Annotated in this window: 41 protein-coding genes, 1 tRNA gene and 1 pseudogene; 6 read left to right on the top strand and 37 right to left on the bottom strand. The window is 53.3% G+C overall.

Annotation, left to right across the window (positions count from 1 at the left end):
- Nucleotides 1-406 precede the first annotated feature (406 nt).
- The 7 genes from drmC to H6F59_RS12000 all read right to left on the bottom strand — a co-directional run bounded on the left by drmC (nt 407) and on the right by H6F59_RS12000 (nt 16,019).
- Nucleotides 407-1,222 (bottom strand): DISARM system phospholipase D-like protein DrmC, encoded by an 816-nt coding sequence (gene drmC / locus H6F59_RS12030; protein WP_190699471.1) that lies wholly within the window; start codon nt 1,220-1,222, stop codon nt 407-409.
- The gene (drmB, locus tag H6F59_RS12025) at nt 1,219-3,090 is read right to left on the bottom strand and encodes a DUF1998 domain-containing protein (protein WP_190699467.1); all 1,872 of its coding nucleotides are present in this window, start codon (nt 3,088-3,090) and stop codon (nt 1,219-1,221) included. The genes drmC and drmB overlap by 4 nt, the downstream gene beginning before the upstream one ends.
- Nucleotides 3,083-7,060, bottom strand: coding sequence for a DISARM system helicase DrmA (gene drmA, locus H6F59_RS12020; RefSeq protein WP_190699464.1), 3,978 nt, complete (start codon nt 7,058-7,060; stop codon nt 3,083-3,085). The genes drmB and drmA overlap by 8 nt, the downstream gene beginning before the upstream one ends.
- The gene (locus tag H6F59_RS12015; protein WP_190699459.1) at nt 7,057-9,159 is read right to left on the bottom strand and encodes a UvrD-helicase domain-containing protein; all 2,103 of its coding nucleotides are present in this window, start codon (nt 9,157-9,159) and stop codon (nt 7,057-7,059) included. Before H6F59_RS12015 ends, drmA begins: the two co-directional genes overlap by 4 nt.
- A 132-nt stretch (nt 9,160-9,291) precedes the next feature.
- Entirely contained in the window at nt 9,292-9,921 is a 630-nt protein-coding gene (locus H6F59_RS12010) for a ribonuclease III domain-containing protein (RefSeq protein WP_190699454.1), read from the bottom strand.
- 6 nt (nt 9,922-9,927) lie between these two features.
- On the bottom strand, nt 9,928-15,006 hold the full coding sequence (locus H6F59_RS12005) for a RecQ family ATP-dependent DNA helicase (protein WP_190699451.1): 5,079 nt from the start codon (nt 15,004-15,006) through the stop codon (nt 9,928-9,930).
- Between the two features lie 137 nt (nt 15,007-15,143).
- Nucleotides 15,144-16,019 carry a GNAT family N-acetyltransferase gene (locus H6F59_RS12000; RefSeq protein ID WP_190699448.1) on the bottom strand — a complete coding sequence of 292 codons (876 nt, stop codon included), beginning with the start codon at nt 16,017-16,019 and terminating at the stop codon, nt 15,144-15,146.
- Nucleotides 16,020-16,240: 221 nt separating this feature from the next.
- On the opposite strand from H6F59_RS12000, the gene H6F59_RS11995 reads away from it, so the two are divergent.
- Complete coding sequence (locus H6F59_RS11995) at nt 16,241-17,269, top strand: AAA family ATPase (RefSeq protein WP_190699445.1); 1,029 nt, start codon at nt 16,241-16,243, stop codon at nt 17,267-17,269.
- 8 nt (nt 17,270-17,277) lie between these two features.
- Nucleotides 17,278-19,764 (top strand): S8 family peptidase, encoded by a 2,487-nt coding sequence (locus H6F59_RS11990; RefSeq protein WP_190699442.1) that lies wholly within the window; start codon nt 17,278-17,280, stop codon nt 19,762-19,764.
- A 99-nt stretch (nt 19,765-19,863) separates the two neighbouring features.
- On the opposite strand, the gene H6F59_RS11985 is transcribed toward H6F59_RS11990, so the two are convergent.
- From H6F59_RS11985 to H6F59_RS27630, 4 genes and pseudogenes are all read right to left on the bottom strand, one after another.
- Entirely contained in the window at nt 19,864-20,304 is a 441-nt protein-coding gene (locus tag H6F59_RS11985) for a hypothetical protein (protein ID WP_190699439.1), read from the bottom strand.
- Nucleotides 20,291-21,187, bottom strand: coding sequence for a ParA family protein (locus H6F59_RS11980; RefSeq protein ID WP_190699436.1), 897 nt, complete (start codon nt 21,185-21,187; stop codon nt 20,291-20,293). Before H6F59_RS11980 ends, H6F59_RS11985 begins: the two co-directional genes overlap by 14 nt.
- Before the next feature lie 757 nt (nt 21,188-21,944).
- A complete protein-coding gene (locus H6F59_RS11975) occupies nt 21,945-23,186 on the bottom strand; it encodes a hypothetical protein (RefSeq protein WP_190699433.1) in 1,242 nt (413 codons plus the stop codon).
- A gap of 133 nt (nt 23,187-23,319) precedes the next feature.
- Nucleotides 23,320-23,744: pseudogene (locus tag H6F59_RS27630) on the bottom strand (hypothetical protein).
- Nucleotides 23,745-24,205: 461 nt separating this feature from the next.
- Here H6F59_RS27630 and H6F59_RS11970 point away from each other — a divergent pair.
- A complete protein-coding gene (locus H6F59_RS11970) occupies nt 24,206-24,982 on the top strand; it encodes a GNAT family N-acetyltransferase (protein WP_190699430.1) in 777 nt (258 codons plus the stop codon).
- A gap of 391 nt (nt 24,983-25,373) precedes the next feature.
- On the opposite strand, the gene H6F59_RS11965 is transcribed toward H6F59_RS11970, so the two are convergent.
- Nucleotides 25,374-26,579, bottom strand: a complete 1,206-nt coding sequence (locus tag H6F59_RS11965; protein ID WP_190699425.1) for a PD-(D/E)XK nuclease family protein — start codon at nt 26,577-26,579, stop codon at nt 25,374-25,376.
- Between the two features lie 139 nt (nt 26,580-26,718).
- Entirely contained in the window at nt 26,719-28,086 is a 1,368-nt protein-coding gene (locus H6F59_RS11960; RefSeq protein WP_190699422.1) for a hypothetical protein, read from the bottom strand.
- Nucleotides 28,087-28,174: 88 nt separating this feature from the next.
- Between H6F59_RS11960 and H6F59_RS26135 the strand changes: the two genes are divergently transcribed.
- The gene (locus tag H6F59_RS26135; RefSeq protein WP_206755202.1) at nt 28,175-28,378 is read left to right on the top strand and encodes a hypothetical protein; all 204 of its coding nucleotides are present in this window, start codon (nt 28,175-28,177) and stop codon (nt 28,376-28,378) included.
- Between the two features lie 36 nt (nt 28,379-28,414).
- Here H6F59_RS26135 and H6F59_RS11955 read toward each other — a convergent pair whose 3' ends face one another.
- The 8 genes from H6F59_RS11955 to H6F59_RS11920 all read right to left on the bottom strand — a co-directional run bounded on the left by H6F59_RS11955 (nt 28,415) and on the right by H6F59_RS11920 (nt 38,891).
- Nucleotides 28,415-28,939: a hypothetical protein gene (locus H6F59_RS11955; RefSeq protein WP_190699419.1), complete on the bottom strand. Its 525-nt coding sequence runs from the start codon at nt 28,937-28,939 to the stop codon at nt 28,415-28,417.
- Nucleotides 28,940-29,004: 65 nt separating this feature from the next.
- The gene (locus tag H6F59_RS11950; protein ID WP_190699416.1) at nt 29,005-33,189 is read right to left on the bottom strand and encodes an Eco57I restriction-modification methylase domain-containing protein; all 4,185 of its coding nucleotides are present in this window, start codon (nt 33,187-33,189) and stop codon (nt 29,005-29,007) included.
- A 42-nt stretch (nt 33,190-33,231) separates the two neighbouring features.
- Nucleotides 33,232-33,825 (bottom strand): hypothetical protein, encoded by a 594-nt coding sequence (locus H6F59_RS11945; protein ID WP_190699413.1) that lies wholly within the window; start codon nt 33,823-33,825, stop codon nt 33,232-33,234.
- 60 nt (nt 33,826-33,885) lie between these two features.
- Entirely contained in the window at nt 33,886-34,380 is a 495-nt protein-coding gene (locus tag H6F59_RS11940) for a hypothetical protein (RefSeq protein ID WP_190699410.1), read from the bottom strand.
- A gap of 31 nt (nt 34,381-34,411) precedes the next feature.
- Nucleotides 34,412-35,017: an ASCH domain-containing protein gene (locus H6F59_RS11935; RefSeq protein ID WP_190699406.1), complete on the bottom strand. Its 606-nt coding sequence runs from the start codon at nt 35,015-35,017 to the stop codon at nt 34,412-34,414.
- Nucleotides 35,018-35,031: 14 nt separating this feature from the next.
- The gene (drmD, locus tag H6F59_RS11930; RefSeq protein ID WP_190699403.1) at nt 35,032-38,217 is read right to left on the bottom strand and encodes a DISARM system SNF2-like helicase DrmD; all 3,186 of its coding nucleotides are present in this window, start codon (nt 38,215-38,217) and stop codon (nt 35,032-35,034) included.
- Between the two features lie 72 nt (nt 38,218-38,289).
- Entirely contained in the window at nt 38,290-38,589 is a 300-nt protein-coding gene (locus tag H6F59_RS11925) for a hypothetical protein (RefSeq protein WP_190699399.1), read from the bottom strand.
- Between the two features lie 77 nt (nt 38,590-38,666).
- The gene (locus H6F59_RS11920; protein WP_190699396.1) at nt 38,667-38,891 is read right to left on the bottom strand and encodes a hypothetical protein; all 225 of its coding nucleotides are present in this window, start codon (nt 38,889-38,891) and stop codon (nt 38,667-38,669) included.
- 185 nt (nt 38,892-39,076) lie between these two features.
- Here H6F59_RS11920 and cas12k point away from each other — a divergent pair, with 185 nt between their 5' ends.
- Complete coding sequence (gene cas12k / locus H6F59_RS11915) at nt 39,077-41,065, top strand: type V CRISPR-associated protein Cas12k (protein WP_190699393.1); 1,989 nt, start codon at nt 39,077-39,079, stop codon at nt 41,063-41,065.
- Between the two features lie 1,036 nt (nt 41,066-42,101).
- On the opposite strand, the gene H6F59_RS11910 is transcribed toward cas12k, so the two are convergent.
- From H6F59_RS11910 to glmM, 16 genes are all read right to left on the bottom strand, one after another.
- Nucleotides 42,102-42,174: transfer RNA gene (locus tag H6F59_RS11910), tRNA-Val, on the bottom strand.
- Between the two features lie 643 nt (nt 42,175-42,817).
- Nucleotides 42,818-43,660: a hypothetical protein gene (locus tag H6F59_RS11905; RefSeq protein WP_242021395.1), complete on the bottom strand. Its 843-nt coding sequence runs from the start codon at nt 43,658-43,660 to the stop codon at nt 42,818-42,820.
- A 44-nt stretch (nt 43,661-43,704) separates the two neighbouring features.
- Entirely contained in the window at nt 43,705-45,051 is a 1,347-nt protein-coding gene (locus tag H6F59_RS11900; RefSeq protein ID WP_190699387.1) for a glutathionylspermidine synthase family protein, read from the bottom strand.
- 6 nt (nt 45,052-45,057) lie between these two features.
- Nucleotides 45,058-45,804, bottom strand: coding sequence for a DUF1190 domain-containing protein (locus tag H6F59_RS11895; RefSeq protein WP_242021394.1), 747 nt, complete (start codon nt 45,802-45,804; stop codon nt 45,058-45,060).
- 117 nt (nt 45,805-45,921) lie between these two features.
- A complete protein-coding gene (locus tag H6F59_RS11890; RefSeq protein ID WP_199325735.1) occupies nt 45,922-46,185 on the bottom strand; it encodes a hypothetical protein in 264 nt (87 codons plus the stop codon).
- Between the two features lie 15 nt (nt 46,186-46,200).
- On the bottom strand, nt 46,201-47,511 hold the full coding sequence (locus H6F59_RS11885; protein WP_190699383.1) for an aminopeptidase P N-terminal domain-containing protein: 1,311 nt from the start codon (nt 47,509-47,511) through the stop codon (nt 46,201-46,203).
- Between the two features lie 115 nt (nt 47,512-47,626).
- Complete coding sequence (locus H6F59_RS11880; RefSeq protein WP_190699380.1) at nt 47,627-48,394, bottom strand: MBL fold metallo-hydrolase; 768 nt, start codon at nt 48,392-48,394, stop codon at nt 47,627-47,629.
- Between the two features lie 295 nt (nt 48,395-48,689).
- Nucleotides 48,690-50,333, bottom strand: a complete 1,644-nt coding sequence (gene crtI / locus H6F59_RS11875) for a phytoene desaturase family protein (RefSeq protein WP_190699377.1) — start codon at nt 50,331-50,333, stop codon at nt 48,690-48,692.
- A gap of 63 nt (nt 50,334-50,396) precedes the next feature.
- A complete protein-coding gene (locus H6F59_RS11870; RefSeq protein WP_190699374.1) occupies nt 50,397-50,972 on the bottom strand; it encodes a Uma2 family endonuclease in 576 nt (191 codons plus the stop codon).
- A gap of 136 nt (nt 50,973-51,108) precedes the next feature.
- Complete coding sequence (locus tag H6F59_RS11865) at nt 51,109-51,714, bottom strand: aminodeoxychorismate/anthranilate synthase component II (protein ID WP_190699371.1); 606 nt, start codon at nt 51,712-51,714, stop codon at nt 51,109-51,111.
- 33 nt (nt 51,715-51,747) lie between these two features.
- Nucleotides 51,748-52,212: a diacylglycerol kinase gene (locus H6F59_RS11860; protein WP_190699368.1), complete on the bottom strand. Its 465-nt coding sequence runs from the start codon at nt 52,210-52,212 to the stop codon at nt 51,748-51,750.
- Between the two features lie 72 nt (nt 52,213-52,284).
- The gene (gene ybeY / locus H6F59_RS11855) at nt 52,285-52,803 is read right to left on the bottom strand and encodes an rRNA maturation RNase YbeY (protein WP_190699364.1); all 519 of its coding nucleotides are present in this window, start codon (nt 52,801-52,803) and stop codon (nt 52,285-52,287) included.
- Nucleotides 52,804-52,805: 2 nt separating this feature from the next.
- Entirely contained in the window at nt 52,806-53,006 is a 201-nt protein-coding gene (locus H6F59_RS11850; protein WP_190523709.1) for a DUF3285 domain-containing protein, read from the bottom strand.
- A gap of 115 nt (nt 53,007-53,121) precedes the next feature.
- Nucleotides 53,122-54,247 (bottom strand): peptide chain release factor 2 gene (prfB, locus tag H6F59_RS11845; RefSeq protein ID WP_199325734.1). Its coding sequence is split into 2 segments (ribosomal slippage): nt 53,122-54,171 and nt 54,173-54,247, totalling 1,125 coding nucleotides; the frame shifts between segments, so codons are not numbered across the junction.
- Between the two features lie 141 nt (nt 54,248-54,388).
- A complete protein-coding gene (locus tag H6F59_RS11840) occupies nt 54,389-55,153 on the bottom strand; it encodes a hypothetical protein (protein ID WP_190699352.1) in 765 nt (254 codons plus the stop codon).
- 223 nt (nt 55,154-55,376) lie between these two features.
- Entirely contained in the window at nt 55,377-56,849 is a 1,473-nt protein-coding gene (gene glmM / locus H6F59_RS11835; protein ID WP_190699349.1) for a phosphoglucosamine mutase, read from the bottom strand.
- Between the two features lie 91 nt (nt 56,850-56,940).
- On the opposite strand from glmM, the gene H6F59_RS11830 reads away from it, so the two are divergent.
- Nucleotides 56,941-57,405: a DUF309 domain-containing protein gene (locus H6F59_RS11830; protein WP_190699344.1), complete on the top strand. Its 465-nt coding sequence runs from the start codon at nt 56,941-56,943 to the stop codon at nt 57,403-57,405.
- Nucleotides 57,406-57,671: the final 266 nt, after the last annotated feature.

Here is a 57,671-nt window from a genome sequence, read left to right as displayed (position 1 = left end):
GTAAGGGCTGCTAGTCGCTGGAAACAGTCAAATAATATATAGAGGGGGCTGCCTCGCCGTATCTCACACCCACACGGTACAACTCGGCTAAGTTATTCAAGCCGGTAGCCACTTCGGGCGATCGGCCCCAAATTATTGCTCTCGGTGTTGACCGGCGTTGCGGTAAGCAACCTCAGCATTGGTATAGCGAAATTGGCGTTCGCAGACTTGCCCCAAGCTGTTATACAAGCTAGCGATCAGGGGAGAGTCTGAGTCTTGGGCCAGTGGGTCATCAATTTGCTGCTACAAATCAGTAGGATTGGCGGTGAGCAGTTTTTACTCTGGGGCTGAACTCTGGTTACACTCGAAGGGAAGCACAGGACTCGATGAGATTGGCCGCTGGCAGGCCTCGCGAAGCTACATAAATTCAACGGCATTGAGCAAGACGGAGTAACCCACTCTCAATCAGGGTTTGAAATTGGCAAAGGATTTCATCTGCTAGCACTCGATTGTAAATCAGGGCACCCATCTCCAGATTAAGCATTAGGGCATAGTGGGTCAGGTTGGCACTTGAGATGAAAACCCATTCTTTGTCGGCAACAGCACATTTTGCATGAAGTGATCCGTGTTTGCCTTTGCTATCTTTCGGGCGCTGCTCCATAGGCCACACCAGAATCTGTGCGCGACTTAATATGTCTGATCCAAAAGTAGTCGTCAGTCCATAGGAAATCTTACCTTCGCTGTCACCTGGGGTTTCAGCAACAATTTGAAGCGATACGCCACGATTTAAGGCTTTGATCAAGGCATCGGCGATCTCTGGCACTTTATAAACCGCAAAGCTGACAATTAACAGATGTTCTTTAGCCGAGCGAATCAATTGCAGCAAAGCCTGGTCTGTACGCCTCAACGGAGATTCTTGAGGATTGGGACCTGTCCAAACCAGTTCCAGGGATAACTCTCGGCGCGATTCTGTTTTGCAATGGGCTGCGGCAGAAAGAGCTGCAGCTAGGGCGAAGGAGTCTGAAGATTGGTAGTCTGCTTGCCATAGGACAAGGAGGTCAACAACTCCCTGCCGCCAGTGAGTATTGGGTAGCTTCTGGCATAGCTGTTTGCTTAAACCATTGCCGTTCGTCCCCATATCTATGCCAGTCAAATCCTCGATGAGAGTGCTCAGCATCGCCGGGGGTAGCTCCTGGGCTACCTTACGAATTTGGGTCAGCAGTTGTGGGGATAACTGTTTCACTGGGAAATCATGCCTTGGAAGAAGGCGAAGGAATCTGTTTTTGAGTTGATAGTAGGCACCAGGAGAGATCGGTCTAAATACTTGTTCCCCCGTTCGCAGGAGGTCTCCGGACTAAAGAGGCAGGCGTGGCATGCTGCCCAATGCAGCTCCGTCGTGGGCTCGTGATCGGCGCAGAGGGGGTCTGAGGCACAGAGGCGCATTTGCTCTAGGGCCTGGTCCATGTGGCGACCCAATACCTCTGGACGTCCCAGATTGACCAAGCCCCCGAGGGTGCCTTCACTATCAGGGGCGGCGGTGTAGATCAAGACTCCGGCCATAGCAATATCGTCTTCGGGGCAGCTAGAGTAGATCCGCTCTCGCAGGCTGGCGGCAGCGTAGCCGCACTCGATTGCCAACTGTCTCATCAAGGCATGGGCGAAGGAGTGAAGCAGCATGTAGCGCAAGCCAGGAAAGTGCTCTTCTGGGTTCTCGATGTTGCGGACTTTGCGCCATTGGGTGTGGGCCTGATGGCTACGCTTTTCGTACTCTTGCAGGGCCGGGTGACGCTTTGCCCAGGCAGAGATGGCAGCTTCTTGGAACTGAAGGAAGACACCCTCGCCGCGAATTTCGGTGGCGGGAACCCACCGGGGGTGCACACTACGGCTGAGGGGCACCATAGGCATCTCGGCCCGAGTTCCCACTTCGCTTAACTCTCCTGGGGACTCAATGCGGGTAAAGCCAATTAAGGCGCGGACTTCCCTAAGCCGTTCGACTAGCACTACTTTGCTGATATAGCTCTCGTAACCTACGGGCGGAGCAACTGGCTTGAGGCGAAAGTCGTCGGTATTGAGGGCCGGGTCGGCAGCGGAGAAGACCAACCATTCAGGCAGTTTTAGATTCTTGGTGTCTTCGTCTTCAGCATCCTCGGGATGGGCCTGTTTTTGGATGGCGGGCCATAGATCGTTATCGGTATAGGTAGAGAATGGTTTTAACTGCCCGATGCGCCGTAACAAAGAGAGTTCACTGATGTCGGCTACCTCTTTAAGTACGGCCCAGTGCTTCTCGACCAGCTGCCCTAGTTCGTCTCGGGTGCCGGGAATGGAGAGCACGGCTAACGTCATTGGAAACCAGCTGTTGGATGCACCTAGCAGAATCGATTTCATCTGCTCTTCGCAGCCGTCGTCGTCGAAGTTGCGCAGGTGGGGATTTCGCCCTCGACACTGGGGCATATTCTGGGTGCCAGGGGTGCCAAAGGCATCGGAGAGCGATCGCGACTGGTTACAGCGATCGCAGCGCACCACCACATCTGCCGCTGAGCCAGAAACGCCCACCTCTAACAGGCGCAGGGCTCCGGGACAGTCGGTTGCACCTCGGTGGACGTAGTAGAGCCAGGGAAAGTCATCTAGGTGGCCCTGGCGGCAGGCGACCAGGAACCGGGCGGGGATGACAGTAGGTGCATATTTGCTCCGAGATCGCTGGCAGTTGCTGTGGATATAGCGGTTGCGATCGGCCCGGTAGGGATCGGGCTTAAATTCAAACATGCCCTTGCTGAAGGGAGCCAGCAGACGGCAGGCGGGGCACACCCCCCACCCCGGAAACGGCGACACGGGAATGCCAACCCGAGCATTTTTGTCGAAGGGGCTGGTGGGGCCAAGGTCATCCTCGGGTGGGGTTGGTGGCGGCACCAGGCGCTGAACCTGTGGCCCCAGTTCTTCTCGCACCGCCGCTAGCAGTCGTTCCTCCGCCAGGGGATTGGACTGGGTGGTATCCCACTCGTCGAGCCCCATCACCATGGCCGAGAGGTTGGGCAGATCTACGATGGAGCCCACCCCAAAGGAAAACATAATTTGGCTAGGGCGTAGTTCGCCCACTCTGTAATGGTTACTCATGGTTCCCCGTTGGCATCGGTTTCGGTGCTCGACTGAAGTCATCATCGGGCACCTGGTCGTTCAAAATCAGGCCGATGGTAGGCTCCACATTGCGCAGGGAGTTTAGGCAGGTAAAGCGTTCCCAGTCTAGAGTGCCGGGAGATTTGAGTAGCCCCTGGGTCAAACCGTCTTTCTGGGTTTTGTAGCCCAAAATCTTGCCGCCTGTGGTGTCTTCGGCCTCGTGGAGCCAGTAGTCTAGGCGCGACTCCAGTTCCTTTTTGACCAAGTCTCGGACTTCTGAAGACCCAGACACCATCCAGGCACGATCGACAATAGTTTGAACCGCGTCCTGCACATAGGGGTCATCTCGGCGAATGCGTCCGGCGCGATTGTTAAGGTTAAACTCACTCTTCGCCAAGCGGATCAGCGCCACCAGCAAGGCCGACAGCCCCCGATCCATGGCTCCTGACGAAAAGGGGGTCAGCGATAGGCTCTCCACATGCTGGTAGAAGGTGGCGTGGTAATGCTCAAACCGCTCGTAGTGGGAGAGGTCTCGGGGTCTAGCCCAGTTGAAAATGGTGATGACCAGCCCTGGGTGACGTCTCCCGACCCGTGAGGTGGACTGAATGTACTCCGCCGTGGTCTTCGGTTGCCCTGTAACGGCCATCACCGCCAAGCGGCTGACATCGACGCCCACAGAAATCATGTTGGTGGCCAGCAGCACGTCTAGGGGTCGACGGCGTTTGCCTTTAGCGTCTTGAGCCCCATCCGGCTGGTTCTCAAAGGAAGTTTCTAGCTGATCCAACACAAGGGGAATATCCGTTGAAGACTTGCGGGATGTCAATTCTTCGATATTTCTCAGCTGTCGTCGAGCTAATCCCCGGCGATCCATCTTTTTTAGACGTTGCTGAATGTCGTCGTCTACCAAGCGGCGGGTACCACCCAGTTCTCGCATGGAGTTGAAATAGCCCACCAGGGTCATCCAGGGATCGACGCGATCGCCATACTCCTCAAAGAGCGACTGAGCTGCGGCCAAGATAGCAGTGTAGGTGCGAATGGTGGCGGCTTTGAGCCGTCGCCCGGTGGCGCAGATACCGAGATAGAGGCGGCCTGGGTGCTCTTCGCTGGGGGCACGCTGGCGGGAGAAGAAGTTGTCGCCCACCTCTAGCCCCTGGGGTGGAAACACCTCGACTTTGCGGACAAAGAGGCTGTGAACCTGGTCTTGGGCTTGGCGAATGGTAGCGGTAGAGGCGATCACCTTGGGGCGTACCCGCTGGCCATCGACTTCCCAGGAGGCAAGTCGGTCAATGGCGGTTTCGTAGAGGCCCACCAGGGTGCCCAGGGGGCCGCTGATCAGGTGCAGCTCATCCTGAATAATCAGGTCGGGCGGGCGCAGGGGATTCATCGGCTGGGTCTTAGCCTTGGGCAGGCCGTAGCGGGCCGGATGGGAGTTAGAATCGTCAACTTCGGGGGAACGGTAGCCGTGGCGATCGCAGTAGCCATCCACCTGCCCAAACAGCATCTGGGTCTCCCCTTTCCAGGGCATTTGGGCAAACTTATCTACAGTGGCAATCAGCAGAGTGGGCAGTCGTCGGTAAATTTCTTCATCCACGACAATGATCGGTAGCCCCTCGTCCTTGGCCTGCTTTTTGCTGAAGGGGCAGCGGCCCAGGGCATCGCCGCAGTGTACTAGGGTGCGCCCAGTCCCCTTTTTGACGGAACTCACCGATAGGTGCTTGCCCTTGTCGATGGCTGAGCCGCACCAGGGGCAGGCGGTGAGCTGGTAGGGCGATCCGCTGCTGGGGGGTGGCCGATGGCCGCGCAGGGCATCGATCACGGCTTCGCTGTCGTCGGTGCGGTTGGGGGTCGTTTTCATGCCCACCCAGAGGCCAATGCGGAAGGGTTCTTGGCCCCAGGTGCCGGGGTCTTCACGGCGAATGACTTCGCAGGCGCAGATCAGCGCTGTGGCCCGCTGAAATTGTTGGAGGGTCAGCAGCCGGAGGGTATAGCGCATCAGCACGGCCACCCCAGCGGCCCCAGAGCGGCCAGCAACGGTACCCTGGAGCCGCCGTAGACCCATGGTGTAGGCAGCTAGGCCCAGGTAGGCCTCGGTCTTGCCGCCGCCCGTGGGGAACCAGAGCAGGTCGGCGATCGCATCGGTTTCATGGCTGCGATCGCGGTGGTGCAGATCGGTAGAGCTAGGCAGGTTCAGCAGAATGAAGGCCAGCTGAAAGGGAAACCAGGTCGGGCTCTCGATAATGTCACTATCGGCGGCTTCTCCCTGGCGTACCTTCGCGGCGTAGAGTGACTGCCACCGCTGGAGGTACATAGCCCGGTTCATAAACTGAAAGGCCTGGGCCGCCTGGGGATTTTGCCGGAGCATCTCAATGCCCTCGCGGATGCGGTTGAGGGCAGTTTCGCACCGCTCTAGGGCTCGGTTGGCGGCTTCTCGATGTTCTTCGAGGGATTCAGCCGGATTCTCAATCAAAGCGGTCTGGTCGGCAATCCACTGAGCGTAGGCCATAGGCAGGGCCGCCAACTTATCTGGCAGATCTGCGGCGGAGGTCTCTGCCAGGGCTTTCATGTCCAGCTCTAGCTCGGCGAGTGCTGGAATTTCTTTTTGGGTGGGTGGGGTTGTCTTAGGCACCTCGTAAGCCGGAACGACGCGGGTTTCTAAAGCGATCGCTCGCATTGGTGTCTGATCGGCAACCGTGGCGTGGACGCCCACCCCGTGGCCCACAGCAAACTCCACCTGCTTGCGGTAGAGCATTTTCATGTCCTGCTCTTCGGCGTGGAAGAGGAGGTCAAGCTTGTGATCGGTGTGACGAACAGGGGCGCGTTTGATAAAAACTTCGGGGTCGCTGGCGTCCCCAGATTTGACCTTTAGCTCGGGCTGAAACAGCCAGCTTTGGTCAGGGTTGGTTTCATATTCAGTCTGACCGTTGACTAAAAACAAACTGACAATCCAGTCGTTATCTTGCCGCCGGATCTGCCCTCGGACAAAAACGCCGTAGTCAGGGTGGATTTGCCAGTCTTCTATGGGGCCAGGCTGGAGGGGAATGGGCTGAGACTGGCTACGAATCGGTATGCGCTTCCAGACAGTTTTGGCGTTGCCTGCTTCGGTGGTGAGGGTCTGACTGCGATCGCGCTCGTACTGTCCCCATCCAGCCGTCACCTGAATGGTCTTCGCTTCCCCGCTGACACAGAATGTCAGACCCAGTGAAGAGGGAAACATGCTCTCAGCCACAGCGTTACCAGCTTCGGTGCTGCCATCCTCTGCGGTGTCGTTACCGGCAATGGGTAGGCCATCCCGCTGCTCGGGGCCTTCATCGACGGTGCCGGGGCGACCCGTGAGATCTTGGGCTGAGTCAGTGGCAGTGGTAGCGGCATCCTGACGCTTGCGGCGGTGGAGGGGAGCGACCAGACCGACCAAGTAGCGATCGCTCACCCGGCCTTCGTCAATTTCCTCGTACTCGCCTCCAGCAGGGCCAAGTAAATCCTTAAGAATGCGCTCCTCTAGCTCCTGGCGAATCTCAAAGGACGTTGCGGTTTTAAGCACGCGATAGTCACCCTGACTGGCCTTGGCTTCTGGGGAATCGTCTGCTTCGTCTTCGGTCGTATAGAAACCGCTTTCTTCCCCTGGATCAGGAACTTCTGGCGAGTCTGGGGATGCTTCAGGCTGTTCCCAAACTTCAGGCTGCTGGGCCTGAGGCTTTTTTTGAGAAGACTTTTGGGACTTAGGCAAAGCTGGACGCTGGTTGAAGTAGGCGATGATGTCTTGGATGATGGTATCGGCGATCGCCCCCTCAAACCCTAGGGTCTCGGCATCGTCCGACGGATCGAGACCATCGAGTAGAATCGACAGCGCCACTGCCGGGGCAGAAACGACAGCGCTCCAGTCGAGCTGAGCCGTGCGGTCTTGCAGCTGCTGGTTAATCACTTTCAGGTCGAGATCGCCAGGAAGCACAGATGGAAGCTTGATGACCGTCATGCTGTCGTCTTACCTAAATTCCAGAGCGATTCGTCAAAGCCTTGTAGCAAAACTGAGGGTTTCTTTTCAGGGACTACTACCAGTAAAGCCCGCATGGCGCGGGTCATGCCCACAAATAGAGTACGGCGTTCGCGGGTGAGAATTTCCTGAACGGCCTCTTCGGGGGTGGCTTTGGGCATGTAGGGGAAGCGACTGCCGATGAAACCGGCGATCGCCACAATCGGAAACTCTAGCCCCTTAGCTCCTTTCAGCGTCAGCACTTTGACGCCGGTCTTGTTTAGGTCTAGTTCTTTGCTGCCCATGAAAGTCGCTTCGAGACCTAGATAGCTAAGTTGCCCAGCAATGTCTTTCCCGGAGCGCTCGCTAGGGGTGAGAATAGCGCAGGCGTCGATGCCCAGGCGAAATTCCCTGGCGGCCATGCGGCAAAACTGGGCCAGGAGCTGACCTTCGGCAGCGGTGTCTGCCACCGCTCGCACCGCTGGGGGTGGGCCGTAGTTGATGTACTGCCGCTCAATGAGTTCGTCGTCGAGTAGCCCAGCTTGGAGGTAGTGGTGGGCAGCGGTGTCAATTTCTGCGGTGGTGCGGTGGTTCGTGCGTAGGATGCCAGTGCGGCCCACAAACCTGAGGTCGCTATGAACGTCGCCCCAGCGGAAGCTGCTGCCGTAGATCGATTGGTTGGCATCGGCAGTGATGAATAGCCGATTGGGTGCTTGGCAGAGCTGCACCAAAAAGCGCAGGGTGTTGGGGGGCAAATCCTGGGCTTCATCCACAATCACGGCATCGTAAACGGGTGGATTTTCCAGCGTGCGCAGTAGTTCTGCGCCCCGGCTACGGAGCTGCTCCCAGGTTTCCCACCCCTGGGCGGCAAGGTGCTGGTTGAGGTGTTCTCTCAGATGCCAGATGGCCTGCCGCTGCACCCGGTTCAGGGGCACCATGCGCCCGGCCCGTGAGGTGGCCTGGTAGTCTTCCAGGGTGGTTAGCTCCCGGCTCTCGATGATGCTGCCGATTTCTTCGAGCAGATAGTCAGAGGGTAGCCGCTCTAGAATGAGTCTCTGGGCCTGCTGCTGGAGTAGGTTGCCGGGTAAGGACGCCATCACAGCATCCATCACCTTTGCCAGAATTTGCTTCAGATCCCGGTCATCGACAATGTTTGGTTTTCCAGTCACACTATGGATTAAGGCCCCAATCTTCTTATCGGCAGTTTTGACTTCCACATAGCGCAGGTCATCGCCCAGAAGCTGTTTCAGCAGTTGCTCACTGAAGGTAACCAGGGCATTGGTATAGGTGGTGAAGAGAATGCGGGGAGACTCAACCCCAGCAGCTTTGAGCCGGTGAAGAATTTCGCGGGTGCGGTAGAGGGCGACGGTGCTTTTGCCGGTGCCGGGGCTACCTTTGAGCAGGGTGGGACCTTTGGCGTTGGCGGCCCAGGTGACAAATTTTTCTTGCTCGGGGTTGAGCTTCAGCAAGAAACCCAGCAAGTCGCCTGCTTTGAAGCGCAGTAGGTCGGCGGTGTCATGGGCAATAAAGTCGGGCTGTTGGAGCACTTCTATCAAGGGGCGCTCAAACAGGTATTCGTCAAGTTTGAGGATGATATCGTCGGGGATGCCGGGACAGTCGAATAGGGTCTCGCGGTCTTGAATGGGTAGTAGGCGAGGGTGGCAGACTTTGGGGATGCGCAGGCGCTCCAGCAGGTCGGCAGTGATCGGCTCGGGCAACGGGGTTTTAGGGGTTTCTTGAGGTGCAAAGATTTTTTCCCAGTTGGGCTGCTGGGGTTGGGAACCGCCGGTTAAGTCGGGGTCGAGCCCGCCTAGAAATTCTGCGTCGATATTGTCGTCGTAGGTGTCGTCGTCGCGTTTGCGGAGGGCGAGCAGGCTAACGTAGGGATGCTCAAAGGTGTAGAAGATGCGGTAGCGACCGGCCCGCAGGCGGTGGAGCTTGCCCCCCATGTATTTGAGCTGCTTTTTGACTTTGGCGTCGGGGGTGGGGTCTTGCAGCAGCAGGTTGATTTTTTCGAGTACCTGGTGGCTTTCTTTGGGGGGTAGCCCCATCCATTCAGTTATGAAGGAGGGCTTTTGGGTGATGAGCCAGGTATCTGCCATGGAATCTTGGGGCCGTGTTGGTGGGAAGCCTCGATCAAGCCGTCGGTGGCCATTATGCTTAAGGTTCCCAGGGTGGAGCGGAGATCCCTGGTCTTCTTTATCTAGCCTTTATTAGGGGTTCAGCGCGATCGCTCAAGTGAATGAGACGCCATCAGACCACGATAGCCCCATCATCTCGGCGTAGTCGTCGGAGGTGACTAACGTTGGGTCTTCGTCATCATCGAATTCATAGCCTTCGTTATCTCCCTTATTCCTATGAACCTCATGGGCTGTGACGGCATCGCGAAGGAAGCGATCGCACAACCACTGCGCAACTTTGTTAAAATCCCGGTCGGCGTCCAAAAACAGCACGCCCACCACGGCCTCGAACATTTCGCCCCATGTTCGAGGCTCGTTCTTCGGAAGTTTGCGGTTTTTGCGCTTCCAGGAAGAGCTGTAGTCAGGCAAGCCTAACTTTATAGCAAACTCAGTAAGGCCATGTTTATTGACAAGTGCCTTCCTCCAATCATCAAAATCAGCTTTGGTGAGATCATGATCTGTACGGTAGAGGTAATCAGCGAGAACTGAGTCTATTAGAGCATCGCCAAGATAAGCGAGGCGACGATATTCACGCTCGCGCTGCTCTTGTTCTGGCTTAGAAAGATCAATCTCATTGAGGGTGCAGGGGTCGGTGAGGGCAATTTCAAGCAGGTCGTCACTGTGGAATCGGGGAAAGGCGATCGCACGCTTAGCCACTTCAAGTTTGATAGACAGATAGCTCATAACCAATTACCGATAAATGCGTATTTGTGGGATAACGACATAGTGATCTTCTAAAATCTCGTCAGAGTCTTCAGCGGTTTTGACAAAACGGTATATAAATCGGACTTGCACTTCTCCAGAATGAAAATGGAACTGATCTGGATTAAGTCCTTTATCTATGAGAAGTTTATTGCAATCTTTAGACAATGAGCCAATTTCAATTAGGTCTTTGGTCAGAATGTTCCAGCCATTGCGATAGCGATTACGCCTTAGATTTAGTAAATCACCTTCGCGCATCTTTTCGATGATGTTCTGCTGTTTTCGCGTTGCTGAATACCCTAAATTAATATCTCCAATGGCCTTAGGCTTGCTAGGAACAAAGTCAAAATAATGAATTCGGCCAGGCAGCACAACCGAATCCATGCGCTCAATTTTTGGCTCAATTGAGGTTTCTTTCAAAAACTGCACAGATCTAGTGCTGCACAAGATCAGCTCTTCCTTAGCGCGGGTTGTGGCAACATAAAACAGCCGCCTTTCATCCTCAAGCTGATGCTCAGCCTCAGAAAATTTGTCAGTCAGCAAGATCACCTTCGAGAATTCCAGCCCCTTCGCCCCATGGCAACTGGTGACTAAAATAGCGTCTTCATCGGTGAGGGAGTTGTTGGGGCTTTCGCTGAATTCATAGATAGATGTGGCAATTTCCTCAGTAGTAATGGGCGTTGCCAGATCTTCGGAACCGTACCCTCGCTCTTTATCTAAGTCATCGGCTATTTTCAGTAGGGTCTTAACGGTTGGCTCTGTAAGGCTGCGCCCCTTGCGCTCAAAGAAATTTTGAAACCGTTGTCGCACTGACTCAGCCTCAGTTAGGGTTAGGGTTGGATTTGCTTGCAGCTGCTTCAAAAGCTGATGGGTCACCGAATGGCGAATCAGCTTAACGTCGCGCCCCTTTAGGGCATAGGTAGGAATGCCCGCTAACCGCTCCAGCAGGGCTCTGATTTCGCTGAGCTGATCCCATTCCTTAGCCAAGATGGCAATTTCGTTTGGCAGTGTGCCCTGGTCTAGCCACTGGCGCACCTGCTTGGTGACCCAAATTGCCTGGGCTGTTAGCGTAGCAAACAGCCGTGCTTTCACCGGCTCTCCTACTTGCCCAATTCTGGCACTATCAATACAGACCTGCTCTTCTGGCGTTTGCTTACAGCGGTAGCGGTTGTTTTGAATCACCCGATTGCCTACGGCAATGATGGATTCTGTTGAGCGATAGTTCTCCGTCAGCAAAAACTGTTTAGCCTGGTATTCAGCCTTAAACTGGAGGATGAATTTGGCGTCTGCTCCGCGAAAGCCGTAAATATTTTGATCGTCGTCGCCAATCACACAGAGGTTGATTTGCACCGACTGGCTTTGGTCTTCTTTGTCGTCTAATCCTGAAATCAGCCGGATCAGGCGATACTCCTGCTCGGTCACATCCTGGTACTCATCCACAAAAATGTGCTCGGTGTTCCCCAAAAGCCGGATACGGCGGAGCTGGATGTCATCATCGTCGTCCTCTCGGCTCTCCAGCAGGTCGCAGGCATCCTTCAGTAAGTTGTCGAATCGTTTTTCGATGTCTTGGCGCTTGTGGGTCGGGGTAGTAGTCTCTTCAAGCGTGCGACCCAGTAGAGCTAGGGCCAAGCCGTGGAAAGTGTAGACCCGCAGTCGAGAGGCTAGGTTGCCGATTAGATCCTGCAATCGCAGGCGCAGTTCTCGCACGGCATTGCGGTTGTAGGCCAGCACCACGATGCGATCGGGAGCCACCCGCTTTACCTTAATCAGGTAGGCAATGCGATGAACGATGGTGCGGGTCTTCCCTGAGCCAGGGCCAGCAATGACCGAGATTGCAGCAGAGTCTGCTTCTACAATCACCTTTTGGGAGGCATTAAGCGGCCCCATAATGGCGTCGTAGTCGGCCTGGGTAACCGGGCGCTGACTCAGACCAGGGTAGGCCGCCGTGAAGTCTTCGCGGGTGAGGGTAAAGTAGTCGTCTACGAGCTGATGACGTGCTTGGTCATTCTCTGCCAGCTCGCCGTACTTCGCCATCAGGTGAGTCTTGCAGGCCTGTTCTTTGTAGTGCTCTTCTAGGGTTGGGTAACGGCTGTAGATCGTTTTGAGGTTGGCCCCTTTGAAGACTCTCACCTTTAGGGCCTGGTGGAACAGGGTAAGCCCATCCGTCAACCGCACAATTTCTCGCTCATGGAGCCAGATCAGCGTGCGCCGGAGCTGCTGGGCCTCTATTTCTGTCGGGATAGAGCGCTCGCACACCGTCTCCAACAGCGTCTCAAAGTCGCACTGCACCACTAATCGAGCCCCGGTCTTGGTCTCTAGGGTGTTGTCAATTTCGGCATACAGGGCGTCTAGCAACTTGGTGCAGAGCTTTTGGTGGCGAGGCAGCCAGCCGATCACCTGCGATAGAGGGCCAGAGTCTGCATGGGGAGTGCTGATCTGTATCAGCCCCCCGCTGAGTCGTTTTAGTCTGACCCAGCCCAGCGCTTGCCATCCTTCTAGCAGGGTAGTCAGGTTGGTATCTCTGAGCTTTTGGCTGCGATCGGCATCTAGAAAGGTAGCCAGTTTGCGGGGGTTAACCACATGGCTAGGTTTGTCGCCCACCTTATCGGCCAAATAGCTCAGGAGCTGTTCTTCTAGGGTGCAGTAGCGCCCATAGGTGAGTTTGGCATCGCCTTTTACGGCTTTAGTCACCAACAGCGTTAGCGGCAGCTGAGAGGTACAAACCCCGGCCCGTTGCAGTTCTCGAATGCGAGCAGGCAACTCCAGCACTGGAATGCCCGCCTCATCGCTGAGACGCTCTAACGATATTCGTTCGCCTTCTTGCTGGTGCTGCTGTTGTACCAAATACATGCTGTAGATCAGCCGCTCGAAAGACTTGATCTCACCCTGTTTAAGTCCTTTTTGGCGGCTATAGGTTAGAAACATCTGCCAAGACTGAGCTGAGGTAGACTGCTTCAGATGAAACTGCACCACCGTAGACAAATTCTCAGCCCGCTCGATCAACCCAAAATCTTCCAGGTGGTGCAGGGCCACCCGCATTTTGGTTTCTCGCTGGTCGTCGTCGGTGGCAAAGCGGTCATCCAGGTCGCTGGTTTGGTAGATCTCGTCGGTGGTGACCCAGAACCAGTCTTCTGTAACGGTGCCAGAAGGATTTAGGCGATCGCGCACCCCCCGCAGTGCCGCAAAGATATTTCTTAAGTCAGTGGTAGACAGATGATTCAGACTCTTCAAAAAGAAAAGCATCTCTAAATCTTGCGGGTCAAACAGCAGCACGCAGTTGGCGGGGTCACCATCTCGACCGGCTCGGCCCGCTTCTTGGATGTAGCCTTCCAGGCTGCCGCTAGGGGTGTTGTGAACGACAGCTCGTACATCTTTGCGGTTAATGCCCATACCAAAGGCACAGGTGGCCGTCACCACGTTTAGATCGCCATTCTTAAAGGCATTGAGCAGCTCGCTCTTTTTCTCTTTGGGCACTTTGCCGTGGTAGTGCTGGGCCTGAATATCGTGCCGCTGAAGCATGGTGGCCAAACGCTCGGCATCGCGGCGCAGGGCGGTGTAGACCAGGGCGCAGCCCCCCTGGTCAAGCGCCCGCTGCACGGCTTCCACAATGAGCGGGTCTTTATTGCCGTTGACCGGGAGCACTTGGTAGTTGAGGTTGTCGCGATGAATGCCCGCCGCAATTTGGCGGTGGACGGTGAGTGACTGCTGCTGAAAAAGCTGGCAGATATCGTCACGTACCTGGGCAGTAGCGGTGGCCGTGAGCAGAGCTAGAGCGGGTAGAGGGCGGCCCAGGGCATCGTAGAGATCGTGAATGAACTTGGGAATGTAGCGGTAGTCGGGACGGAAGTCTTGCCCCCACTGGCTGACGCAGTGGACCTCATCAATTACCCATAGGGCAGGCGGACGCTCTCGTAAAAGGTTACGGATGCTGACGGAGCGGAGCTGTTCTGGGCTGATGTAGAGCAGGCCTTTTTGGCCATTGCGTAGAGCTTCTAGCCGTTCGGCCCGCACCGCTGCTGGTAAGTTGCCGTTGATGAAGGTAGCGAAGTCGAGCCCTTGAGATTCTAGATCTACCACCTGGTCTTCCATCAAGGCCTGGAGGGGTGAAATGCAGACCGTTAGCCCCCACTGGCAGCGGTAATACATCAGGGCGGGTAGTTGGTAGCAGAGGGATTTGCCGCCCCCAGTGGGCATCAGAATCAGCGGGTTTTGTTGGGCGATAATGGCCTGAACGGCTTCTTCTTGAACGCCTCGAAAGCTTAGAATGTCAAAGGCTTCTAGGAATGGTTGATAGGTAAACCCCGCTGGCGTAACTGGGAACAGCTGATCTAAGGTGTCTTGAAACTGGGGCAGATGGTTGAGCCAGGCCGAGGGAGCTTGCTTGGACTGGTGCTGGTTGCGCTCAAAGTTCCAGACCAGTAGGGCAGCGATGATGAAACGACGGTCGAAGTCGGCCTCGCGCTGCAGAATGCCCCAGATGTAGTCAAGAGCGTCAGACGAGAGGGCCGTGAGAACGTTCGGGGATAGAGCGCTCAGGGCTGGGGGCGCTTCAGGAAGCCAGCCTAGGGGCTCAAACAAGCTGCGGTAGGCGGCATCGGCGGTGGTTTCTCCGTGGGTGAGCAGCCAGGTGTAGAGCTGTCTTACGGACGCTGGGTGTTGGCCCAGGTTTTTCAGGCATTGTTCGAGCAGTAGGCGGGTGGCTCTGACATCTTCGAGGGGGTCGTTGCTGGCGTAGTCGCTGAGCTTGTAGTCTTTTTGCAGCCGATGGGAGGGCTCTAGGGCAAAGGCCAGCAGCGAGAGTTCTAGGGTATCGATGATTTGTAAAGGGTCTAGCTCAGGCCATTGACGGGTGAGGTGAACCTGGTCAAAGCGGCGGAAGTTGTGGCCGCAGAGGGTGCCCTGGGTCTGGAGCGCGTGAATGAGCTGGCTGTGAACATCCTGCGCTTGTTCTTGAGAGGCCTGAAAGGTATGGGCAGACGACAGCAGACCGTAGCTGAAGATCTGGCCTTTTAAGTCCACCTCCAGATCTAAGTAAATATAGCTGTCTAGGATGTCGCTCAGCTCCATACCAATTCCTGCTTCAGAACCTGAGAAGCTTGAATGGTGCTTCTAACGTCCCCATGGTACCCAGGAGCTGAAGTGCCGATGACACTTGATTTTGAGTCTTCTTCAAGACCTGAGACTATCTGAAGCGAAGAACAAGCTCATTGCTCGCCCAAACGTTTTTCGTAAAGTTTGTAGACGCTGGTGTCAGAAAATCCATAGCCACCCGTTTTTAGAAGAGTGGCCAAGGTTTCGGACTGGGGCAGGAACCCGCCTATGGCCTTGCAACCCAGTGAGTGGGCCAGATGTCGCATGTCATTTAATGCTGTTTGAACTCCAGAGGTTGTGCCGCCTAGCCAGCCAATCCAGAGGGTGCCGTCGGGGGTTTCCATTTGGCTGCGGATGAACAGTCCGACGAGGGTATCGCCCTCGAAGCTGCCCCAGACCCAGCCTTGAGCTAGGCGCTGGGCGAGGTTAGCTGGGGTGAGGGTTTGCCATTTTGCGCCACGAGCGACAAGGAGCAGATCCCACTCCTCAGCTATAAAGCAGTTAATAGCGGCCCAGGCGCGATCGCAGTCATCTACCCCCAGCAACCGTAGGGCCGTAGGTACACCCTCGCTGGCTGTAGCGCTGTAGACGGCGTAGTCCCCCAAGGGGCTGAAGCCCTGGTGCTGCATGAAGGGATGCATTGAGGCATTGGTGACGCTGACGCAGGTGCGGAGGGTGGTGAGGCCCAGGGATTGGGCTAGGGACAGGGCCGCCTGGGTAAGCTGGTGGCCAATACTCTGACGGCGAAAGGTGCGATCGACCCGCAGCGCTTCCCACCAGCCTTCGGTGTCAGAGAGTTGCACGAGGCGGGTCATGCCGACAGGCTGGCCATCGCGGTCGGCGACCAGAATGTGGCCTGTAGGGGCGGCGAACCAAACATCCCATACATCGGGGATATAGTCGGTTTCGTCATCCCAGGTGTGCTGGCAAAAGTCGAGGATCGGTGCTTTGTCGCTCGGTTGGGCCGGGCGAATATGGTCTTTTGTCATCGCTTTGGTTGGAGAATTGCTGATGGATGCGTAGCGAAGTTCATCGGGCAGAAAACTCCCGAACCTATGGGATATTAGGCTGTCAAGGTTGTTATACCCTCAACTCTTGCGGCTAGATAACTGTTTGTGCTGAGAGGGACACAACTCAGTAGGATTAAGGCGTAGTCTCCAACGCAGGCCCTAATAGAGATGGGAGCCTTGCCCAATTTGCTGATTCCTCCATGGCACGAGCGGATGTCCTCAAAAAGCTGTTGCTAACCTACCAAAGGCGGGACGATCGCGCCTTTCGGGAGGTTGTGGCGCTGATTATTGAGGAGGAGCGGCGGAAGCATCACTCGGTCTTGGCCAACGAGCTAGAGCAAATTATCAACAATGGGCAAGGCGAAGTCCCCGCTCGCAATGGGTTTACCGCTTTTGACCGTCCCCCAGTTGACGCTGATAAGGGGGTACCGCTGCTGGAGGTACGGCATCCTGACCGTTATTTCGATGACTTGGTGCTAGAGCCTGCCATTACCAAGCTGCTGGAGCGGGTAGTGTACGAGTTCCGGTCTTGGGAGGTATTGGAGGCGAACGGGCTGAGCCCTACCCGGCGGGTGCTGTTTTGTGGCCCCTCTGGCTGTGGCAAGACGGTGGCAGCCGAGGCGATCGCATCTGAACTAGGCCTACCCATGCTCTATGTTCGCTTTGACGCGGTGGTATCGTCGCTGCTGGGGGAAACAGCCTCGAACCTGCGTAAGGTGTTTGACTACGCCCAGCGGGGGCAGTGGGTGATGTTTTTTGATGAGTTTGATGCCATTGGCCGATCGCGGGATGACCCAACGGAGCATGGCGAAATTAAGCGGGTGGTCAACTCGTTTTTGCAGATTTTGGATAACTTTAAGGGGCGATCGCTAGTGATTGCCGCAACCAATTTTGAACGGGCCATTGACCCGGCGATTTGGCGGCGGTTTGACGATATGGTGCGGTTTGAGAAGCCCTCCTCAGATCAGCTCAGGCGGCTGCTTGAAAAGCGGCTGAAGCCTGCTCAGTTCACTACGACTCAGGTTAAAGAGCTGGTCGCTGGTCTAGAAAATGCAACCTATGCCGATGCTGAGCGGGTCTGCCTCGATATCCGCAAGCTGGGTACCCTAGAGGGGCGGCGCAAGGTAGAGCCGCAGGATATTTCTGACGCCTTAGAGCGCTACGCCTATCGTCAGAGCATTTTTGAGCGATCGGTCGGCGATGCTGTGCCGATGGTGGATAAGGAGTAAGAGGTTTCATGCCAATTGAACGGGGTGATGGGCAGTTTTCACACATTCGGTTTCAGCGTGTTCCCAATTTTCAGCCTGATCGTCGTCGTCGTCCTTTTACGCCACGTAGGCCACCATCTCCAAGCGATCGAACCTCCCATGCCCAGTCCGTCAGCTTTGGCTTTTCCCAGGCCAGTGAGCAGGTAACTGAAACCCGCCAGCGTATTGGCATTGACCCTAATCGTCTGTTTGTGCTGGAGTTTAGCAGCCTCAATCTGGATATTCGAGACGCCATTGAGCGCTATCAGGCCTGGATTGTGGATGAATACGACGAGCGCGATGGAGATGACCGAAATTATCGATTTCTGATCCAGTTCCCCACAGAGACTTCTCGTCAGCTTTTCGTAAGGGATTTGCAGCTCTACCGAGAGGAGTCTGATAGCACTGAGACTTTGCCTCCTGGGATGCGTCGAGATTTCTTTGATGCCTTACAAATGCCCATCCGTACCCCATCTAGGGAAGAGCGGATGGGCATTCGATTAAGGCAAGAGGGGCTGCCTGAACAAGACCTGTTTTATCTAGATGTGGATTTTTGGCACCCGCCTACTCAAGCGGAAACCCGAGAGTTGAGGGATGCAATTCGGGGACTCTGTGAGCGCCTGGGCGGTAGACGGATCGAGGAGGTGCAAACCTCAAGCCTGCTGCTGGCCAAGATTCAGGCGAACCGGCGGCTGGCAGAGGCTCTGCTAGATCTAGACCTGGTTGCTCGGGTCGATCTACCTCCTCGACTAGCCCCAGCCTACTCGGCTGTTTTCAATACTGACTCGCCCCTGACGCTGCCCATGCCCAGTGACGATGACCCCATGGTCTGCGTGGTGGATAGTGGCGTGCTGTCGGGTCATCCGTTTTTGGTCAACTGGGTGATTGAAGAGCGAGACTTTGGCACTGGGGAAGATACCCCCACCGACCTCAATGGGCATGGCACTTCGGTGGCGGGCCTGGTGGTCTACGGGCGAGTAGCCGATTGCTTGGAGTCACAAACCTGGCAACCTCAGGTCAAAATCTGTAGTGCCAAGGTGCTGCTTAACGATGCCTTTGGCACTCCGGTATTTCCAGACGATCGCCGGGTAGAGGCCATTACTGAGGAAGCAATTCGTTACTTTGCGGCAGAGCGGCAGTGTAAAATCTTCAACCTTTCCGTGGGCATTTCCTACGAGGTTTATGGAGACGGACGGCAGTTTGCCTGGGCCGAGAAGCTCGATGAGCTAACCAGGGAGCTGGATGTGGTGATTGTGGTGTCGTCTGGCAATCACTCTGACCCGCCAATGCCAGAGGAGGGGTTGACCCGTGAGCAGTTTCAGGCCGCTGTGAGGGATCAACTGATCTCTGACCCAGCTCAGCGGCTGTGTAACCCGGCAACGGCGGCGCTGGCTCTAACGGTGGGGGCGATCGCCAGTTCAGATGCTTTGGGGTGTGAGGATACAGACGGTGGGGTCAGGCTACGAGATGCGTTTGCGGCGGCCCCTGCGAATGCGCCGCCGCCTTTTACTCGGGTTGGGCCAGGGTATGCTAGCAGTGCCAGTTACCCGCCAGTCAAGCCGGATCTGGTGGGTCATGGCGGCAACTATGCCCTGCAAACCATTGCTGGGGGAGCACCGAGATGGAATCGCCTGACTGTAAATTTGGGTGAGCCTACGCTTTGCTTAGAGAATAACGGGCAGTTTGTCAGCAGCCAGGTAGGGACTTCGTTTGCTGCGCCCCATGTAGCCCATGCGGCGGCGATGGCGATGGCCAGTTTGACAGCTACCCTGGGACGGCAGCCTTCGGCTAATCTAATTCGGGCTTTGGTGGGGAGCAGTGCCGCTACGCCTAATTGCCCTGAGGGATGGCTAGGAGGGGAGGATGAGAAGCTGCGGCTGGTAGGCTACGGTCTGTGTAATGTGAATGAGCTGATTTGGTCGCGACAGAATGCGGTGCGGCTGATTGCCATGGATGTGCTGGAGGAGGATAAGCTGCATGTCTACCGGGTACCGATTCCGGATGTATTTATGACAACGAGGGGGCGGCGGGGCATTTCGGTGGCGCTGGCCTATGACCCGCCAGTGCGGGCAAGTCGTCGGGAGTATTTGGCGAGAACGCTACAGGTTGAGGTGTTGCAGGGGCTAACCACGAATGAGGTTGAGACTTACCGGGCTAAGCAGGATAACCAGGGTGATTTGAGCTTGCCTGCGAGAGCAAAGCTTGATTTGAGGCCGCCGCGAGAGCGTTTGCAGTGGTCTACGCTGCAAGTGAGGCATAGAAGCTGGCCTCGGAAGCAGTTTCCTGTAGCAGAGGGGGAATCTGAGCCTGCGGTGCATGTGGTGGTGCGGTGCCAGCAGCGATTTCCAACGGATGACTTACCCCAGGGGTATGGCTTAGTGGCGACGTTTTGGCATGAGTCCCAGCAAGTTGAGCTTTATCAGGCGTTGCGGAATCGGATTACAGTTGAGCCCACTAAAATTCGAGTCCGAGGGTAAAAGTTAGGAAAAACTCATTTAAGAAAAGTGGTAATGAATATTGAATCCCAATTTATACCTGTTTAATGGGTGTGGATAAGGTAGGTCGTTACTCACTGATTAATTTAGCTCGAATTGATCCTCTTTATCGTTTCCAGGAACTGATACAGAGTTCTCCTTTAGAAAAGACGAGCCCTGATAAAGAGTTTTTTGAATGTAGTCGACAATTTTATCAACTGTCTCCTCCTTACTTAATTTTTTGGAGAGGTTTTTAAGACCCTCTTGTTTGGCAATCTGAACTAAATCTGCTTCATCCTGTTCTAGAAGGTAATTCTTAAGCTGTTCAGAACTGTGACTACTTAGATAATCAACAGCGTTAAATTTGATCTTTTTCCGTCGTCTACTAGTCTTTCCAAAACCGCCGGAATCGCCAAGGCTAAGAACTTCATCAAGCTGAGTTAAAAATTCCGAATCCTGTTCGGCATACTTGACAATAACATCGACTATACTAAGCAGTCTGGCCCGCAGCTCCTCGACACCTTGCGACTTATTGTCCGGCATATTCCATCAGCTCCTCTGTTAGTTTCATGACGTACTGGTAGAGATACTGACCACCAGACTGACTATTGCCATACTTTTTCTTAAAAGTAGTATGACTAGAATCATGAAAATTGACAGCCTCAGCTGTAGCATTGGCCTGAGGTATTATTGTCCTAAAAACCGGGGCCAGAGGTAAGTTAAGAGCACGAAATATTTCTTTGAAGCGAGGTTCCAGAGTTTGTTTTCCTCGTTGATGAGCTGTTGAAATAGAGATATATTTAGTGATTACTAAGCCTAGGCAGCAAATCTTTATATTTCTATCTTGTGAGAATTGATGAATGGTTTTTATGATTTGAGGAATGCCATAAGTTGAAAGAGAATCGGGAATAGTTGGAATCAAAAAATAATCACTGATTTCAATGCCGTTACGAGTGATAGTTCCGAGGTTGGGTGGGCAGTCTATCAATACATAGTCATAGTCCAAAAGCACATCTTTTAGGCATAGCTTAATTACTTCATATGGTGCAAGAGCATAGTTGGTTTTCTGGGCCACATCAGAAATTCGGTCTTGAATGTCAATAAGCCGAATGCTGGAAGAGAGTAAATGAAGATCTTCCATCCCTTCTAAGTTTGAAGCATTCCTTTGAATTGCCTTTTCGAGATTAAAAGTATGTTTATGTTCAAGCTTATCCTCGAAAAGATGGAAGATGGTTTGTCCCTGACGGTCTAAGTGTTCCCACTTTTCTTCCCCAATAAGAGCAACAGTGGCATTCGTCTGAGGATCGAGATCGATGACAAGAACTTTTTGGCCAAACTCAGACACTAGGCACTCAGCTAATTGAACAGTAGTCGTAGTTTTGCCGACGCCACCCTTCAAATTAATAAGACTAATAACTTTAGTCATATTCACCTTACATTCACTATTTTCTATACAAGGCCTACAATTGGAAATTTAAGGCTAGAGCAACTTTAGTTGCCCATAATTTTGTCTATCCTTCTTCGTTGAGGCACTCTTCCTTTTAGCCTTACGCTTAGTTTTCCCTTTTTTCCTATTGTATAAACCTTGGGCGGCTTCTTCAGCGTAGCGGTGGTGTTTGAGAGCAATTCAGCAATATAGAATATTAAGCAAGTGAGTCGTTGAGGTAATAGGGAGCAGGACACTATGTGATTGCTACAATTCCGTTGTTACTCAGTGTCAAAAGACGGTCTCAGAAATCCTTTAACAAATAATTGGTTGTACAAGGAGGCTATTCTCAGTAAATTGCAGAGGGGAAAGCATTGCTAGCCTGAATCAGCTTGCCGCAGAGTCAATAGTGGTAATTGTCTCGCTAAGAGCTTGGTGGCCCGGGCTTGAAAAGGGCTTAAAGCCTTTTAATCATGGTGTAATAAGGCTACACAGCAGGGACAAGATGGGCTCAAACCCGACTTCTTTAGTGGTGTCTAAGGCTCCTCCTAGATAACTAAAGCGGTACAACTAATGCTCACGAGTGAGCCGCTCTACGAAAAACTAGGTGCGGGAGTTGAGGTCTTGCCAAGCTAGAAACAGGGTTTTCAAGTCAGTTCCTTGTGCAAACGCAGCAGACCAAATCTATTATCTAGCCGGAAGACAGGACAAAACTGTACTAACTTGAAAATTCAAGAAAGGATTTTTTTTGAATGCCTCAATGAGAACAGTTATACTCAAAATAATCGAGCAGATCTTTTAACTCTTGATGATCTTCAGGAAAATCATATACTCTAGAATCGGAATCTCTAAAATTATAATACTGAGTCTCACAGTAGCCAAAAATATAGTCAATTAACCGCCTTTCAGCCTCAGGAAAGCAGTACAGTTCACAAAACTCGCGTATCCTCTCCCAGCAGAATATTACTTCATCCAGGAGATCAGATACTTCCGAGTAGAAATGCCTTTTCTCCACTGAAAGTAGTTCATAAATATATCCTATATGTGTTGACTCAAAGATCTGACAGTCTGTCTTCAAATATTTCTTGCTGGTTTTCTCGACTTCACACTTATTTTCTAGTTCGGTAAACTTGGCTTTCCAGTCATCAACTTTCAATCCAAGTGATTCATTTGTGGATTCAAGAGTGCCAATCTCTAGAATTTTACTGGCCACTGTGAACTCCAAATCTCTGACTTTAGTTTCTAGCGATTTGACAGTAAACTCTAATGTGAATATTTTTTTCTGATCAATAGTTGATCGTTGAAGTTGCTGTTTTAAGTTTGTTATTTTTACATCTTTGCTGTCTATCTGAATCGTTAAAGTATCGACCATTCCCTGGAGCAATGTTTTTGATTGCCGTACATCACTATTTTCTCTTTGCAAAATTCTTATTTTTTCACTTGATTCTTGCTGAAAAGCTTGAAGCTCCTCGTCTAAATCTCTATTTGCCTTAAGTAAATCCTCCCCATCCACACCGATTCCTTGACCACCGCTAAATGAGACTGCTGCATCCACCAACCTTAACAACCTCATTCTTTCTATAAAGAGGAATTCAATGGTTTGGCTCATGCTTTGATATATTTCAAACTCAAGATTTATGTAATCTGTTGTGCCGCCGGAGAGTTCCTCAATAAGTGCTTTCCGGGCTTTCTCTAAATCTTCTATCTTTTCTTTTAAGTAAGTGTTTTGCAGTTTGGTTTTTGCACTGTCAACTTGAGTTTTTTCAACGTATTGGCTAATTTCTTCCAGTGTCGTTGAAACTGAATTTCTAAATTTCTCTACGTCGGATGGATACAAGCTATTAGCTAAATGAATTGTTAGGCGCAAATACCTTGTCCGTAGGCCCTTGATAGCATCCTCTATTGCTGTGAATATCAAAGGAATCAGAAATAATCCAAGAGCTAGGATGCCAAGAAAAAACCAGACGGATAAATGCCAAGAAGTAGAGGAATTTTCCATGACCAGAAAATAGAGAGAACCTATAATTAGACTCTGTGATCACGTTGTCAATGAGTGCTTAATGTAGTTTTCCCTTTCACGTCTTGAGCTAACACGAAATTAGCTTATAGAACTCGGCAAAATCGGGAATTGCTTACTGTTTTCTGGTGAGAGCTGCTGCCGCAGGTACTCTACGAGAGTTGGTTCGAGGCCAGCCGTGCTTTGCAAGGAGAAATGGACATTCCCCTATAAGCGTAGATAGATCTATAGGCGTAGATAGATCAGCTTTAACTGGATTTTGGCAGATATAGCCCCAGACGGCTGCAAACTCTTAGTCGTTGCGAATGATGCGATCATAGCGCTCGGGCTGCCGTCTGCGCCGGTTTGGGAAGGGCTAGGTCAGCATATGAACGTAGTCGGACATGACGACCAAAGGAACAAGCTGATAGCGCTGATTCTCGAAAAATCGGCAGGCGTCGAAAACGACTTGGCGGGCCGTGGGGTGAGTTCTAGCCTTTCCCAGGTGTTGAAGGTGATGAAGCGGAGGCGAAAGAATAGCTGGTCTGAAGCTTGTCGCAGAGGTAATGGTGGTAGGAGCCTCGTTAGGAGTCTGATAGCTTGGGCTTGAAAAGAGCTTAAAACCTACTAGCCATGGCGCAGTAAGACTACACAGCAGGGACAGTATGAGCTTAAATCCGACTTCTTTGCTGGCATCTAAGGCTCCTCGGGTGTAGCTAAAGCGGTACAGCCTATACTACTGGGTAAATTGCCTCACAGGAAACCAGAGGCGGAAGTTGGGGGCTTGCCAAGCTAGAAGCAAGATTTTCGCGTCAGTTCTTCTCGCAAATGCAGCAGGTTGCTGCTATTTAACTTGCTACCCCATGGCTTCTTCAGCACAGGCAGCGTCGGTGGAGACTTCGATGCTGGGGAAGCGATCGTTCATCAGCGTAGACTATCAGGTATTAAGTAAGAAGTAGTATTTATCTACAAGATGCGTTGGCGATACGTGACGCATCAAATTGAGGTTTTAGGTATGCCCTATGGCGCTTAACATGACCCAAATCGCTGAAAAGAATTTACGACACTTCCTGCTATGCATAGGTAGGTACATGGAGCATGAAGAATATGATCGCGAAAGGATCCATTGGATCGTCCCTCGATCGCCTGTTTCTTATTACAATGCCGTACTGCAAACTCAGCTCCAGAGCCATGAGGTCTCAAGTGAGATCGAGAAGTTTATTGAGCGGTTGCAGTATTGGAAAGTTTTTGGGCATTGGTTCATCACTCCGTCAACCCAACCCTCTGGGCTGGACGCGCTATTGGTTCAACACGAATTTACCTTCATTGAGGAAGAACCACAACTTTTCTACGATCTAAATCAGACTGATTCTCTTCCTCCTCAACGAGCCGATTTGGAAGTTCAGCTAGTGAGGAATCAAGCATCGTTAGATGTCTATGCTGGTATCCTTGCCCATGGATTCGAGGACTCTGCTTGGGTAAGTGAAGTTTTCCAGCGTCTCGGCCTGAGTGATCAGGCTCCTTTCCAGCATTACGTGGGTTATTTTGAAGGTAGCCCAATAGCTACAGCCTCTCTACTCAATTGTGGAGATACTGCTGGCGTCTATTTTGTTTGTGTACATCCCAATTACCGTCGTCGGGGCTTTGGGATTGCAATTTTAATCGATGTCTTACGAAAGGCCTGGCAGCAAGGATATAAACACGTAACTCTAGGTGCAACTACTGAGGGTTATGACTTGTATTTGAAATTAGGTTTCCAAAAAGTTTGTGATTTCAGATTTTACGAGTTTAAGTACTAATATAAAATTCTTTCTTGGAGCAAGATCGCGGTCTTTTAGCTAAGAAATACACCAGAAGCTTGGGTCAGCGGCAAACTTGCCGGCTTTGCAATAGGGGCAAGTGCGATCTTCAAGCTGGAAGGTACTAGCAAATTGGGTAGAACTACACTCAGAGCATGATGTGATAGGGGCTTGGGAATCGATCTTAAACTCATGGCCGCAGGATAGGCAGAGATGGGGCGAGTCATTCCCTATGCAAAGGTCAAATAGAGCATCTGGATGATAGGCATATTGCTTTTTTCCCGTCTCGTCAATGTAGTAGGGGTTGCCATCTGACCAGGCTTCGATAGTGTGGTGGCAATGGTTGCAAACATAACATAGAGATTCAGCCATATTTATCTTTAGAGAGCAACTAATCTGTTGTTTTCTCGAATTCTTCAAATATTGCATTGCGAATTACTTTCAGGTCACCATTGATGTAAGTGAGCCAGAAATCTCGGATTTTATCTTGGAGTTCCTGTAAATTGCCTTCCTCATAGTCTGTAGGGTTAAGGACTTGAACACCATACGCTTGGGTGTAGCTGATCTCTCTGTTTTTGCAGCGCTTTAGACCACTGATGCCGAGTTCACACAGCTTTTGATAGATAGGCTGCTTGAATTTTTTATCACCAGGGCCAATGACTAATCGCAATTCAAGGCTTTGAGGATCATTCCAGAACTCTAATAGCAGTAGCCTTTGCTTTTTCGACCATCCGCTGCTGCAAGCGCTTTGAAATGCTAGGGTGTCCCACTCTTTAGGGGCGAAGCGAATCCATTTACCCTGAACAGAATCCAGATCGAGATTTGCGGGTTCGGCAAATTCTTGAATGAGCTGAGTGAGGCACGCCTCGACATCCGATCGCATATCAGGCCGATGTTCATAAATAAGGTCGATCGCTTGCCGATGCTCTTTGTAGATTTTTCGGCACAGTTCGGCGATGTCTGACTCGCTCATGAGGTGTCTCCTAATTAGATCGACGTAGTGGCGCATCGAGATTTCGATGTCGGGGCTGAGGCTAGATTGGCGTTCTTCGCAGATTTTTTCGATGATGTTGGCGATGGTGCCATAGCTCAAGGACAGCCACTCAGATTGGGATGCTGTGTCACCTTCTTTGGTGAGGTAGATGAACAGCTTTTTGCAGTAGGGAAACTCGCGATCAATGACGGATTGATAGGTTTGGAGCTGATTGAAGCCTTCGGTAGAATCAACTTTGTTTTCAATGACGCAGACAAAGTTGTTGCTGGGGGAGTGAATCAGCAGATCGATGTACCGCCATTCACGGCGAATATTGGCATCGTCGAAGCAGAAATTAGCGATGTCGAGATCGTCTGAAGAAGTAACCTCTGCATTACGTAGGACTTCGATGAGCAGCTTTTTGAGGAAGAGGTCGTCGAGTTGATGCTTTTCGAGAGGGTTGAGGAGGAATTGGAGAAAGTTAGAGTGCTTGATTTCTTGGCGCACCATACCTACGGCTTCAAAAACGTTGAAGCGAAAGATTTTAGCTTCCAGTTCATCAAAATCTCTGTTATCGATTATGAATCTTTTGAGAAGGTCTTCCTGTTCCTGATAGGGCTGCATATTATCTGGCAATAGTGTGATTTCTTGTGCGCACTTGAAATAATTAAACCAAAACAGGTCAAGTAAATACTATATTTCTCATTTTTTCCACTTTAGATATTAGAGTTAAAGTGAAAAAATGAGAATGGTTTTCATGAATTCATAAAGTAAGTTCTTTTAACTTCTGCAAGGCTTGAAATTCACTTAAATCTGGATATTCAGCCTTCAATGCCAATTGAGCTCCTTTCTCAGCGACGTTGTTAGAAATGAAGCCTACGCTCAACAGAGATGGGATTGAATATCGAGTACTCTTAAAAAAGATCTTTTGAATTCCATTTATCATTGCTTTTTCAAGCTTCTTTTCTATAGAGCCTTTAATATATAATTCACCTAAATCATTGATATACATCTCTAAAGAATCCTCCAAAAGATAGCCGAAAAGCCTTCCGTCTTTATTCTTCTGTTTCTGCTTTTTCTCTTCTTTGCGATACAAAGCGGTTCTAGAACTCTTTCCATAGACTGACATGATGCCAGAACCAGGTTTTAGCTTATCGTTTTCATTGCCAATAGTTTGCTTCTGCTCAAAATGCGATTCATCTTCTGTGTAATAAAACCAAAACCGATTTTCAAAACCTTTTTTGAAGCAAATATAATAACTAATTCCTTGAGATTTTTGTGCTCCTACCAAGATCGGAAGGCTTGAGAAAGTTATGAGGTGAATTACTGCGAATGAGCTTTGTCTTTTGAAGCGTATAGCTTTCGTGTTTTCGGGAAATTTGATATCGACAAATGTTCGAACAGCGGGAATGTCAATAGTGTTAGTTTCGCTTCCTTCACTTATTAGCTTACTCAAGCGATCAATTACGAGATACACAGCTGTTAAAGAGGTGAGGATTTCTTCTGAGATATTGGTGTCAGATAATCCAAATTTAAGTTTAAGCTCATCTGGTAGGCTTACATCCTTCTTGTAGATCGAAATAGAGTAAAATATAACTTTCTTAAAGATGCTTTCTCGATCGGATAAAATATGGAGACAGTCCATTATATAATTTGTCTCTTTCTGAATATTATTCCAATTGAGAAAGCTATTGTTTTTGCAGTAATGCTGAATCCACTTTTTCACTGAAGATCCCATATGAGCCAGAAGCCAGCTAGTGCTGCGGTCTGCAAAATCAGAATTTGCTATTAATCCTTCTGGTGTAAGAGATTGAAAATAAGATGGATTAATTCCATAAAATATTTGTTCAATAAAGGTTTCAATTTCTTCTAAGTCTTGATCATGAGATTCTAAAGAGTATGTCGCTCCACCTTTCTGAGAGTATTTGGTTCTTTCAGGGCAATTTTTATTTTCAAAGTCGTAGTGAGCAAAATAGCTTTTGATCTTTTTTGATTTTCTGAGGTGAACAGGTTGGTAGCATGTTGGACAATAAGGTTTCCATGCTTTGCAAGCTTCATAAGTTAATTCTTGTTGTGTAGCTTTAACCCACTCACCTGCTTTTTCTCCAGCTAACGCTTTTGCTCTATCCATATGATTGATCCTCTTCTCATGGTTGAAGTAGAGTCCTGATTCTGAAAATTGCTCATTTTATAAATCTGGAAACAAAGATCCTTGAGCTATGGTCTCTTTAGCATCCCCAGTCTTGTTGGCAGCTTTTTTTCTTCTGACCTTTGGCCCTCTTCTTATCGTGCAACCCTTGGGCGACTTCTTCGGCGTAGCGGTGGTGGTTGAGGGCGAGGAGGCGATCGCACCCCTCCTGTTTATCGCCTTCGCTGATTGTGAAGCGGAGGACTTATTTGGTGTCATGAAAGCTATGGCTTAAGAGGAAAAGTATTCCACTAGCGTCGAGTCATTTGAGCTAACTTGGCTGCGTTGAAGAAGACTCTTGAGACTTCTGTATTTCTAGCTGTGCTAGAAGAAGAGCATAATGCTGCGCCGATCTTTTATACTTGAATGGCAAAAGATATTGACGATTTCCACTTTCCGAATCGAGTTTGTAGACGTGATAGTATTTGCCATCAGTTTTTCGAGTTACAAAAACATGAGTTTCTTGGTCTTCCTTTGAACAAACAACAACCGCCTTATTCTCCTCTATGAGTTTAAATTTTAAGTTGTGTCCAGACATTAATTTGCGCTTGCCGCTTAACGGTATTGTGAAGTCATTAACATAAGATGTCCATTCCTGGTAAAGTTTACCTTCTTCACTAAGGTTCTTTTCGTTGCGTTGATCTAATTTTTCTTGAACTTCTTTTATCTTTCTACTATTTTCTAGAATATCACCCATTGAAATTTGATCCGAGCCAGAGTTCCTGCCTCCACCTCCTGTAAAATCTCCGCCAGAAAATCCCCTAAATGCTTTCCTGTGGAACCCTTGATTGGACATCGTATTATCTCCTTTAAGGTATAAATTGTCTAAAAAGAGAGCTGATTTTACATATTGTCTAGAAATTAAAAAAGATTGCCTTGGATAGAGCTTTCATTGGTTTGAGATTTTTTTGGGGCTTGTTTCTTCCCCTTCCCTTTACCCTTCTTCTTATCGTGCAGCCCTTGGGCGACTTCTTCGGCGTAGCGGTGGTGGTTGAGGGCTAGGAGTCTGTCGAGGACTTCGCGGCGTGCCTCTTCGCTGATGGTGAAGCGGAGGCCTTGTTTAGTGTCGTGGAAGTCGTGGTTGAGGGGGATGTCGTGCCAGCCGTAGGCGGCGGCGACGGCGGTGTCCATTTGGATGTGGAGGTGGCGGAGGGTTTGAATGTCGGGGTCGGTGCAGGTGGGGTCGTGGAAGTGGTTGTAGGTTTTGGTGAGCCCTTCTTGGCGGGTTTTCATGATGGTTTGGCGGTGGGTGTAGTAGGTTTCGCCAATGGTTTCTAGAGTGTCTGTGTTTTCGGGGAAGGGGAAGGTTTCAAAACAGTCTGACGGTGAATAATTCAAGAGAGACAGGTTTGTAGAAGAGTACTTCCAAGCCCAACAATAGTGAAATCCTGATTGTAGGACGGAAAAGCTTGCGAAGTCATCAATTGGGAAAACTGCTAACTTGTGAGCAAAAACTTGGTTGTTTGGCACAAACGTAAATGCTCCGGATCCGCTTATGATTGCGATTGCAAGAACTCTATCCATGTCTTGAATCGCCTTTTCCAAACCAATCGCATAATCTCCGTACAACCACCATTTCTCGCGACGGGCACGGCGCTTGTTGTTAGCCCTTTGAGGCTTTACCCTCTCTTCAACTATCTTCAATACTTCTCCATATTGTGAAGCCTCTTCATAAGTCCAATTGCGGAAGTTTATTACATACCTACTTGCAGGTTGACTAGAGCTAGAGTTAAGTTCTTCTCCATTCAAATATGGAAGTATTACTTCGTTATTGCGTTTATTTTTGTTTACAAGATTTTGAGCTTCTTCACTAGATAGAAAAAAGCCCATTCCATAAACATTATGTCCCTTGAAAACCCTGGCTCTGTTCACTGATAATTTGAATGGTTCTCCCGCGACCTTGCCCGGCAGGGTGAGAAATGTCGTAATTCCGTGAACAGGTTTTTCATCTAAATAGAATTTGTTTAACCACTGCTTTTTGCTAAGCCATATGGCAGAAATTCTAACGGTTGCGTTTCCGTACCATTGTCTATTTGCAATAGCACGATAAATTGTCAAACTGCTATTCGAAAGCTGCTCAAGTCCAACACTCCGAGTATCTCCTTCAGCGATGGTGCTTGTGGCAAGTAAACCAAGGTTCCCATGAACTTGAGTAGTTTGATTAGCTCTCAAGAAGAAATAAGCACATAAGTCAGCACTCCCTTTTTGCCTAGCGATAAAGTGAACGAGTAAGTCTCGGTAATTTGTCCCAAGAGTATCTGAAATTTTTCCACCCCCCTGAAATGGTGGATTCCCTACAATCGCCGAAAATCCTGTCGGTGCCCCTTCTTCCAAAAACACCTCAGGAAATTCCAACGCCCAATGAAACGGCTCCCTGGTTGGCTGCCCCTCCGGCTTGCCCGAATTCAACATCCGCTGCGCCTTCTCCCGTATCTGTCGCAGCTTATTCTCCCGTTGCTGCTCGTCCGGTTCCTCCAGGGCATCCGTCACCAGCCCCGATAGCACCCCCAAGTCTTCCCCCTTCAGGTTCCCCGTCTTGCCCGCCTGGGCCAGGGCCTCGCCAATCAAATAATCCGCCGCAATTTTGATGTTGCTCGTCAGCGCCTCCGCCTCCGCCTGCAACGCCTCCTTGCGAGCCAAGTCTTGAATATCATTCACCGTAAAGCTCTCTAGCTCCTGACGTTTAGCGATCGCCTGGGCCAGCAGCGGTCGCCAAATCTCCGACACCGTGCGCAACTGCACCGCCTCGTTATCTGGGTTCAGGTGCAAAAACTCGATCTGCTCTCGCCGCGTCACCCCCAGCAGCGAATCGCCACAGCGCAGGGCATGGTCGAGAAAGGTAAAGGGCCGATTCTTTTGCAGCGTAATCAACCACAGGGAGAGCTTCGCCATCTCTACCGCCATCGGGTTTTTGTCTACCCCATAGAGGCAGCGATCGGCCATAATGCGGCGGGCCACGGCTAGGCGCTCATCGGGGTCATTGGGTAGAATGGCCTCCCCCGGTTCGGCCATGGAGAGCGAGCCATCGGGCAAAATCCGTAGGATGGGCCTCTGGCTTGCCCCTGGGGTTTGAACAGCCGGGACGGCTATCCCACAAGAGGGTTCTTCCATTTCCCAGGCTTCCACCAGCCGCTCCGACAGGTAGCGACACACCTGCACCAAAAAGGCACCGCTGCCCATGGCCATGTCGCATACCTTCAGCGCCAGCAGCTCCGTCGCCGACTTCAGCCGCCAGTCTTCCTTCGGCTTGCCCTCGGCCACGCCCTCATACACCAGTGGCTCCAGAGTATATTTAACAATTTCTTCCGTCAGGGTTTTGGGGGTGTAGTGGGTGCCCGTCTCGCGGCGATCGCTGCCCTGGGTCACAAACACACTGCCCGCCGGAATCACCGTGGGGTAGTCAAAGGTATCGAGGCGAATTAGACCCACCCAGGGCAGCACGCGATGGCAGAGAGCCTGGTCGTTGTTGCAGGCGATTAGGAGCTTATTGCCTTGGGTGCCCACACTCCCCTCACCCTCACCCCCAGGGCTAGCGCTAGGGTGAGGGGCTGGGATGCGTTTTTTGAGGGCGGCGGGCGATCGCCCCGTCTGCTTAGCCAAAAACTCCACCAGGGCCGCTTCGCCCTTTTGCCACTGCTGCTCTAGGGCCGTCAGCGATACCTCCGGCTCCTTATTCTTAGACCCCTCCAGGCCCAAAATCGGCTCCGTGGCCCGCACGGCGGTATGGTCGAGCAAGCCCTCATACACATGGCCAATCTGCTCAATATCCAGCGCCCGAAACGACAGCTTGCGCGACTCCACACCGCCCCCCGGCACCCGCACCTGAAGCACTTGCAGCGCCTCTAGCAGGTGCAGCACCGTGCGGTTGTTCACCGGAATTGGGTCGGCGGCTACCTCCAGCCAGTGGGTGTCGGCTTTGCGCCCTTCTAAAAAGGGGAAGCGATCGGGGTTAAACAAACTGCCCCCATAAGCCGGAATGTACAGCGCATCGTGGTGGACGCCCCCGTGCACCGCTCGAAAGGTGGCCAGTAGCCGACACCAGGCATCGTGCTTGCGCTCTAGAATCTCTTCACCGTTTTGGTCGGCCTGCTCTCGCAGCTGCTCCCGCAGGGTGGTGACGGCGTAGAAGGTGTCGTAAAACTCCGTCTCCTGGGGCGGTATCAGCTGGTTCTCTTCGGCAAAGAACAAAAACACCAGCCGCATCATCACCGTCAGCGCCGCCTCGTATAGCCGCGTTTCGGTTGTGCCCCGCAGCAGATCTCGGTTGCGGTCTTGGTCGATGCGATCAATCGATTGCACCAGCACCTCCACGGCCCGGCGCACTTGGTAGCCCAGCTGGTCGGTCACCTCCTGCTGGCTGTTGACGCTTTGAGCCAGCAGCGCATCCAGGGTTTCCTCATCAGGCACGTTAAAGAACCGCTCCACCCCCAGCAGAGAGCGAAACGCCCGCAGGGTAACGTTCTCTTCTTGCCAGAGGGTGGCATACCAGGAGATGTAGCCGGTGGTTTCGCCCTTGGGGGCATTCACCAGCATCCAGTGGTCTCCATTGGTAATTAGCCCCAGCCGCACATCGCAGGCGTGCAGCAGCTCCATCATGCGGGTGGCGGGGCTAGCGGCCCAGCGAGAGCCTTTGACGCTCTTTTCGAGCGATTGGCTAGCGGGGTAGATCTGAACCAGGAGGCGACGTTTGTGGCCCTCATCCGGATTGACCACCACCCAGTCGGGACGAAGGGTTTCGCCTTGTTCTGCGATCGTCACCTGCAACCCGGCTGGAATGCTCTGGCCACTGAGCAGCACTTCCTCCGGTAGCTCCAGGGTCTCGGTCAGCACAAACTCTACCCAGGCCCGGTGAATGGCGGGGTCGTGGCGAGTGCCCTGCTGGTTGTCGTCCCACTCTTCGTGGGCCAGTTTCAGCCGCCGCATGGCGTCGGGGTCGTGGGCCTCTAACCCCTGGGGGAAGGCTTGCAGCAGCACCGGCAGGCTGACAAAGGGGCCAGAGGCTTCGACTAGGGATAACCATTCAGCATGGTGGTGGGCAGTGGACATGGGACAGGGTGGATGAATAGGGCAGTTGGTTGAGGGAGCGGCTTAGTCGGTTCTGTTGGGTTGGCTATCTTGACGCTGGTGATACAGCCGCGCAAATTCAGCCTTGGTTAGCAAAATCTTGCTGTCCTGAATTCTGGGGGCAAACTCTTCCCAAATTCCCTGGGCTAAGACATCAAAGGTTTGATCTGTCTTTTGACTGGCAATGCGAATGATGTTTCCCTGTCGTTCAATACAAAATTCTGATTTAGGAATTTGTGCCCAGGCCCTACTGAAAGCGAGTTCGTGATCAGAGGTTTTAGGATGCCAGTAGTTCCGATTACCGGAGACGTTGCGGATATATTCTTCAAACAGAATGGGATACCGCATGTGGTGATCAAAGTAGCCTGGACGAAACGGGTCGGGCGTACAGTTGTAAAGTTCTGCGGCCCCAATGATAGCCGAGACCATGTCAGGACTTTGTGGATCTCCATACTCTTTACTTTGAGAGACATGTAGCAACACCAGTCCCCGAAATTTTGTCGGCCAGGTGCGGCATTCCGATCGCTTCTCACCAATGGCAATCTCGTAGGCAAAGGGGCCAGCAATACTGATGGCCCGCAAAGTATCGGGAAACGCTGATATTTCTGTAGTTATCATACTGACGCTCCTAATATTGAAGATGGGTTTTCTGCCCTGTGGGTGAATGGAGGAATGTTTTTATCGCCCAGGATGCTCCACTAGCATTGGCCCTTCAGGAATAAATCGCGAGGGGTAGTCTGTCTTTTTGCCTAGCCCTCTGAAATCTTCCACAGGAATAGGTTTATCGAGCTTTGCTAAGTCCTGCACCAACCAGAAGATCGCCCAGGTTGGTGAGTCAGTGGCGGTTGAAGGAGGGCGATGGATTTTTTTGCCGGGATAGCGCCCCCGACGGGAATGTAACTGCTTGATATAGGTCGCCTGCCAAGTAGCGAAGGGCTTGAAGGTTGGGCTTTCTGGGTGTGAGGCGTAGAAAAACATATTTACCAGCAGCCCTTGGCGCAGTTCATCAGCTTTGTCAAAAACTTCAAAAGCTCCGCTCCCGTAGGCCACCACAGGTGGTATTTCGGGCGGGTCGGCATCAAGTTGAGATGCGATCGCATCAAGTCCGGTGATTAAATGCTGTTCGGGCACTGGGGCCAGAATTGCGAAACCATTGGTCGTTGTTTTTTCCATTGGGCGATGCTCCTGAGCAATAAAATTATTTTTAGGTATCTTCTTCTGTCTCGGGAATTTCATCCAGAAGAGCATCAATTTCAGTTACAGCCAGATCAATCTGACCATTCTGGATTCGAGGCATAAGTTTCTGCCAAAAACCATTCCCTAGAACGCCAATTTCAATATTGGCTTCATGGTTAAGCAGAATAATTAGATCGTCCTCGTACTCAATTTTGAAAGGATACTTGGGCATTTGTTCGAATGCCTGATTAAACGCCCGTACCCGCTCAGGAGTGCTGGCAGGCCAGAAGATTGATTGCTGGCCAGTAGCGGGAATTGCTTTTTCAAAGACTATTGGGCTTTCCAATTCATAGAAATAGCCCTCACCTTCAGGATCTTCAACACAATCCACTAGCTCCACAGCACCAATAATGGCTTTGCGAATAATTTGATCTTGGGGAATATTGTATTCCGCCATATATTCATCAGAGTCTTTCGTGCCGCTGGAATGAATGAGAAACATTCCCCGGTATTTTGTGGCCCTAGTTCGATATTCAAAATCCTTTTCGCCATGAACAATAGCCCAGGCAAAGGGAAAGTGAATCGACATCGCCCTCAACCTATCTGGAAACTGAGCAACCTCAGTAGTTAACATAGAATTTCCTCTACTTAGTGCAATAGTTTTTGCGGTATCAAATACGTCACGGCTAGGGGAAATAGCCGAGGGGTTGGGTCATGAAACCGCGATCGAATGATGGCGGACTCCTGCTCAATCTCTTGAGGAATTTGCTCAACCCGAAGCTGAAGGCTGCTGAGGTTGCGCTCAAACTGCTCCTTCTCGGTGGTGCTAAACAGAGTTAGCTGCTCTACCTCAGGTTGCTCTAGCTCTTTGAGGATCTGCTGCCGCAGTTCGGTCATGATGGCGGTAATGTCGGCAACCTCTTTGTCGCAGCGGTCTTGCAGGGCCTTTTGAAGACCATTGGTGCGCTCATCCATGCGAACTTCGAGCGATCGCAGTAATTGATCTTTATGGCCAGGCCACAGATCCATCAGCCGTTGCTGAAACGACTCTGGCACCTGCTCGGGCAGAGCTGCCGCTAACGCCTGCTGCACCTGGCCCACATTCAGCCGACTAAAGCGCCCTTCCTTGAGCATGCCCCCAGCGGTGATCACTTCCTCATGAAGGCGCTGTTGGTCACCGCCCAAAATTACCAGCCGCCCGTAGGCCACCACCACCGGATGCTCCAGAGCAGAACTGGGCACCAGCCGCGCCGTTACCCGATGCAAGCGCTTGCGCCCCTCCCGCGACCACACCTCCGCCCGCAGCAGCCGCAGGCACATCTGCACCAGCCGATGGTTGAGGTGTACCAGCACCACATCATCCCGCCCATGGGAGAGGTTGGGGTCAAACACAATCGGGCGAATCTCTTTAGTGTGGGGGTGATCCAGCCCATCGGAGCAGTCGGCCCAGCTCCCCTTCAGCGCCGGTAAGCTGTACACCGTTCCGTTGACATCGGGTACTTCAACCGGCATCAGGGCTGGCTGCTCCGCCAGCTCCAAACCAATGCTGACCACCGACTCAATGTGCTCTGGGGTAAGGCGCAGAGTGCGGCGGGTTTCACTAAGCTGTTCTTTGAGCTGTTCGATGCGATCGCGCACCGAGCGCTCAAACTTCAGCATGCGTCGCAGGGGTTCTGATTCCCGTTCTGCTAAGGCCGTATCCAACGTTACTCGCCGCCCCAGCATCGCCTCTTCTACCTGAGCAGCAATTACCGGCCCCACCTTACCTAGGTCTTCGCGAATAGCGTTTACCTTCAGCGCCGCCCGCATCAAAAACTCCAGATCTCCTTCTAGATCTCCCGGCTTCACCCCCGCCGTAGCCGTCTCGCGGTAGCCTTTACCGACAAAGTGATAGACCTGGACTGATGCGGCCCGCTGCCCGTGTCGATCGATGCGGCCATTGCGCTGCTCCATGCGGTTGGGGTTCCAGGGAATCTCGTAATGGATCAGCCGCGAGCAGTAGTTTTGCAAGTCCAAACCTTCCGAGGCGGCATCGGTGGCCAACAAAATCCGTACCGGAGACTTTTCAGGGTCGGTCTGGAATGCCGCTTTCACCTTTTCTCGCTCCAGGGACTCCATGCCGCCGTAGATAGTCATGAGGCGATCGCCCGCCACCAGGCCCTCGGCGGCCAGTAGGTTGTAGAGCCACTTCTGGGTCGCCCGATACTCGGTGAAGATAATCACCCGTTGATCTGACCACTCCCGCCCTTCACCCCCGATCCCTCTTTTGCTCTGGGAGATTGGAGCGATCACTGTCGTGATCCAGTCCAACAGTTCCTGGGCTTTCGAGTCGGGTTGGCGGGACGCAGCATCAGCCCACTGCTGCATAGTCTTTAGCAGTCGCTGCTCTTCTGAGCTGGGGGCACGGAATAGTCGGCTCGACGATGCGATCGCGTCTTCAGTCGCCTCTTCGTACACCCCATCGTCGGCAAACTCTTCCTCTACCTGCTCTAGCTGCCGCCGCAGAATGCCCACTGAGGGTTTTGTAAAGCGAGAGGCTTTCTTTCGGGTGGCAGACTCCAACGAGTGCCGGTGCTGCTCTAGGGTGCTCCGAAACGCCTCTGGGGAGGAAAATAGCCGCTTCTTCAGCAGCTTTAGCACAAACTCGGTGGCGTAGAGTTCGGTGGCATCATCCTTCGCCCCCTGCCGCCGCCGCTCGGTATATTGCTGAAGCTGTTGGTGTACCTCGCGCTCCTCGGTGCTGTAGTCCACTGCGATCGCCTCCAGTCGTCGCTCTGGAAACCGGGGGGTGCCATCCCAGTGGGGGGGCAATTCTCGCTTCAGCCGCCGCACCATTACCACCTGGAGCTGGTTGGGGTCTGCCTTCACGCCCCGAGCAAATCGCTGATTGTCCAACAGTTCCAGCAAGGCCGTAAAGCTCTCGGGATAGCCGTTGTGGGGGGTCGCCGTGAGAAACAGCTTGTGCTCAAAGTGGGGCTCTAGTAGCCGAATCGCCGCCGTCCGTTGCGAGTCGATGGCATACTTGCCGCTACCCGAGGGGGCCACATTGTGGGCCTCATCGACAATCATCAGGTCAAACCGGCGAGGGTAGATCGATTCTCCCTCTGCTGGCAACACCTCACGGAACAGGCGCAGGCTGCGATCGCGCTTCAAAAAGTCAATCGAGGTAATCAGCCGAGGAAAGTGAGTCCACGGGTTCACATGAATACCCCGCCTGCGCCGCAGGTCTTTCATCAGGGCGCTATCGACAATGCGAAAGTCCAGACCGAACTTGTCGCGCATTTGCTCCTTCCACTGCACCTGAAGCGACGAAGGGCACACCACCAAAATCCGTCGCACCCGCTGCCTTAGGATCAGCTCCTGAGCTACCAACCCCGCCTCAATGGTTTTACCCAAACCCACATCATCCGCCACCAGCAGGTTCACTCGGGGCATCTGAATGGCGCGCACCACCGGGTCGAGCTGGTAATCCTCAATATCAATGCCGCTGCGAAAGGGCGACTGTACATTGCGAATATCCGCCGATGAGGCCGCCCCCCAGCGCACTGCATCGAGAAAGGCATCTAGGCGATCGGGGGAATCAAACCCCATCGGCTCCGGCAACTCCGACTTCTCGTAGACGTGGGCACCCGCCTCTAGCTCCCAAATCACCTGTAGCTCATCGCCCAGCCCATCATCCTCTACCGAAGACAATGTCACCAGGTGCTGGGCCGTTGGCAGACCAGAAATAACCGGGCTTTGGGGTGGGACGGTCTGCTGGATGTCCGTCACCACAAAGCGGCTCTGACGTACATCTACTAGCTGCCCCTGTTCGGGAATAGAAATAAGGCGCACGAAAAACCCGCTAGATCTACATCACTATTCCAGTGTTCCCACGGTTATCAGGATTGCTGCCCTCGCCCGGGATTACGGCTCCTGAAGCTCTGTAAACGCTAGCCAGTCACTGGGGTTGCAAAACAACCCACCGGCATTGCGCCAAAGAACTCCCCTCAACGCAGCTTCAGCCGCGATCCAAGATTCAAACGTTAGGTCGCACCAGTACAGGCAGCCCTCGCGATCGCGCAGGAACAGCCCAAACTTACCTTCCATGGGCTCAATCCAGTAGAACCAGCCCTCTCGAACCTGGGGCGATCGGCGAGGTGCTCTACCCAGTAGGTGACTCCCCCCATCAGCGGCACAACAAGGCTCAAGATCCCCATCTGCCATTACTACCACCTCTTTCCGCAAAACACTTGCGGTCATAGTTCAGAAGAACTATAAAAGATTATGCTAAAAAATAGCAATTATTCCAGTGTGTCCAGATAGTCCTGGTGAAGCTGATGTTTCCTCAAAACTTGCTCAGCCTGCTTCAACACATCGATCTGGGCCAGGCGCTCCCGGTAAGCCTCTGGGCATTTCTCAAAGTCTGGAGCGGTGCCCCAGGTCCTTACCGTTTTGACCGAAATCCGGCAGCAGTGGGCCAGCAAACGCTCCCAGTTGCTCTTATAGCCCCAGTCAGATTCTGTCAAACGGGCATATTTCTGGCAAAACGCTTTTGGCTCCAAAGGCTGACCGTACCGATGTTTTCATCCTGTACTTTAGCCCTTCCTACCCAAGTCAATTCCGACATCCAGGGAAGGTTTACCGGCGATCGCCGGTAAACCTTCTAAAAAATAGAACACTTTCCCGTTTCTGCGTCACTACTAAATTCCCTATGAGCATCATCACCATCCAGTGCCGTTTAACGGCCTCTGAAACAACTCGCCGCTACCTATGGGAGCTGATGGCCAACTTCAATACCCCGCTAGTCACGGAACTCATGCAGGTCATCCAGCACCACGATGACTTTACAACCTGGCGACAGCGTAGAGAGCTGCCCATGCAGGTGGTTCGCAACCTCTGCACTTTGCTCAGACTAGATGAGCGCTTCTCTGGGCAACCGGGCCGCTTCTACAGCTCTGCCGCCATGATGGTGACCTATACCTACGATGCCTGGTTTGCCCTCCAAGCATCCCGCCAGCAACGGCTAGATGGTCTTAAACGCTGGCTCGGCATCCTGAAAAGCGATGCCGACATGCTGGAACTATGCGGTTTAGATTGGGACTCGTTTCAGTCCAGCGCTAGGGAAATCTTACAAAGCGTCACAGACCAGCTTCAAGCAGACCAGCCCAAACCTTCTCCGTCTCATAAAGGCAGCCAACAACGGCGCGAGCAGAGTGACAAAATCGTCTCAAAACGCCAGCTAGCAAATCGGCTCTTCCAACTTTACGACGAGTCTTCCTCTCTGCTAATCCGCTGTGTCGTTGTTCATGTACTCAAGCATGGCTGTGCAGTGTCAGAAAAGCCAGAGAAACCCGAACGCTATCAGCGTATGCTCTTGAGCAAGCAAAAAGCTGCTAAGCGCCTAGAAGAACAGCTAACGAGCAGCTTACCTAAGGGCCGAGACCTGACAGACGAAACCTTTTTGAAAGCCTTGGAATTGCTCACTTACCAAATTCCTGACAGCGCAGAAGAGCTAGCTCAATGGAAGGCCCAACTGCTAAGGAACCCCAATCCTCTCCCCTATCCCATCTTGTATGGCAGCAATAATGACCTGACCTGGTTTATTGAAGAAAGACCCCGAGGTAAAGCTAAACCGCCCAAGCAACAAATCTGCGTCAAGTTCAATGGGCTAGGCAAGCATGTGTTTAGGGTGCAGTGCGATCGCAGACAGCACCACCACTTCCAACGGTTTGTACAGGATTGGGATGTCTATAAACGTGGCAAAGGCCTCATCTCCGGTAGTCTTCTCCTCCTCCGTACTGCTAGCCTGCTCTGGAAACCAGCCAATCAGTCATCCCACCAACCTACAGGGCACCCTTGGGAAGATAATTACCTTTACCTTCACTGTCAGATCGATACCCAGCTTCTAACCCAAGAGGGCATCGAGCAGAAGCGGCAGAAAAAGCTTAAGAGCACTCAAAATCCCGACCTTTCACCCCCCGACCCTACCAGCAAAGTCGCCAAACAACGGCAAGGGAATGTAAATCGACTCCAATCTATCGAACAGTATCCTATTTCCCTGCCCAGTCGGGAGTCCTACCAGGGGCAATCCCACTTGATCCTAGGCGTTAGCTTTGCCTTACGGCACCCTGTTACCCTTGCCGTAGTCGATCTACAAAGCAAGCAAGCCCTCTATTATCGATCGACCCGGCAATTGCTCAAAACCACCGACGCCAAAACCGATCAGTCTCATCTCCTCCGACGGCGAAAGATCCAACAGCAGCGCCATGGCCATGAACGCCATAAAGCCCTTAAACAGGATCACTATGCTCCCTACCAAGAAGCCAATTTGGGGACCTACCTCAATCAAGTCTTGGCTAAACGAGTTGTAGATGCCGCTTATCGAGCCCAGGCGTCTGCTATCGCGCTGCCAGAGACCAAAGGGCTAAGGGACAAGCTAGAAGCCCAGCTCCGAGCCCGAGCAGCTATCAAAATTGTCGGTTCGGCAGCCGCCCAAAAGCGTTATGCCCGCGCCGCTAGCCTGCGCTTGCATCACTGGAGCTATAACCAGCTCACGGAGCAAATCAAAAGCAAAGCTGCCAAGCTGGGCATTCCAGTTGAGGTTGTTCCAACGCTGGTTGGAGACAGTCCCCAGGAGACTGCCCGCGATGTGGCCCTATTCGCTTACTACCGCCGTCAGGCAGCAGTAAAACCAAACTAACCAGTACCCCTATACCTTGAAAATAGAATATGATGACTCTAGCGCCGCAGTTCATGCTTTCTAAAGCCGCTGAACTGTGAAAAACGAGGGTCAGTTTGGCTGTTGAACAACAGCTTTTCTTTCCGGCCCTGGTAGCTGTCCGCTTCCAATGAGCGTGTTCTGAGACCTAGTCAAAGAATGTGCTCTGAAGCCGCCGCCCGCCTCAGCTATCTGAGAAAGGGTGGTTTGCTAAGTTAGTTGAGTGCTCTCTTCTAATGTAGCTTAGGTGCGCACTCGGCAAAGGAAGTAAAGCCTTCACCTCGTGAGGGTACAGGAAACCCCTACATTCTTAGTAATGTAGGGCAACTGGAGTGGTGGCTACCGAATCGCCTCCGATCAAGGAGGAACCCTCCCCAATATTTTCTGGCAAACCTAAGCAAGGGTAAAATTCCCAGCGGGTTTGCCAAAGTCCTGAAAGGCTTGTCTGAAACATCTTTGAGAGGTTACTAGCGAGATCTAGCACTCTCCAACCCCGTCAGAGTAAAGCCACAGCGAGTAGGTTAGTCAAAATATGGTCTAGAACCTGCTCACACTAAGGATTTTGAGCTGCGGAGTCGCATCAGCCCTCCCAGCAATGGGCGGGTTGAAAGGCGAACATTGTTTCATGTTTTGGCTAGTCGCGCACTGTTGAACAAGCCCTCCCAGCAATGGGTGGGTTGAGCAATTAAATCTACTCGCTGCTAGTCATACAAATCCTAGGACTCATAGACTAAGCTTACATGGAGGGTTGAAAGGAGCGCCTGCCTTACAACTAAGGGGGCTATGGCAGTTCATTTCAAAACCACTGCGAACAGAATTTTAAAAAGTCTATTTTTCAATAAGCGGATCCAATAAATATATTGAATCCGCTTTTTTAATGAGTTATCTGCGACACATAATTTGCGAATCGCAATTTTGCTTGTAGGATTACCAGGTTTCCCCTAAAGCGACATGATTGTGCGAAAAACGACGCTAATCTGCGAATCGCGACATTTAGCGTGCGAACGTACAACAGACATGGGCGATACTGGACTCGAACCAGTGACATCCTGCTTGTAAGGCAGGCGCTCTACCAACTGAGCTAATCGCCCGTTTTGCATTTGCAGTTTCATATCTTAGCAGAGTATAGGAGCGTTTCAACCCTTTTTGTGAAATATAGTCGATTAGGTGCGCTCACACCGAGTGCACTGAAGCTGGACTATTCCGTTAAACCCCGTGCCCCCACCTCCTACCTGTATCAAAGCCACTCTAGGGCTCAAAACCAAAGCAGTTCTGAAGCTCGTTGCGGTAAGGCATGGGGGCAGTCCCCAAGCGAACTGCTGTCTACAAGCGGTGGGTGCTCAGACTTGAGCCACAGGCTACTACCAGCGTCTATTGGGTTAGGACAGGTCGATGTAGGGGCGTTGCACTGCAACGCCCCTACCCGAGAATTCTGGTTGTCAAAGTGTCCTAATTAAATCAACTGCTGCAATAGGATGGCGGAGATTAGTAACGGTGCTGTTTTGTACGGAACGGGGCACTGTGGCAAGGCTGAAAGCCGTGGGGGTGCTGAAATCGAAACGATGATTGAGGGCAATAACTGATGGCAATGACCGCTAGCCCAGCGAATAAACATTCGATTGGCTAGAGTGCAGCATGGCCCACTCGGTGATGAGAAGAGAATCCGGCATCGCTACCCCTAGATGCAAAGCAGCCGGTCCCGCCGCCAACAAGCTGGCCCACGAGGTGAAACGACTAGCTAACAGCAGCGGCATGATGCCGGGTTGCGGCGTCAAAGATTGGTACCAAGCTATACCCCTCTGGTATCCACTGCCAGAGTTCTTTCAGTTCTTTTGACGTGGGTTGCTGGCCCAACCCTAGACGGGCCAAGATAACGCGAATAATGACCTGGTTAAAGTGTTTGGGAAATCGATACTGCTCTTGGGCATGGTCTAGAAAAAAAGTTTTGTAGTAGGTCTTTAAACTGCCTTCCAACTGGGAAATCTTCTCCAGAAAGGCCCTAACGTCCCCCAGCCGATGCTGGTGATGGGCTAACAGCAGTTCAGCCGCGTTGTTGAAATGCATACCCTCGTCTTTGACCAGATGGTGGCCGATCTTCTGAATATTTGGCCCGAAATGTTGGTAATATTCGGCCAAATCTCGTCGGTAGGAGTAGACGGAGCCAATTTCATCAAACATCAACGTTACCAGCAGCGTAAATTCGTCTTGCAGGGTGATTTGCAGCGGATCAAAGTCATGAACCCGTTCTGAAAAGCAGCGATCCATGTCAACAAAACTTACCCCTGACAGGCAGTGATAGGTGCGTCGCAGGGCTTCGTAGTGCTTAAGTTCATCGGCCAGCCAGAGCCCTAGCATGGCTAGAAAGTCTGCTGACATTTCTGCTTGGCGCGACATCACATAGTCGTACAACGACTGGGAGTCTCCTTCTGAATAGACGTCTCGACTGAGCAAGCTGCAAAAGTTTTGCCAAACCCCGTTGGGGGCGTGAGTAAAATACTGTTCTGCAATGGAGGAATTGAGGGGGAGAACTTGATCTAAAACCCAACGGTTTTGCCCCAGTTTGGGCTTGCGTGCCAATATCATCGACCTCACCCGTAAGAAAACTGCAGCCTGCCCTCGGTCTAAATACCGGCAATATAGAGCCCATCATCGGAGACAATGTGGGGAATGATCAGGCAGTGGCGTCCTGTAATGCGCGAGGTGTCTCCGCGCAGGATGATGCCCGCCGCCTCGCCGTTGATGACCCAGCTACCGACCATGTAGTGGTAGCCAAAGGCCTGGGGGAGTTCGATATAGTCTTGAATGACAAACCCTTCTGAACCGTAGCCCAGGGCGTCCCGTTTCTCCAGTTCACCAACTCCTGTCTCAATCGAGGTGCCCACCCCCTCTAGCCCCAGCATGGGCTTTTTGACGTGCATCTCCAACATCAGCTTTGTAGCTTCAGGGGAAACATCGCTGTCAAAGTAGGTTGCTAACAAATAGGGGCTATAGTCAGAAGCTTGGAACTGGTCCCACATCAGGGCCATGGCCCCTTTATTGGAGAGCACCTGCTTCCACAGGGGTTCGATCACCTTTATATCTCCAGCCTCTAAGCGATGGGCGAGGGCAGGGGTTGCTTGGGCATTGGCCATGTCGTTTTGAATGTCAGACCAGTCGTAGATTTTCCACAGCACTGGAATGCGATCGTTAACGTGATCGACGAAATAGCCTTCCTCATCTAGCCCCAGCCCCCGCTGCACCTCTTGGCCCTGCCCATCTTGGAGGCCCCGTAGGTAGACAATTTGGGTGTAGATGTCGCTATCCACCTCGTCGTGGAGGATCTGGATCAGCTGCATGGCCATTTCTAGATCTTCCTCTAGGTTCTCATCGACTAGGAAGGAGATGCCCGTTTGGCGCAGGTTGTAGGCCTCAGCAATGCGCCGCCATTGACCAGCCACCATATCCCAAAACTCGTTAAACTGGCTGGCGTCGTTGGGTAGGGGAAATGAGCCAGTTTGGTGGTTGCGCTTGTAGTCGACCAACCAGTTCCACTGATAAATAGTTTCTGCCCCCAGCAGCGGCGTTTCACCGTTGATTTCGATGAGTTTGATCTGGCCGTCTTCGGTGACTACCAGATCAAAGCGGGTGCAGAGGGAGAGGTCCTCTACCGGGTCGGTGCGATCCCAGCTGGCCCTGATCGCTGACCAGTAATCGGGACGAATTTGTAAGCTGGCTAAACGCCGATCGACATCCCCCGGCTCGTGGTCGGTGAAGAACCAGTCTAAAAACTCTACGCACATCTGCCACAGTTGCTCGGTGGCAGTCGCGATCCCAGTTTCTTCCTGCGTATCAAACTGGAGAGCAAAGGGCTGGGGCAGGGCCTCGACCCAATATTGCTGCTTTGGGTCGCTCAATACCTCAGTTTGGTATGCGTTGGCTTGGATGTGCTGCTGCCAGTTGCGACGTCGAACTACCTTGAAGGGTTTCATAAGCGACTACTTTCCACCCCTACCCGTACTTTTGAAGGTTGAGCCAAATCCCTGGCTGCTGCGACCGGTAATGGTGCCCCTAGCTGCGGTGCCGGTGGGTCGTTGGGGGGCGACTACACTGGTGTGGCGCGGCACCGACACCGGCCCGGGGCTGGTTTGGGGAACGGTGCGTCCGAGGGGGGTAACTACCTGCCCGGGCTGACTGCTGCGGAAGACGGTGTGGGGTTGATAGACGCTGCGGTTGGTGCCGCCAAAATTGAGATAGACAAAGCTGGGAGAACTATAGGGGTAAAGAAAGGTGCCGCCATAGGCCGGTCGGTAGCCACTAGTTTCAGCGTTGGCGGGCGTGGTTTCGCACTGTACCCCTTCGGCCTGGCAGTCTGCCAGGCTGGAATAGACCGGAGCGGTGCGATCGTGTTCCTGCTGAGCGGCCTGCATCTGTGGTGCGCAGTCTTCGACCTTCATCACTGGGGGAGTGGGGGGCTGGGCCAGTTGATTCTGCTGGTGGGCCTCAAGTAAGACCTGATACTCTTGCTGCTGTTTGGTAGTGTCGGCTTCGCATTGCTCCGTGGTTTCGTAGAACACCGCCGGAATCGCCTCCTCAGCATTTTGGTCGCTGATAGTGGTGCTGCTGCTGTCGCACCCAGCCAGCAGAGAAGCAAACACCGCCGCCAAAGCTAGACTGCTGTGGAGTTGCTGTCGATAGATAAAGTGGGTTTGCAGAGGCTGGGAATTTGGTTTTGGATATGCCATTAGAGTCTTGCTAAAGCCGTGAGCCCTCATCGAGCTTTCCCACTATAGCCAGCTCGTTTAAGGGAACCGGATAATAACAAATTCCCGCAACAAACCTAAAAAGTTAGTTCGATCGCCCTAACGCTTACCTTCAAAGTACTGATACCACACCCAGTTACCGGCTACGGTTAGCGCTAGAGTTATGCCGCCTCCGACCCAGCCAAGGGTCGGGTTGTAGCCGCTGCGAGCGAGATTGATCATCCACAGGTGGGTGAGATCGCTGCCCACCAGCCCATCGGCGATCGCTGGAAACAGATACATCATGGCCGCTCCCACCAGCAGCCAACCCACCATGGAGACTAGGAGGAAGACCGTTTTTGCGGTTGATTGAGTGCCGATCATGGTTTCACAAAGTCCTCAACGTTCCATATCTTTTAGTGTTTTGGGCACCGCAGCGGTTAGAACCTCGCAGCCGGTTTCGTTCACCAACACGTCGTCTTCGATGCGAATGCCGATGCCTCGCCAGCGATCGTCGATCTGGGGCTGCCCCTCTACCGGCTCATAGGTGGGGGAAATGTAGATACCCGGCTCGACCGTAACCACGTTGCCAACCTCAAACGGCTGCCAGGTTTTATCGGGGTTCCGCAAAATGCCCGCGTCATGCACGTCTAGCCCCAAAAAGTGGCCGGTGCCGTGCATAAAGAAGGCCTTGTGCTTCTTCTCTTCGATCAAGGTGTCCACGTTGCCCGCCAGCAAGTCCAGCTCCACCAGCCCCTCGGTGATCGTGCGGGTGGCGGCATCGTGGAATTCGTTGAAGGGGGCACCGGGTTTAACGGCGGCGATCGCCCGCAGCTGCGCCTCCAGTACCAGCTCATACAAAATTCGCTGCTCGTCGCTAAAGCGACCCCCTACTGGAAAAGTGCGGGTGATGTCGGCGTTGTAGTAGTCGTAGGCGCAGCCCGCGTCGATCAGCAGCAGGTCGCCCTCCTGCATCTGGCGGTTGTTCTCAACGTAGTGCAGAATGCAGGCGTTGGCCCCCGAGGCCACAATCGAGGTGTAGGCTGGCCCCATCGCTCCCTCCAGGCGAAAGATGTGCTCCATCTCGGCCTGAATTTCGTACTCAAAGCGACCGGGGCGGGTGATGTCGCGGGCGTGGTTGTGGGCTTTGGCGGCGATCGCGATCGCCCTTCTCAACAGATCCAGCTCCTCTGCCGACTTCACCCGCCGCAGGGCCTGCATCATTAAGCTGGCGTCTTCGATGGCGACCGGACCAGTGCCGCGCTTGTAGTAGGTGGCCAGCAGCCGCTGCCAGTGGCGCATCACCTGGTTGTTTAAGGCCTGGTCGTGGCCAAAGTGGTAGTAGAGGCGATCGGCCTTTTCTAAATACTTGGGCAGGTGCTCGTCGAGTTCGCCAATGGGGTAGACCTCATCGGCCCCAAAGCGCTCCTTGGCCAGATCTACCCCGACCCGATAGCCCGACCAGGTTTCTTTTTCAGGATCCTTTGGGCGCACAAACAGCACAAACCTGTGCTCATCGTGGTGGGGAGCCAGCACGGCCACCGCGCCCGGCTCGTTGAACCCCGTCAGGTAGTAAAAATTGCTGTCCTGGCGAAAGGGGTAGTCTACGTCGTTATGCATCACCGCCGGAGGGGCGCTGGCAAAAACGGCCGTGCCGCCACCAATGAGGTCCATAGCACGCTGACGACGGTGGGCGTAGGAAGAAGTCATAGCGGAGGGTCGATGGGTGGAAGGGTCGATGGGTGGAGGGTTTAGGTTACGAGGCTTAGGGGAAAACCTGCACCCTATACCTGATACCTTAAACCCCTAAGTCCCTTATAACAGCCTACGCTCTAGGGTACTGATAAACCTGAATCCGCGTTCCCTGGGTGGGCAGGTCGCTGGGGCGCAGGCTCAAAGAACCGTTGGCGGCACGGGTGACCGGAGTGCCCTGCATCAGACTCAAAAACTCGTCTACGGGAGAAAGTTCGCAGCTTTCGCCAGCAACCGTCGTCAAATAGTGAGTCGGAATCGCAATTTTAGGCTTTAGCACCTGCACAGCCTGTACCGCCTCGGCAGGGGTGTAGGCCTTGGGGCCACCACCCACGGGTACCAGCATAATGTCTGGGCGGCCCAGCAAAATCTGCTCCTCTACCCCCAGCGGTGCAGCGGCTCCGCCCATGTGAACAATGGTGACACCGCCCTGGGTCCACTTCCACACAGTGTTGTTGCCAAAGCGCCGTCCGCCCTGGCGATCGTGGGGTGTAAGAATGCCCTGCACTCTCAGGTTTTCAAAGTCATAGATGCCGGGGTCGGTGAGTACGCGAGGCTCATTGGGAAGGTCCTCCAGATAGCCTTCGTCAAACAGGCGGCTGCTGATCATCACCAGGTCGGCAGGCACGGCTGGGGAGGGGAAGCCAGCCGTGCAGCCAATGCGGCGAAAGGGGTTGACCAAAATGCGCCGCCCGCCGCCGGTGAAGAGAAAGGCCGTATGACCCAGGCTGCGAATGGTGACGCCTGCGGTCTGAGCCTGGGCTGCGGAGCCGACTAGACTTAGCCCCAGGGTGGACCCCAACCCTGCCCCTGCGTAACCCAGTAGTTGTCGCCGTTTCATTGCACTCTCACTCCCGCACGTATAGCTTTGGCTAGCCTAGTGTAGACCGCAAACCGCCGGTTTATCGCCTCATTTTGAGCCAGCCATAGAACTGGACGTACCAATTTCGGATTTTGGATTTGGCAGTTTTAGGTTTGCTAATCCCCAAGGGTGGGTAGGGTGCATTAGCGGGGCCCCAACCCTACGCTTTCCCCAGGTTAGTCCTGAACCGCAATGCACCGCTACTGCTGCGAGTATGTTGAGCAAACCCTCAGCAGTAGCGGGTGGGCACTGCCCACCCTACATTGGCCCTGATCTAGCGGATGCTTAGCTCGGGGCTTGCCTGACCACTGACGATCGCATCATCTACGCCATAATCCTCCGCCACTAGCCGCGCCGTCATCTTGGCCGACATCATCACGCTAGGGGTGCCAGCACCGGGCTGGGTGCCTGCCCCTACTAGGTAGAGGCCGTGGATGTCTTCGCTGCGGTTGTGGGGCCGGAAAAAGGCCGACTGCACCAGCAGGGGTTCGAGGCCAAAAGCATTGCCCGCGTAGGCGTCGAGGGTGTTTTCAAAGTAGTCAGGGGTGATGTAGCTGTGGCACACCAGCCGCTCTCTCAGGTTAGGCAAGTAGCCGCGCTCATCGAGGAAGTCGAAGACGATGTCGCGCAGGCGATCGCCCACCTCAGACCAGTCAATGCCCGACTTGTTGTTAGGCATGGGCACCAGGGTGTAAGCCGCATGATGTCCAGGAGGCGCTAGCGACGGGTCAGTGAGGGTCGGCAGGTGCAGGTACTGGGAGAAATCTTTAGGAAGGATCTTGCGACCAAAGATATCTTTGAGCAGCTCTTCGTAGCGGGGGCCAAGAATGATGCTGTGATGGCGCAGCTTCTCGGTTTCGTTGCCGTCAGCCTTGAAGCCAAAATAGATCACAAACACCGACATTGACTGCTGGGAGACCTTCACCCGCAGGTCACTGTTCCAAAAGCGGTACTGGGGCTCGATCAGCTTGCCGTAGGTGGTGGCCCAGTCGGCATTCGACACAACAGCATCGGCGGTCATCGTTAAGCCGTCGCCCAGAGTGACGCCCGTTGCGACCTTCTTGCCGTCTTTGCGGGTGACGTTGATTTTGCTGACCGGCGCGTTGTATTTGATCTTGCCGCCCAGATCCTCAAACTTTTTCACAAAGCCCTGCACTAGCGCCCCGGTGCCGCCCATGGCAAAGTGGATGCCCCAGGTTTTTTCGACAAAGTGAATCATGGCATAGATGGCGGGCACCGACAGGGGGTTGCCGCCCACCAGCAGCGGCTCGAAGGTGAACACCTGGCGCAGCTTGTCGCTTTTAAAGTAACGGCCGCTAAAGCGAAACAGGTTGCGCACGGCATCGAGCTTGAGCAGGTCGGGGGCGACCTTCAGCATGGTGCCGACATCGCCAAAGTGGGTGTAGCCCAGCTCTAAAAAGCCCCGCTCAAAGATAGCGCGAGCCTGCTCGTGGAAGCGCTTATAGCCCTCTAGATCGCCCGGTTCGCCCAGGGCCAGAATCTGCTCGTGGGTATGAGCTTCGTCGCCGTCATAGTCGAAGAAGGTGCCGTCGTCGAAGTAGATGCGATAGAAGGGCAGAATCGGGACGATCTGCACGTAGCGGCTGGTGTTGGGGCCGCCAGAAATCCCTTCTTTGATGCGCTTGTTCTCATCGACGATGGTGGAGGGGAAGTCTTCGGTGGTCAGGTTGGCGCGATCGCGCTCCAGCGAAAATAGCTCTTCAATAAAGTGGGGCACCGTGATCACCGTCGGCCCCATGTCGAAGGTAAAGCCCTGCTCGCGGCGCACATAGGCCCGCCCACCAGGGGCATCCAGTGCCTCAACGATGGTGGTGTCAAACCCCAGGCTTTGCAGACGAATACCCATGGATAGCCCGCCTACCCCAGCCCCAATCACGATCGCCTGTTTCCGGCCCATGCTTGACTCCTGAGAGATTCTGTTACAAACGTTAATACCGTGTTCGTATTCTACTACTGCTGGTTAACCTCGCGCTGCAAACAAGCGGGCTACCTCGCAGGCAAATCCCGGCAGCAGGTCTGAGGTAATCGTGTCCTGGGCTAAAAGGGTGGCAACTAAGACTAACTGAGCCTGCTCGCGACAGTAGATCTCGATGCGCTGCGCCGTGCGATCGACAATCCAATATTCCAAGACGCCTTGGATGGAGTAGAGCTTAAGCTTGGCGGAGCGATCGCGGTCTTCGTTAGCTTTGCCCGGCGATAACACTTCTACTACCAACTCCGGGGCACCCTGGAAGTGGCCGGCCTCGTCTTGGATTTGGGCTATTCGCTCGGTGCTTGCCCAGGCTACATCAGGAGAAACATTGTCGGCGTCGGAGAAAATCAGCCCTGGCATGATGGATGCCTCGCCTTGGCCGGAACTGAGAGCCCAGCTATCCAACGCGGCAAAAATACGGCCAGCTAGTTGCTGGTGCTTGTGGTGGGGCGACCTGGTCACAAACAGCTCTCCGTCGATAATCTCGTAGCGAACCCACTCATTCTCAGGGAGCGCTTCGATGTCTTTCGTGGTCCAGCGAACTGGGCTTTTGGCAACGCTCATGGCTGAGAACCCCGGAAAAGCTTTAGCTCTAATTGTAGCTGCGGGTCGGCTTGGAGGCGGATGGGAGACCCAACAGCAGAGGACTCAGCCAGATTCTGCTCAGTAATTCTTAGCCGCCATTGTCTTTACGCTACAACTAGGCTGCGACAGGCACCGGCAGCGATACCAAAAAATTCCGCAAGATTTGCAGACCCGACTCGGTGAGAATGCTCTCGGGGTGGAACTGCACCCCTTGCAGGTGGGGGTAGTCACGGTGCTGCACGCCCATGATGGTGCCGTCCTCAACCCAGGCGGTGATTTCGAGGGTCTCGGGGCAGGTGGGGCGATCGATCACCAGGCTGTGGTAGCGGGTAGCCAAAAAAGGATTTTCTAGACCGGCAAATACGCCTTGGCCGGTGTGAAAGACAGGCGAGGTTTTGCCGTGCATCAGTTCAGCGGCGCGCACCACGTCGCCGCCAAACACCTGCCCGATGCTCTGGTGGCCCAGACATACGCCGAGGATAGGCAGGGTGGGGCCAAGCTTTTCGATGATCTCCAGCGAAACCCCTGAGTCGTCGGGAGTGCCGGGGCCAGGGGAGATGACGATGCCGTCGGGTTTGAGAGCGGTAATGTCATCCACTGTGATCTCGTCGTTGCGAAACACCCGCAGGTCGCCTGCCACCGGTAGCTCGGCCCCCAGTTCGCCCAGATACTGCACCAGGTTGTAGGTGAAGCTGTCGTAGTTGTCGATGACCAAAATCATGGGCGCAGGCAGAATGGGGTTAAAAATCTGAGGCTAAAAAAACTGAGGCTGCAGGATTTGCCACAGCGGCGGCAGTAGCAGACAGGCGGCGACCGACACAGAAATCAGCGCCGAGATCAGCACGGCGGCGGCGGCGCAATCTTTGGCAATCTTAGCGAGTTCGTGGTAGGTCTGCTCGACGGTGAGGTCAACCACCGACTCTAGGGCGGTGTTGATCAGCTCCATGGTGAGCACGATGCCGCAGGTGAGAATGATCACTGCCAGTTCTACCGGAGCGAGGCTAAGGGCGATCGCCAAACTGACTGCAAAGCTGCCCACCACTACGTGAATGCGAAAGTTGCGTTGGGTGCGAAAGGCATAAGCCACCCCCTGCCAGGCATATCTGAAGCTCACTAGTAGATTTGTGGCTACCTTCCAAGAGAGCGAGCGGTCTACCGGACTGAGGTTAGCCTCAGGCACCGACACCGCTGTCTCAGATTTTTCGCTATAGAGGGTCATAGACAACTACTGATATAAGCCATTAGGCGATATGCCCCTATACCGTACCGTGGAGAACGAATCAGGGCTAATTTAGCCTACTTCTTCAGACTTTAACCCAGCAGTAGCGAGCAATTCACTTTGTTTGTCTAGCATTGCGACCAGGCTAGGGTCATCGGGATGATCCCAGCCCAGCAGGTGTAGGAAGCCGTGGGCAGCTAGCCAAGCTGTCTCCCAGCGCAGGGAGTGACCCGCTTCTGCTGCCTGACGAGCGGCAGTGTCTAGGGAGATAATAATGTCGCCCAAATAAAGGGGCTCGGTAGTTAAAATTTCGTCAATCTGAGGAAAATCGGTTTCGAGCGCGGCAAAGGAGAGCACGTCGGTGGGCTGGTCGAGCTGGCGAAACTGGTGGTTGAGGGCGGCGATCGCCTCGTCGGTCGTCAGTTTAAGCGATAGCTCGTAGGACCCGATCGGCGACCCCTCCACGGCCATCTGCTGACCCCACTGAGTGAACCAGGTCTCCCACTCGTCGGTAGATATCACCTCAGCCTCGGGATGCTCTGGGTCTAGGGCCACCTCTAGGGTAGGCACGGGGGAAAGAGTTGCGGCCATAGTTAACGGGTCAGGTAGGCTAAACCCACCAGCAGAGTCAGCAGAGCGGTTACGGTTAGCGAGAAGTGAAACAGTGACTTGCCGCCCTTCTTAACCATGTTGCGCATGGCCAATTTGACAAAGCTGGGGGGCGCTTCAGTAGAGGCGGTTGGCGAGGGCTGCGGGGTCGCAGTCGGGTCTAGGGTGGGTTGCTCTTGGCTCATAGGAAACGTCGCAGTGCTAGATAGCTTTAATGTACTGGGTTTTCTCGGTGGGTAGCGGGGCAGCACTATCAGGGGTCGCCCTAGTGGCTGACTTCATCAGACTACGCTTTACGCCCTAGACCGTCTGCTCTTGCAGCACCTGATTTTCCTGGCGCAAATAGGCTTGAATGAAGGCTTCAAGCTCCCCGGCCATGACATCTTCAATGGCAGTCGTTTCGACTCCGGTGCGCAGGTCTTTGACCAGCTGGTAGGGGTGAAACACGTAGTTGCGAATTTGAGCACCCCAGCTGGCTTCGACCATGTCACCGCGAATTTCGGCGATCGCCTTGGCCTGCTGTTCTTGAGCAATAATCAGCAGCTTGGCCTTGAGGATGATCATGGCCTTTTCGCGGTTTTGTAGCTGCGATCGCTCCTGGGTGCAGCGTACCGAAATGCCCGTAGGCAAGTGGGTAATACGCACCGCTGTCTCCACCTTGTTAACGTTTTGCCCACCGGCTCCACCCGATCGCGAAGTTTTGATCTCCAGATCTTTTTCGGGGATATCCAGCTCAATATTTTGATCGAGAATCGGCATAATCTCTACCCCGGCAAAGCTGGTCTGGCGCTTGCCGTTGGCGTTAAAAGGCGAAATTCGCACCAAGCGGTGGGTGCCTTTCTCAGACTTCAAATAGCCGTAGGCGTAGCGTCCGGTAATCTCTAAGGTGGCTGATTTCAGTCCGGCCTCTTCACCATCGGATATTTCTACCAAATGCACTTGGTAGCCCTGGCGCTCGGCCCAGCGGGTGTACATGCGCAGCAGCATCTCGGCCCAATCTTGGGCATCGGTGCCCCCTGCCCCGGCGTTGAGGGTGAGTACAGCTCCTTTCTTATCGTAGGGACCAGAGAGCAACTGCTGGAGCTCCCACTGATCGAGCTCTTGGCTAAGGCTGGTAACGGTGGCCTGAGCTTCTTGAAAAAGAGATTCATCCTGGTCCTCCTGCAGCAGCTCGAGAATGGCAACGGTGTCGTCGAGACTGCTTTGCCAGGTGGTGAGCTGGCTGAGGTTGGCCTTATAGTCGCTCAGCTCTTGCAGGGTGTCTTGGGCCTTGCTCTGGTCATCCCAAAACTCGGGCTGGGCAGCAACCTGTTCGAGGTCTTGAATGCGGGCTTCGAGGGCAGGAATGTCAAAGATACTCCTGGGTTTTACCCAGGCGATTGGTGAGTTCGTCCAGCTCGCGCTTGAGGTCGGTAGTGTCGATCATAGAAGTGAAGGTATTTCTGGCTCGGGAAATCACTATAGCGAATCTTGGGAGTGGGAATGCGTGATGGGGTGGATAGGTGAGGAGGAACTCTAGAGACTGTTTTTACTCCTCATACTCCATCACCCCATTACTTTCTCTTCTCTACGCCGCCTTAAAGAAGCGAATGATTTCGCGCACATGCTCTAAAAACTGACCATCGGCACTGAGTTGGGCGATCGCCTGCTGTCCTTCTAACGCCAATCGCTGGTGCTCCGTCTGATTGGTAGCGGTTAGGGTCATGACTTCCGTGGCGAGAACCGTGAGATCCTGCCTTAGGGCCTGGCGCTGGCGCTGCTCGGTGGCGGCCCAGGAGGCGGGATCGTTGGTATCGAGCTGGGTGGTGAGCTGTTCTAGCTTGGTTTCGGCTTGGGTGAGGCGATCGCGCAGCCACACCACATCTTCACGGGGATACTTAAACTGCTGCTGGATGGCGGCAATGCGGGCGGCAAAATACTGGTAGGTGCGCAGGGCGGGCCGCAAACCGCTGAGCAGCAGGGCGGCGGCCGAGCCCCAGTAGCCGAGCTGGCTGACGCCCGTGCTGGCAAGCAGGTAGAGGCCCATAGCCGTGAGCAGGTGCAGCCCGAGAACGAGCCGTAGGGACCAGCGGGCCAGCGATCGCACGTAGTCAACTTGGCGATCATCCACCGCAATGCCATTTTCTGTCGATAGGGTTGCTTCGCTCAGCGCTCCCTTGGCCTCAAAGTAGATATTCCAAGGCACGGTGGTAATCGTCAGCAGCCAGCCAAAGCTGGCCAAACCCACAACCCAGTCGGCGAAGTTGCCCACAGGAATTTGCCACCACTGGGCCAGACCAAAAATGCCCAGCAAAATTACCACCAACACCAGGCTGAAAAAGCTTGCCACCATCGCTAGGCTCCAAACGCAATCAAGGGGCAGATAGATGAGGGAAACATCCCCGTCTATCTGCCCCCATGGTGGCCGCTGTATTTTGGCTAAGCGTGACCGCTATACCGGTTTTTCAGCTGTTCCTGACTAGCCCCAAAATTGGGTAATTGATTGGGAAACACCTGGCTTGTTGCTGAGCAAATCCAGGTCCCTGAGTTTTTCCAAAACCCAGGAATCTTGGTAGCTACACTGCTAGGTGCTGGGTGACGGCCTGCACAATATGCTGAGTCCAGCGATCGACTAAGCTTGCGTCTGCAGCCTCGACCATGACTCGAATCAGCGGCTCGGTGCCGGAGGGGCGTACCAGCACTCGACCCACGTCACCCATGGCTTGCTCAGCGGCCTCAACAGCCTGGCAAACGGGGGCACAGTCTTGCCAGTTGAGGCGGCGATCGCGATCGGCCACCATCACATTTTGAAGCTTCTGCGGGTAGGTCTGGAAACTGTCATCCACAAGAGCCGCCAACGAGCCACCCAGCGTTTGCACTAGAGTCGCCAGGTGCAGAGCGGTGAGAATGCCGTCGCCGGTCAGGCTGTAGTGGTGGCAGAGAATGTGGCCCGACTGTTCGCCCCCGAGCTTAGCCCCCCGGAGCACCATTTCGCTATGCACATGCTGATCGCCGACTTGGGTACGCACCAGGGTACCGCCCAGCTTTTCCCAGGCGCGCTCAAAGCCCAGGTTGGCCATCACTGTAGAAATCAGGGTGTCGTTGGGCAGCCGACCCTGCTCTTGCAGCCGCTTGCCCCAGAGATAGAGAATATAGTCGCCGTCAACCACGCGACCCTGGGCATCCACCGCCATCACTCGGTCGGCGTCGCCGTCGAAGGCAAAACCCAGATCAGCCCCGTGGGCCTGAATCGCAGCCTTTAAGGGTTCCAGGTGAGTCGAGCCACAGCCGACGTTGATGCGATCGCCGTCAGGGACACCGTGCAGGGCAATCACCTCAGCCCCGGCCTCCACAAACACCTGCTCAGCCAGGCGAGTGGCAGACCCCCAGGCCATGTCGAGCACCACCTTCATGCCCGCCAGATCGAGGCCGGGCAGCAGGGGCTCATGCAAGAAGCTGGCGTAGCGGTTGACTAACTCAGGGCGGTAATAGCACTGCCCCCAGCTAGACTTAGAGGCGAGCGACGTCGCCTGACCCCGTAGAGCCGCTTCAATGGCAGACTGCACGCTGCTAGCCAGCTTGGTGCCATCACCGCCAAAAAACTTGATGCCGTTATCTGCCGGCGGGTTGTGGCTAGCCGAAATCATAATGCCGCCCAAAGCCTGGCACGACTCAGCCAGGTAGGCCACAGCCGGGGTTGGGCAGAGTCCAATGTGCCACACATCTAGCCCCGCCGAGGTCAACCCAGCGGAGAGGGCAGTAGCCAGCATGTGCCCAGAGGTGCGGGAGTCTTGGCCCAAAATAACCGGCCCGTCGGTCAAGCCCTGCGCCTGCATGATCTGCCCAGCCCAGTAGCCAATTTCCATGGCTAGGGGAGCATTTAACAGATCTCCTGCTTTGCCACGAATGCCATCGGTGCCAAACAGCGGACCGGCGGGAAGTTGTAGGCCGCCCAATCCCTTCGGCGATCGCTCGACAACAGCTTCAGTATCAATGAGTTGCTGGCTGACAGGTACCGTGCCCGTCGGCCTCACCGGAGAACTTACCATGTTAATTTTCCTCACACCTCACACTCACAGTGGAGGATAACACCTCTGCCTTAGGATGGAACTATCCCTTTAGGCCAGTTCCCCCATAGTTATGGCCGTCGATATCTCTAGCGATAGTGTTGATCCCCGCCTGGGGGAAGGTCTTGCTCTGTTTAACCAAGGCGAGTACTATGCCTGCCACGACGTACTCGAAGCCATTTGGATGGAGGCCAACACCCTCGAAAAGCCGTTTTATCAGGGCATTTTGCAAATTGCGGTGGGGCTCTATCACCTGGGCAACCACAACTGGAAAGGGGCCAGTATTCTATTGGGAGAAGGGGTGAACCGCTTGCGCCCCTTTGAGCCCACCTATGGAGGCATCGATGTAGAACGCTTGGTCGATTGTGGTTGGGCTTGGTTAAACGCCCTGCACCAGAGCGGCCCTGAACGGGTGGCTGACGTAGCAGCGGCAGCGCTTCAGGCCCAGGGAGAGCCAGCGGCAGAAATTGACCCCAAAGCCGTAGTGGCGATCGCTGGAGTTGAGCACCGTTTGCCCGGACTACACATATTCATGTAGCCCCAGGCCTTTCTGAATAGCACAACCAGCAGGACCATCCTGAAGCCTGCGTTTGTGTGATGAAATTTACAGTAATGCAGCTCCACATGACTCCAGAAACTCCTTTAAGGCGTTCTATCTTCCTTTTATAGAGTTCCCATCCAGTTCTAAGACCACGTCCGCCTATTCAAGGCACATCTACGCTATTTACATAAATCTCTTCGATACATCTCCTGCTTTTAGAAACCGGAGCTATACACTAGCGTGGCATTGCAAGTCGACTTATC

The organism is Nodosilinea sp. FACHB-141 (assembly GCF_014696135.1).
Lineage (GTDB): Bacteria > Cyanobacteriota > Cyanobacteriia > Phormidesmidales > Phormidesmidaceae > Nodosilinea.
Note: the sequence above shows the minus strand (reverse complement) of the source record. Positions and strands in the feature narration are given on the sequence as shown.

Coding starts and splice junctions, on each gene's coding strand:
- H6F59_RS11860 (WP_190699368.1), bottom strand. CDS start 52,212: ATGACCCTCTATAGCGAAAAATCTGAGACAGCGGTGTCGGTGCCTGAG.
- H6F59_RS11980 (WP_190699436.1), bottom strand. CDS start 21,187: ATGACTAAAGTTATTAGTCTTATTAATTTGAAGGGTGGCGTCGGCAAA.
- cas12k (WP_190699393.1), top strand. CDS start 39,077: ATGAGCATCATCACCATCCAGTGCCGTTTAACGGCCTCTGAAACAACT.
- H6F59_RS11950 (WP_190699416.1), bottom strand. CDS start 33,189: ATGTCCACTGCCCACCACCATGCTGAATGGTTATCCCTAGTCGAAGCC.
- H6F59_RS12010 (WP_190699454.1), bottom strand. CDS start 9,921: ATGAGCTATCTGTCTATCAAACTTGAAGTGGCTAAGCGTGCGATCGCC.
- H6F59_RS11970 (WP_190699430.1), top strand. CDS start 24,206: ATGGCGCTTAACATGACCCAAATCGCTGAAAAGAATTTACGACACTTC.
- H6F59_RS11960 (WP_190699422.1), bottom strand. CDS start 28,086: ATGGATAGAGCAAAAGCGTTAGCTGGAGAAAAAGCAGGTGAGTGGGTT.
- H6F59_RS11985 (WP_190699439.1), bottom strand. CDS start 20,304: ATGCCGGACAATAAGTCGCAAGGTGTCGAGGAGCTGCGGGCCAGACTG.
- H6F59_RS12005 (WP_190699451.1), bottom strand. CDS start 15,006: ATGGAGCTGAGCGACATCCTAGACAGCTATATTTACTTAGATCTGGAG.
- drmA (WP_190699464.1), bottom strand. CDS start 7,060: ATGACGGTCATCAAGCTTCCATCTGTGCTTCCTGGCGATCTCGACCTG.
- H6F59_RS11925 (WP_190699399.1), bottom strand. CDS start 38,589: ATGGCAGATGGGGATCTTGAGCCTTGTTGTGCCGCTGATGGGGGGAGT.
- H6F59_RS11890 (WP_199325735.1), bottom strand. CDS start 46,185: ATGATCGGCACTCAATCAACCGCAAAAACGGTCTTCCTCCTAGTCTCC.
- H6F59_RS11945 (WP_190699413.1), bottom strand. CDS start 33,825: ATGATAACTACAGAAATATCAGCGTTTCCCGATACTTTGCGGGCCATC.
- H6F59_RS11965 (WP_190699425.1), bottom strand. CDS start 26,579: ATGCAGCCCTATCAGGAACAGGAAGACCTTCTCAAAAGATTCATAATC.
- H6F59_RS11955 (WP_190699419.1), bottom strand. CDS start 28,939: ATGTCCAATCAAGGGTTCCACAGGAAAGCATTTAGGGGATTTTCTGGC.
- H6F59_RS26135 (WP_206755202.1), top strand. CDS start 28,175: ATGGTCTCTTTAGCATCCCCAGTCTTGTTGGCAGCTTTTTTTCTTCTG.
- H6F59_RS11870 (WP_190699374.1), bottom strand. CDS start 50,972: ATGAGCGTTGCCAAAAGCCCAGTTCGCTGGACCACGAAAGACATCGAA.
- glmM (WP_190699349.1), bottom strand. CDS start 56,849: ATGGTAAGTTCTCCGGTGAGGCCGACGGGCACGGTACCTGTCAGCCAG.
- drmB (WP_190699467.1), bottom strand. CDS start 3,090: ATGAGTAACCATTACAGAGTGGGCGAACTACGCCCTAGCCAAATTATG.
- H6F59_RS11940 (WP_190699410.1), bottom strand. CDS start 34,380: ATGGAAAAAACAACGACCAATGGTTTCGCAATTCTGGCCCCAGTGCCC.
- H6F59_RS11850 (WP_190523709.1), bottom strand. CDS start 53,006: ATGAGCCAAGAGCAACCCACCCTAGACCCGACTGCGACCCCGCAGCCC.
- H6F59_RS11935 (WP_190699406.1), bottom strand. CDS start 35,017: ATGTTAACTACTGAGGTTGCTCAGTTTCCAGATAGGTTGAGGGCGATG.
- H6F59_RS11995 (WP_190699445.1), top strand. CDS start 16,241: ATGGCACGAGCGGATGTCCTCAAAAAGCTGTTGCTAACCTACCAAAGG.
- crtI (WP_190699377.1), bottom strand. CDS start 50,333: ATGGGCCGGAAACAGGCGATCGTGATTGGGGCTGGGGTAGGCGGGCTA.
- H6F59_RS12000 (WP_190699448.1), bottom strand. CDS start 16,019: ATGACAAAAGACCATATTCGCCCGGCCCAACCGAGCGACAAAGCACCG.
- ybeY (WP_190699364.1), bottom strand. CDS start 52,803: ATGGCCGCAACTCTTTCCCCCGTGCCTACCCTAGAGGTGGCCCTAGAC.
- H6F59_RS11900 (WP_190699387.1), bottom strand. CDS start 45,051: ATGAAACCCTTCAAGGTAGTTCGACGTCGCAACTGGCAGCAGCACATC.
- H6F59_RS11830 (WP_190699344.1), top strand. CDS start 56,941: ATGGCCGTCGATATCTCTAGCGATAGTGTTGATCCCCGCCTGGGGGAA.
- H6F59_RS11975 (WP_190699433.1), bottom strand. CDS start 23,186: ATGGAAAATTCCTCTACTTCTTGGCATTTATCCGTCTGGTTTTTTCTT.
- H6F59_RS12015 (WP_190699459.1), bottom strand. CDS start 9,159: ATGGCAGATACCTGGCTCATCACCCAAAAGCCCTCCTTCATAACTGAA.
- H6F59_RS11865 (WP_190699371.1), bottom strand. CDS start 51,714: ATGATTTTGGTCATCGACAACTACGACAGCTTCACCTACAACCTGGTG.
- H6F59_RS11885 (WP_190699383.1), bottom strand. CDS start 47,511: ATGACTTCTTCCTACGCCCACCGTCGTCAGCGTGCTATGGACCTCATT.
- H6F59_RS11895 (WP_242021394.1), bottom strand. CDS start 45,804: ATGGCATATCCAAAACCAAATTCCCAGCCTCTGCAAACCCACTTTATC.
- H6F59_RS11840 (WP_190699352.1), bottom strand. CDS start 55,153: ATGGTGGCAAGCTTTTTCAGCCTGGTGTTGGTGGTAATTTTGCTGGGC.
- H6F59_RS11880 (WP_190699380.1), bottom strand. CDS start 48,394: ATGAAACGGCGACAACTACTGGGTTACGCAGGGGCAGGGTTGGGGTCC.
- H6F59_RS11990 (WP_190699442.1), top strand. CDS start 17,278: ATGCCAATTGAACGGGGTGATGGGCAGTTTTCACACATTCGGTTTCAG.